Origin of the sequence: Paenilisteria portnoyi (genome assembly GCF_014322795.1) — a bacterium.
Taxonomy (GTDB): Bacteria; Bacillota; Bacilli; order Lactobacillales; family Listeriaceae; genus Listeria_A; species Listeria_A portnoyi.
Genome location: NZ_JAASTT010000016.1, coordinates 1 through 57,671, shown reverse-complemented (window position 1 = coordinate 57,671; position 57,671 = coordinate 1). Strand labels below are relative to the sequence as shown.

Sequence of the window (57,671 nt, the reverse complement as noted above, 5' to 3'; positions counted from 1 at the left end):
AGAAACGGACATCCCAATTATCGTACTCGTACATAAATTCTAGGTCTCTTTCGCCTATCACCGTGTCCATGCCACCGATGCCATTAATGTATTTCATGGTGTAGAAATAGTCTTTGTTCCCCCACTTGGCACCGTCGTAAGTCTTGTCAATCGGAAAGAATGTTGCAAATTCTCGCGGGGTCATCACACCAATGTGCGCCATTACTATCTGACATAATTCGAAAAGTGACTTTAGTTCTGATTCTGTTCTATTTTTAAGGCTCAATTTGCCAAGATATTTAATCGCATAGAACAAAAAATGATCCTTTAAATATTTTTTGCTGGCATCAGGGCCGTGTACTTTGCCTATTTCTAATGTACGATCACAAAAATTATAAAATGCTGCTTCGTATAGGTCTGGGCCATCTCTTCTAGTTTTCATCTAACCCCTCCAATGGACGCGTGACAACGGAATAAGTCATCGCGTTTAGTCCGTCTAGTTGAGCGTCAATATCTGCTAATAAGCGTTCTTTTTCAGTAAGTTGGCCAGAAAGAAAATCTTCCATCCCTACGCCAATTCCGCGCTCCGGCAACCCCTTTATATATTTGATGGATTGCTCTGTTTCTGCCTTCGCAATCCTTAGCACCTCGCCAAGTAATTCCAATGATATTTCTGCTTTCATAATAAAAAACCTCCCACATTTAACTTGCTATTTTGGAGGATATGACATACAATAAGCTTAATCGGTGGCTTATTGTATGCTACATCCCGAACCCCGCTTTGCCGAGCGTGGGTTTATTTTTGTGCCTTTAATCCTGAATGATAGCCAACTTTGAACATACCAAATGCGAACATAATCAGCACGCACCCTATTGTTAATATACTAGCCAATTTTAGCACCTCGCTTGTGATTGACTCCGAGTTCTGGAAAATACAGATCGATAAATTCCTCTATCTGCTTCGCCTTGAACATCCAGCCGCTACTTGTCGAAATAGCCAGTTGATGTTGAACAACATAAGGATGGTGGCAGATATGATCTACTACCCAGCGTTCGCTATACCCACCGCAAACTACCCGCATTCTGTCCATTCTCCAAATTAGCCCAACGACACCCATTTCCTCCAATACCTCTTGCGTTTTCTCCTTGATTAGCTGTTTTACTGTTTCCTCGTCAAATTTTATTAGTGACATGGAATCCACGCCCCTCCGCCGTTTTTTTAATTTTTTATTGCCGCTCAATATCCGATATTGTCCAGGTCCTCATTGTCCATTTGATTTATGAGTGTCATGGTCGCCGTTGATGGTTGCCAGTTCACAATAAAATCGATAACCATATCATAGTGGCGCATACGCAATTGGGAACGGTGCGGCACTTGCGCAATCTTCTTCACTTCTGAATTTAAATCTTTGTACAGTTGTGATTTTTGTTCCTGCGTTGGCTTTAAATGCCTTTCTTTAATCACGTTGCCGACACGTTGACTTACTAAGCGTGTGATATAGCCATAATCACTGGCAGTAAGTGGTTTGTTCACTTCTAATTCATTTACGCGCTTATCCAACTTAGATACTTCAACGTTTGTATTGTCGTTGGCATCAAAAACTAGTCTTAAAATCTCCATCGGATCAGTTGGCAGTTTCTTATTTATTTCTTCCCGCATCGCGAAATAGTCGTCTACCAATTGATCGTATATTTCCCAAGCAGTATCATCCTCTAAAATTTTGAGTAGTTTGGAATAGCCGCGTTCGGATAGAAGATAAATATTGTTGCTTCTGTTCCAAGCATTTTGCGTATAGCCAAACTTTTCGAGATCACTCTGTGTGATAACGGATTTTAAATCAAGAATATCTACATCACTTTTAAATCGTTCGATATTACGATTGATGGATTGATTAATCGTTCTAACATCTGTACTATGAATTTCTGCAATATCCTTCACCGTCATTGCTCGTTTGTCTTCTCCAAATCCACCCTCGATACCAGTAAATTCAAAATGGCCAACATGTTGCTTGCCGATTATTTTTAAATCTATCATTCTTTATCCCCCTAACACTTTCTATTACATCTACATTTTGGTACAATCACCCTGATTGGAGGTGCACTCACATGACTCAACATACAACTGGCGAAAAACCTGGTAAAGCTACCTACACATGTAATAGTTGTGGACAAAAAGTAGTATTAGATGATGCGACTGATACTTTGCTTCCTTGCCCACATTGTGATGCAACTACCTTTAACAAATAAGTGATTTGAAGTAGGCAATAGCCTGCTCTTTTTTATAGGGCTATGCGCTTACGGTTAAAACAAACACATTTCCCAAAAATATTTAGTTGCAACCATGACTCTGCAAAGCGATTGCCTTTTCCATCACGATATTTCGTAATGTAGTGATGCACGGATATCCACTCCTTTCTTTCAATGGTATTTTTTATGGTATAATCACCTTAGAAAGTGAGGTGATACATGATGAATTCTTGTAAGATTATCTTTTCAAATGGTGAAAGTCTGGTTGTACAGGATGGATCCAAGCTAATCGGTATACACTCTCGTGATAACCGGGCAGTAAACATTTCTGACAAAGAAAAATTCTACTATCCTAGAACAACTTCTACGTCAGAGCCATTAGAGCTTTGGCTACATGCTTCAGCGGGTATGATTCCATCCCTAACTGAATTTCTGTGTAATTTCGAGTATTTTTATCTACTCGACAAAGAGAATGAAGTATTTTCGTCAAACGCTATAGTAAAACTGGTATCTATCTAATTAGTTCGTTCGCTTGTCTTGCTTTACTTCTTCGAGATAATTCATAATGACAAGCGATATTATATTCCGCACCACGGAATACTGGACTATTAGCTCTAAGCGCATGGGAAAGCTCATTATATGTCTTTCCTATGCTTATTTTGATTAATCTATTGTCGCACTCACAGACTGCTTCTTCTATTTTCATTTGCATGATTTCTAAAAGCTCCTGAACCTCTTTTTCATAATTCGTCACCTAGATCACCTCCTATCTATACATATAGTAGCTACTTATTAACAAACCAAAAGTTATTCATGAAATAGCTTTATTATCGCCCGTATAACTTAAAGTTGACTTGCCAGCAAAAAAAATATTGTTAATGGGAATATCATATAAATCACAAAATGCCTCAGCAACTTTGACTGGTGTATTCTCTGGATGGTTCTCATAATACGAGACTTTCTGCCGAGTAACCTTCTCATTAAGGGATTCAGATAAGTTTTTAGCAACTTCTAATTGAGTCATTTTTTTATTCACTCTGGCAGCTTCTAGTGTGATAACTAACATTTCCCTCACCTCCATAACAACACTATAATATAACTTTCGGTTATTGTCAAACACTTTATATAACTTTTATATAACTTTATGTTGTATTGTATAACTTTATGTTGTATCATATAGGTAGAGAGGATGATTATGTTGAACAACAATCGAAATATTTCTCTCCCCGATCAAATTGCTTTATATAGGGGGAGACGCGGATTTACACAACAAGACCTTGCGGATAAGCTTTCTGTATCAAAGCAAACCATATCAAATTGGGAAACTGGATTAAAAAACCCTAGGATGGGTGCAATTCAAAAAATGGCCGAACTATTTGGCATTACCGTTAGTGAACTGATTGATGGAAGTGAGGAGCAAAAGTTTTCATTTGAAATGGTTAATATTCCATTGTACGGAACAATCTCAGCAGGTGTACTGTCAGAGGTTGAGGGCATAAATTCAGATAATGTAAAAATAATTTCATTGCCATTAGCTATGTTTAGCCGTCCTTACAATTCAAATAAACTATTCGCGATGAAGGTAAATGGTAGTTCCATGGATAAAGTAATTCAACACGATGAAGTCATAATTGCAAAACAGGTTGAATTTGAAAACTATAAAGATGGTGATATAGTTATCTTCTCGCATGACAACCAATATTCACTTAAGCGCTATCGTCCAAATGAAATAGAGGGAGCCATATTATTTAAAGCAGAGTCACACGATCCTGCATTTAAAGATATTGTTGTTATGTCTGACACTGATTATAATGTAAAGATACACGGAAAAGTCATTTACTACGGGACTACACTATAATGATATGCAGATATTTGCGCAAATGCGTTGATGTAAAAAACATTAAGGGAGCAGATGAAAATGGCAAATAAGAAAGCGAAAAAATCAATTTTTAAAAATTGGTGGTTTTGGTATTGTCTTATTGCTGCTATTTTAATAGTTGTAGCCGCAAATCTAAAGGCAACAAGAATAACAGAAATTATCGCGATTGCGATATCCGCTATAATGATAATTATATTCATAGTTTTTCTTATTATTGACCTTACACATAAATTCGCTTCAGAAAAGGAAGACTCAAATTTGGAATCTGAAGCAACATCAAAAACGAAATCACGATTATGGGTAATTGTGGTCGCCGTTTTTATCGTAATATTCGTAGCCATCTGTATTTTATTTGTACTTGTAAGATACTTAATGACAGTGCACATGCTAAATATTACTATAGTAGCGTCATTTATAGCGCTATATATTACAACTACTATCGGTCGTGGGGTTCTCAAAAAAAAAGGAGCGGAGGACTTTTTTGAAAACAATCTGCTCTGGGTGATAGTTGCTCACATAGTCCTCTGGTTGATTCTATCCTTTGCAGTTTTCTTACTTATTCAACTCGTCGCATGAAAACGGTTCTATAATAAATGTTGGGATAGCAGTTAATCTGCCTCAACATTTATTATAGAACCGATAAAAAAGAAACGTCGTCGGCTACAAGCGCGAAGCGCTGGAACAAAACGAAATTAGATCGCGCTTTAAACCAAATATGGGAGGATATTTTACGTAATATGTACGACCGAATTAAATCTAGTGTTAACAAGAAAACCTATAATCAAAAAGGCATGGTTATACTACATGAACACACATAACATCATAGAAGCTATGGACGATGGCTTACTAGAAATTGAATTCGAAGAAGATTAAAATAACCATCCACGCCCCTCCGCCGAGGAAAAGGATGATTATTATTATGGGATTTTCAGTAAAGTATAACGAAAAACGAAATAAATGGATCTGGCGCGCCCGTGTCACGATTAATAGCAAGCAATATGAGAAATCTGGTTCTGCAGATAAGCAGCAAGATGCCGAGTTAGAAGGTTCACAGGTATACGCTAAGCTGGTGAAAGAGAAAAGTTCAAACTTTGTCGAAATCGACCGCAATATTACGCTAGAGGAATTAATAAATGAGTGGTTTAAAACATACAAGGAAAACAAACTATCGTCAAACACGATTATTAGTTATAGGTGGGCTATGGAAAATTATATTATCCCTGTATTAGGGTTTATACAGGTGACGAAAATAAACAGATTGATGTATCAAAAGTTTATTAACTCCCTTATTAATAAAGAGTACGCGGTCAGTACTGTTAAGCTTATCCACTCCGTCGTGAATAACTGTCTATCTTTCGCGCTACATGATTTACGGCTCATTGATTACAATCCAACAGAAAAAATCGTTATTAAAGCAAATACTAAAAAAGAACTGGTTACAGAACATAAAATGTACTACTCGAACGAAGAGCTTACTAAGTTATACAAAACAGCCAAAGATACAGAAAAAGCTGTCATAGCTGATCTAATTCTTTTCCTGCCTAGAACTGGTCTAAGGATAGGCGAGGCGCTTGGACTTATGGTAGAGGATTACAACGAGGAAAATGGCACGCTAACGATAAATAAGCAGTTACTTAATAGAGCAACTCAAACTAACATTATATTCGCAAAAACAAAAACAGAGACTTCGAATAGAACGATTTATGTAGACACTGAAACAGAAAAAATTATCAAGCGCCGAATTTTAGACAATAAAAAAGCAAAATTAAGACATCCAGAAATAGAATGTCAATACAATTTTTTGTTCGCCTATCTGAATAAGCCGATAATGCATTCCCGTTTTAGATATGCCCTGACTCGCATATCATCGCGGGCAGGAGTTGAGAACTATCGGGGACGTTCCGCGCACGCCTTCAGACATACCCATGTAAAAAATTTAGTGGAAGCTGGTGTACCTGAGGTTACCATTCAGCAACGCATCGGACATTCTAAAGATTCCACTGTTACGAAACAGTACATGCATAGTGACGAAGGAATGAACAAACGTGCTGTTGAACAATATGAAGAATTTATGGCACAGTGGTAATTAGGGGCGCAATTAGGGGCAACCGGATAAATGTAGCTTTGAAACTAGTTACGCCAGCTTGTTTCAGCCTCCTATCGTTTTAAAGCTATCTTAAAGGGAAAAGTAATAGAAACAAGTTAGGGGTGAACGAAATTATGAATATTTTAATCGCGGGCGGGACTGGTTTTATTGGACAGCATCTCGTTCCTACTCTTTTGGATAAGGGGCATGTTGTTTATATTTTGACACGTCAGGATGGTAAAGTTAGCACCGATAATATCCATTATATAAAGTGGTTGGGCGGCTCTTTGCCTGATTTGGCTGGGTTGTCTATCGATATATGTATTAATCTTGCTGGCGCGGGTATTGCGGATAAGCGATGGACAGAGGATCGGAAGCAGTTGATTTTAGATAGTCGTGTGGATGCGACGACTGAGCTGGTGCGGATGATTCATACCTTGAAGCCGAAGCCCCGATTGTTGATTAATGCGAGCGCGATTGGCATTTACCCAACATCACAAACGACTTTTTTCTTAGATACGGAGGAGCATGTGGCGGCTGATAATTTTCTTGCGGAGACGGTTATTTCTTGGGAAAAAGCTGCGCGTGCTTCGGGAATTCGGACGGTCTTTACGCGATTTGGTTTGATTTTGGGTAAGGACGGCGGATCATTGCCACTACTCACAAAACAGTTTAGCTTCTTAGTTGGCGGGCCGCTCGGCGATGGAAATCAGTGGTATTCGTGGATTCACATTGATGATGTCGTTGGCGCGATTGTCTTTATCATGACGAATGAGCGGATCGACGGCGCGGTGAACGTGACAGCTCCACACCCAGTTCAACAGAAAAAATTCGCAAAGCTACTCGGTCAAGCGATGAATCGACCAGCAAAAGTTGCGACACCTGCTTCGATGATTCGTCTAGCGATGGGCGAACGAGCGATGCTTATTTTGAAAGGTCAGCGGGTATATCCGCAAAAACTTCTCAATCAAAATTTCACATTTAAATTCCCACAGATTGAGGCAGCATTGACCGATTTAGTAAAAGAATAGAAAAACAAGGCGCTTGTGAGATCCGATTGCGATCTTCCAGCGCCTTGTTTGTGTTATTATTTCGTTTCTTCTGTAGCCGCGACGGGTTCCATCTCGTCTACAATGTCTTCTGCGATTTGTGCTTTGGATAACGGCCGTTTCTTGCCTACTAGAACCATCAGTTGCAACATTGTAAAGGCAATCGAGCTTCGTTTTCGGAACGCAATGAATTTTTGAACCCAAGTGGTTACGTATTTTGATTTGTAGTTGCGTAAACCTTGGAAGCCGTAGAAACCTTGGCTATAGCGATAAACGAGACCCGCCAACCTTTCTCCTAAAAAGGCAAACTGTGAGGAACCGACATTGGAAAGTGGCGCCATCCCTGCATTGAAAATTTGGTAACCGTCTTCTTGCCCTTTTTGGAATAGGTTGATGAATAGGAAATCCATGATACCGCTTGGAGCATCTTGACCGTAGCGCATTAAATCGATGGATGTCATTTCGTCGTTGTAACATGGCATGATCGAGGCAAAGGCAATGATTTCACCTTCTGCGTCTCGAGCGATTGCGATTGGTGCTTGTTCTAAATAGTAAACATCGAAGTACCCAAGCGAGAATCCTTTTTCGGATCTATCGCCTAGCCAATCATCCGAAATTTCGCGGAGTCGTTGAATCGTTTTTTCATCGAAGCTTGGCTCAATAATTTCAAATGTATAACCTTCACGCTCGAATTTATTCATTAAGGCGCGTTCACCCTTACGTTTTTTACCAGTTAGCGTAAATTCGGGTAAGGATACGAAGCCTTCTTCACCAATTTTCATGAAATCAAAACCATGATCGTGGAGGAATGCCAGCATATCAACATCGACTTCATAGAAAACGGGTCGGTAACCAAAACGATCGGCATATGTCATCAGTTCTTCTAGCGCGTCCTCAAGGGAGTCACTATCCCCGACTGGTTCTCCCATGATAACCATTTTATCGGCTTTGAGCTGGAATGGAAACACAACTTTATCGTCTTTAGACCAGAAAAGTAGTTTGTCGCGCATGAACATTGTGTGGGTTACTTCATTTCCTTTGTATTTAGCTAAATGGGCTCGTAAACGCCTCGCATCAAATGGTTCCCCAATCGTAACACTCGTGGTTGAGAAGTAGTAGAAAATAATAATCAAACTAATAATCGCGATGGCGACACCGATGAATCCTGTAATCCAAACGTGTTCAGATGGAATCAACAGGTAATCGGGAATTTTGCGGTGATGTGGTACTTTTGGCGAGTTATAAATGCCGATGAGGACATAGCCGATTAAACAAACTAAAAATAGTAAGCTGTCAAAAATGATTTTACTCCATGTGTAGACGAGTTTTTCACGATAAAATTCATTGCGGGCTAGGTAAACGCAAATCAATACGATACCAAGAAAAATCGCTGCTTTGATGGAAAATCCTTGGGCAAGTGTATTGAAAATCGCGCAACCTAGCACAACAATAGTTGTTACATAAGCTTTTGTAATCTTACTTTCGATACCTCGAGCAAGTCCGAGTAACAAGAACCCGAACGCAATCATCGTGATTTGCGACACGAAAAATAGACTGAATGGCGCGAGTTTATAGAGTAGTGGTAAATGATAAATCGCATTTGGAATCGCTGCGGAGATAATCAGCATCAGCCCTGCAAAATACACGAACAAGACTAGAAATCTGTGCGCTAGTTTTTGTAGGAATAGGCGTGGTAACCCTTCTAAATAATCGTTGAATTTCTTTCCAGCTTTTTGGACGAAGAATAGAAGTCCAGCTGCGAACGGGATAATATAGTAGAAAATACGATAAAACAGCAACCAAGCGACACTGAGGTCCGTCGGTACGCCAAGTGCTTCAAGCCCGAGAATCATGACGACATCGAACGTTCCAACCCCGCCTGGTACCATCGATGCAATCCCGATAACAGATGCAATGACGAAAAGCGGGAACACTTTAGCAATATCGACTGGTTCGTTCATGAGTACGCCGATGATGATGAAGCAACCGAATGCAAACGCCCATTCTAATAGGGACGCTAATATAAGTAGTAATTCACGTTTTAGCGGTAAATCTTCAAATAGCGTTTTACTTTTCCATTTTGTAAAGAAAAATAGGATTGGGAAATATAAGCCACCGCCGACAAGCCAAGGCCAGTAACTGCGGAAATGATCGGCGAATCCTGGAATAAACAGCATCACTAGGCCGATAAGGCAATATAATGATAAACCTGATACGAGAAACAAGGCGATTTTTGAAATAGCTAGAAGGATTTGTTTATGGTCTGCATTCTTACCGTAGAAATTGGCGCGTAACGAGGCTCCTAATACGCCGCCAAATCCACCGATATTCGTAAACGTATTCGTAATCCAGCCAGACGCAATGATGTGACTCGTTGGAAACTTTCCTGGCAAGAGTTTCACGATGACAAAATCATAGATAAGCATTGGTGTCACAGCAATAAGTCCAACTACAACCATGATCAAGATATTTTCCGGGCTCTGCGATGTTAAGTTGTCTTTCAAGGCGCCAAAATCGGTTGTTGTTCCGATACTAATCACCTCATACACGACAAACGCGAGTACAAAGCCGATAAAAATAATTTTGGCCTTCAGACTATTCTCTTGAAACCATGCTATGAGTTTTGCAAATCTTTCCTTCATCATACCAATTCCCTTCACTTTTCCCATTTCAATACTATTTTTTGCGCTTTCTCACGCGTGGTATACACAGGGCTACAAGAATACCCAGCAAACCACTCAGCGTATTTAGAATAATGTCATCAATATCTGTCGAACGATTTTCTGGCAAAGTTATGCCGCTAAAACCTGTGATAACCGTCGTTTGTAGGAATTGAACAAGCTCGATTCCGGTAGAAACTAAAAGGGCAATCAAAAGCGTCGTTCCCATTCGTTTCGTAATTTGAAAATAGAGTAGGAAAAAGGTCAATGGTGCGAGTAACAGGACATTTCCAAGTAACTGAATGATGGTTGGCATTGTTGGCAACGTTTGGTGCACCGTATTTTCAATCGTCGTAAATGGCACAATATTTACCATTTCTTGCTGAATATGAAATCCTCCTGTGTACGTGCTTTTTAGGATATCTCCTGCTGAAATATATGTAACTAAATGATGCAAAATGAACAGATAGAGAATGAAAGTTGCGAGCCAAATCACATCTATTGAATTTCTTAATTTCGCCTTCCAAATGATGAAAATCGAGCACACGCCAAGGATTGTCCCGTTTAGAATGACATTGATCAACTCTGCTCTACTACCAAAATCGAGTGCTAAAAATATACCGTAAGCCATATATAAAATCGGAATCAGGAGAACAAGAAACCGAATTTTGTCATTTTTCATAGATCTGCCACGCTTTCTTATGGTCTAATTGTCTACCTTAGTTTAACAAATAACATTAGTAATGAAAAGCTTTGTCGCGACTTTTCATCCTTACATTATTGCAAGGTGATTTAAAAATGGAGAACGAGGATTGGTACATATCTCCCCGTTCTCTATTCTTGTTCCTCATATTCTCAGTTCGTAAACAAATTGCTCCCCGCGCGGACCTAGGACAACGCGTGGTGTTTCGACAAAACCGCTTTTTAAATATAATTTTTGTGCTGGAATATTTCGTTTGTTGACTGCTAAAACAACGCTAGCAATTCCTTTGAAATGAGCGTGCACATAGTCTTTTAACGCAGCTAAGGACTTTGTACCATATCCCTTTCCTTGCAAGCTGGAATCAATGGAATAGCCTCGAAGAAGTAGTGCATTGGGTTCTGTGGTGTATGTCGTTAGGTCATTGCCGCTATCCAGAACGAAGAAGCCCGCGATTATTCCGTTATCGGAAATCAGGACGCAGTGATAGCTACTTGTTTTTGTGGCTTGCTCTAAAATTTCCAATGGATGTGCGGAAAATTCATCGTTCGTGAGGATATAATTTGTGAGGGCTGCAATCTCCGCTGTTTCATTTTTGAACGGTTGTAGTTGAATTGTCAAAGGAAGCCCTCCTCGCTTAATTTTTTAAAGTTAAAACGGTGATACTTTCCACATGCGCCGTATGAGGGAACATGTCTAGTGGTTGGATATATTTCACGTTGTATTTTTTAGATAAAATCTGAATATCGCGTGCAAGTGTTGATGGATTACACGATACGTAGACAATTTGTTTCGCATTCGTACGCAGAATCGATTGAAGTAGCTGATCTTCACAGCCTACGCGTGGCGGATCGACAACAATGGCATCTGGTTTAAATCCAGCCTTGATCCATTTCGGGAATACTTCTTCGGCTTTCCCTGTTTCGAAGCTAACGTTTGTTATTCCAGCACGCGCGGCATTTGCTTTTGCGTCCTCGATGGATTCTACAATGGTATCCATGCCGCGGACTTCTGCTGCTCGTTTTGCCAAAGAAAGTCCGATTGTTCCAACACCACAATAGGCATCGACAATTTTTTCGTTACCAGTCAAGCGGATGGCACGTGCTACTTCGCGGTAAAGCTTCTCGGTTTGCGACGGGTTCAATTGAAAAAAGGCGCGGGCAGAAAGATCGAATTCAATTTCGCCTAACTTCTCAGTAATTTTTTCTTTCCCTGCCAGGAAGAGCGTTTCTTCACCGAAAATTAGGGATGTTTTAGCCTGATTGACGTTTTGCATAATCGAAACAACTTCTGGGATGGCGGCTTGGATGCGCTCAATTAACTCGCGTTTGCGTGGTAACTTCTTGCTGTTTGTGACAAGAACCAGTTGAATCTGGCCAGTTTTAATCCCCGTGCGAACAACGATTGTCCGAACAATGCCGCTATTTCGTTGTTCTTCATAGATTGGAATCTCAAGTTCTTCGAGTAAATCGCGTACAAAATTGGTTACTTTTACAGTGTCTGGATGTTGCACAATACAGTTTTCAATTGGAACTAGCTCGTGGCTTTCGGCGCCAAATAAGCCGGCTTCGACCACATCATCGATTTCCCGTACTTGAAATTGGCTTTTATTACGGTAACCCCATGGATTTCCCATACCGATTGTGTCGCGAATCTTAATTTGTTCTAAGTGGAAACGTGTATGTTTTTCGATGGATTGTACGATAAGATCTTTTTTCATTTGTAATTGTTCTGGGTACGCTAAATGTTGCAATTGACAACCGCCACATGCATCGTAGACTGGGCATGGTGGTGTCACGCGGTGTGGTGATTTTTTACGAATTTTGCGGATTTTTGCTTCTGTGTAGCGTGGATTGACTTTCGTAGCCTCGACCACGACTTCTTCTCCTGTTAGGGCGCCGGTTACAAAAACGACCGATCGTTTGAAATAGCCGATTCCTTCGCCGTTAATACCAATCCGTTTAATCGTTAGCGGGAATTGTTGACCTTCTGTTACTGGATTTTCGCTCAAAATAATTCTCTCCTTATGGTCAGTTTAATTAATCTCCCCGACCAGCTTTTTCTGCTTCACTATGCTAAGTGTGGCATTAATTTCGCCACCAATCATCAAAATCGTTCCTGTTAGATAAAACCATAACATCAAAATAATAATGACACCAATACTCCCGTAAGTCGCAGAGTAGTTGGCAAAATTGTTTACGTAATAGGCAAAACCAATCGAGGCGGCAGCCCAACCAACTGTGGAAAAAACCGCGCCTGGCAAAATACTAAATAGACTGCTTCTCCGGTTCGGTGCAATCCAAAAAATAAAGGAAAACACGATGAAAATAACGGCCATTGTCACGACCCAGCGGAAATTATTCCAAATATCGAGCGTATCTTGGGACACATTCAGATGATTAAAAATAAACAACCCAATTTGCTGGCCAAAAACGACGAGGAGTAAGGTTACAACAACAACCGCCAACATCCCCATTGTAAAAACCATCGACAACAGGCGTTTCACAAAATAATTGCGACGATCCTTCACACCATACGCTTTATTCAAGGCTTTTGTCGTTGCGTTCATGCCGTTAGAAGCCGACCACAATGTCCCGATAATCCCGATAGAAAGCGCACCGCCCGAATTGTTATTCAGAAGTTGATCCAGATTATTATTAATAAAATCATAAATTTCTTCTGGAACAAACTGCTTTATCGTTGTAAATAACTGGTCTTGGTCAATGTTGAAATACGGAAGTAACGAGGCCACAATTAGTAAAATCGGAAAAATGGAAAATAGCATATAATACGCTAATTGTGAGGCGCTTCCGGATACATCATTTTTAGTAAATCTAGCTCCAACGGCCATGCCAAAACGAACTAGGCGGATATTTTGTATTTTTTTTAACATCGCTATCCCCTTTCTTCTTAAAATAGACGCTAATTGTGGCGTCACTCCAAACTATATGCTACAATTTTTGAAAGTTGAAAAGGAGTGTCTCACATGAACTTAGAAAATCCCTCGCAAGAAAATGTTTCGTATATGTTAAATGAAATTACGGTAAAACTCAAAATGGTTAATGCTTCTGTCTTTGAAAACCTGACCTTAGAAGCCATCCATTATGATTCCTTACTTGATATTTATACGCTGATTCATCGCAAAAATAATATCAGTATGCGTGAAATGCAACTTTTTGCAGAGGAACTAAGCACTATTCGGAAATAATTTCGCTAACGTAGTCCACTAAGTCACGCATATCAAAGATTTTAGAAGGTGCACCAGCAATCGTCGTCGGCTGGTGTGCCTTTTTTTGTTCGTACTCTCGCCCAATTGCAATAAATTCCTCGCTATTAGACGTTATTTCGTCATAACTTTGCCAAATTTTCTTACCACCAACCATAATCGGTGACTTTTCTTGCTGAATTCGGAAGGCTTTGGCACGATGTTCCGCCAGGTGTAGCGACGTATTTTTATTGTGGTCGACGCCAAACAAGACAATTTTCGCGTGTAGCTCATAGAGGCGTGCTAGTGGTGATTGCTCGCCAAAGCCAAAGTTTAGCGCATGTTTCTCCGTAATAAAAGCCGAATCGCTTCCCCATGCACAAAAAGAATATTTCGGATGGGAACTTCGCTTCACGTCTGCCATTTTACGGAAGATTTCTGGAATCACACCCATGAAAAAAGTAGGCGTTTCATCAGGATTATAAGCAGGCATTTCCTCATAAATTGTCGGCAACCACTCTTTTGGCACCGCCGGATTCCGCCATTTAGCTGGGTCTGACACATTCGTACTTTGCGTTGCCATTACTAGATTCCCAGATTCTGTTACCGCCTGTTGAAAAGCTTTAATAATCGTAACCCCGCCTCCGCATACCCAGCCAGCTTGACCGAGTGCAGAGTGCAGAATCACCGTATCTCCTTTTGCAATACCCTGATTATGTAATTCCTTGCAAATCGATGTAACTGTATGTGGCGCCCTCGTTTTACGAATCGCTTTCTTCTCTCCCATACCCATTCTCCCTTTGCTATTGAAAAAATTTAGGTGTGTCGCGTTCTTGGCAACACACCTACGTATTATTTAGTCATTTTCACCTTGATATGTCAAAATTTCTGGACCATCTTTTGTAATAGCAATCGTATGTTCATATTGTGCAGAAAGTGAACCATCCGCCGTTCGCGCCGTCCACCCGTTGTCATCCATCTTCGCTTTCCAGCCACCCGTGTTAACCATTGGCTCAATCGTGATAACCATTCCTTCTTTCAAACGCGGACCTTTGCCTGCTGCGCCGAAATGTGGTACTTCTGGTTTTTCGTGTAATGTTGGACCAACCCCGTGACCAATAAATTCGCGAACAACCGCTAGTTTCTCGGCTTCTACGTAGGTTTGAATCGCATGCCCAATATCCCCAATGCGACTTCCTACTTGTGCTTGTTCGATACCAAGATACATCGATTTGCGAGTCACTTCCATCAAACGCTCGGCTTCTGGTGAGACTTTGCCAACGCCATATGTCCAAGCTGAATCAGCAAGCGCGCCATGGAAATTAACAACCATGTCCACTGTGATAATATCGCCTTCATTTAGAATTTTCTTACGAGGGAAACCGTGACAAATTTCGTCATTGATACTCGCACATGTTGCAAATTCATAACCTTCAAAGCCTTTTTGTTCTGGCGTTGCACCTTGTTTGCGCAAAAATTCCTCCGTAAAAACTTCGATATCCCAGCTCGTAATTCCCGGCTTGATTAATTTCTTGATCTCTTTATGTGTCGCAACAAGGATTTCCCCTGCATGTTTCATTTCGTCGATTTCGCGTCTTGATTTTAATGTAATCATTTTTTCCATCCCTTCTCTTTCCAGCTCTCGAATCCTTTGATTTTGTCCTAGCCAGAAATTCTCACTTCTACCATTATAGCTTTATTCGCCTCATTTTGAAAGTACGAATATGACGTTTTTGCTAAATTTAACGGAATTTCTTGCAGTTTTCCTGAAATTCTTTATAATGGAAGTATTAGTGATTGATGAAACAAGCATATTCCGCGTTCGCATGTGTGCTTTTTTTAGCGTATTAACTTAGAACTCATAGAAAGAAATGGTGATGTAAATAATGGCAAAAGTTATGATCGTATATGCCAGCATGACTGGTAATACAGAAGAAATTGCAGATATCCTTGGCGAAGAGTTAGAGAAATATGATATTGAGGTTGAGATTGAGGAATGTATCTCTGTCGAACCTGAGAAATTATTGGAATATGATGGCGCGCTCATCGGCGGTTACACATATGATGACGGCGAACTTCCAGACGAATTTGTAGATTTTTATGAAGATATGTCTGATGTAGACTTTTCTGGTAAAATCTGCGCTTCTTTTGGATCTGGCGACACATTCTACGACGAGTTCTGCTTAACAGTTGACCTTGTTGAGAAACGTTTGAAAGAACAAGGCGCGACAGTCCCTGTAGAAGGCTTAAAAGTGGATTTAGATCCCGATGAAGATGATGTAGTTCGTGCGGAAGCCTATGCGAAAACATTTGCGGATGCCCTACTTGGGAAGTAATTTCCGACATCGAATAAATGAAATCTCCCAAAATGTCTAGCTATCGCGTTGATAGTTAGGCATTTTTTTGATGGCTAAAATAATTTTAAAATCCGTTTTTTGATTCGCCTATATTAGACTGTATTCGATTCTCTAGCAAGCGTTACAAGCGTTTTTCAGCTCTTTTTAAAAACAGATTCCCGCCCGATTTCTACCTTTGAAAATACAGCAATGTGTCGCATAAACCTATTTCTCCCTATCTTCGTGGAGTAGACGCTCTGATAAGGATATGTTACTGTTAATTGACCTACAATTTTAAGGAGTGTTACGATGACTTTCAATGAATTTTCTGTATATATGTCCGAGAACTTAACGACCAAAGATAGCTTTTACCAAAAAGCACTCGAATTCCAAAACGAGAAAAATAAGAAACGTCCGCCTGCAAAGCGTTGGAAAGACACGAAACTAGATCGTGCAGTGAATGCAATGTGGCAAGATATTATGAAAACAATGTACGACAAAATCAAGCCGTCGATTAAACGCGATGCCCCTGATTTACACCAAGCTTGGCTAGACTATTTTGTGAAGTACAATATTTTAGAGTCGATGGATGAAGCCCTGTCAGAGATTGAATTTGATTAGCCTAAAGCCGCCTCTATGACTCCAAACCTCAGCGTGCCGACAAACGCTTAGTTTCTAGTCAAAAATGGTTTGGATAGTTGCTTTACGCGATTTTTTAAGATACAATGCTTTTATTGAATAGAAGAGGGGTGCTACATATGTCAACATTTAATGAGAAATTAGAAAAGTATGCAGAATTAATCGTCAAGGTTGGAGTGAACGTTCAACCTGATCAGAAAGTAGTCATTAACAGTTCCGTTGAGAGCGCACCGCTAAGCAGATTGATTACGAAAAAAGCCTTTGAAGTTGGGGCTAGCGACGTTATTATCAACTGGGTAGACGAAGAAATCACGTTACTTCGCTACCAAAATTCACCGATTGAGATTTTCGAGAAAGCTGCACTTCACCGAGCTGCTGAACGCATTGAATTGGCTCACGAAAATGCCGTTTTCATCTCAATTGTTTCGGAAAATCCGGATTTACTTAAAGGTGTGGACGGCAAAAAAATCGCAGCAAACCAAAAAGCAACAGGTCAAGCGCTTGAGGAATTCCGCCAAATGATTCAGTCTAACACGATAAGCTGGACGGTTGTCGGCGCGGCTTCTGAAGGCTGGGCAGCAAAAGTATTCTCTGATCTACCACAAGCGGAGCAAGTTCCTGCACTTTGGGAAACGATCTTTGAAACAACCCGTATTAACACGGCTGATCCAGTTCAAACGTGGAAAAATCACGATGAGACGCTGAACAATAAAGCGACTTATTTGAACGATCAACAATATACAGCACTTCACTACACCGCACCAGGAACGGATTTAACAATCGGGCTTCCTAAAAATCACGTGTGGGTTGGCGCTGGAAGCTATAATAAACAAGGCAAAGAATTCATGGCGAATATGCCTACGGAAGAAGTTTTCTCATGTGCTGAAAAAAATAGCGTGAATGGCTACGTATCTAGTACAAAACCGCTAAGCTATGCTGGTAACATCATTGATAAGTTCAAAATCACATTCAAAGATGGCCGCATTGTGGATGTTGTAGCGGAACAAGGAGAAGATATCCTGAAAGATTTAGTAGCAACGGATGAAGGATCACATTATCTTGGCGAAGTAGCCCTGGTTCCCGATCCATCCCCTATTTCTCAATCAGGAATCTTATTCTATAATACGTTATTTGACGAAAATGCATCGAATCACTTAGCGATAGGAAGCGCCTATGCTTTTAATATCAAAGGTGGCGAAGATATGAGCCGCGAAGAACTAGAAAAAGCTGGTGTTAACTCAAGTATGACACATGTGGATTTCATGATTGGTTCTGATAAAATGAACATCGATGGCATCACAGCGAGTGGCGAGAAGGTTCCGGTTTTCCGTAACGGTGACTGGGCATTTTAATAAGAAAATGATTATTTACTAATTAATAACGAAGCCCATGGAAGAACCGTTTCATGGGCTTTTTTTGTAAAGAAGGTGTTTTAGTTTTATGAAATTTAAGACTTGGGATATCAATCTCAAAGTGCGACTATTCGGGGAGGCTCTGCTCGATATCTCCTTTTGGGCTGTGTTTCCCTTTTTAACTATTTATTTCTCAGATTCGATTGGTAGGCAAACGACGAGTCTATTGCTTATTCTATCGCAAGCTTTATCTGTTATTACGGCCCTACTTGGCGGTTACTTCGCTGATACATATGGGCGTAAACGAATGATGAGTATTTCGGTTATCGGTGAGGGCGCTGGTTTCCTTATTTTTGCGATTGCCGCGACAACGATGTTCCATTCGCCATATATTGCGTTTTTTGGATTCATGGTTGCGAGTATTTTCATGTCATTTTATCAACCTGCCAGTCAGGCGATGATTGCCGATGTTGTCAAACCTGAGCATCGGAGCCATGTGTACTCCATTTTTTACATGATGATAAATATCGCAGTCGTGATTGGTCCGATTATTGGGGCGCTTGTGTTTAACAATTATACCTCGCAAACCTTGCTTGCAATCGTTCTCGCCGACTTGTTGCTCCTGATTTTACTGACAAAATTCGGACATGAGACGGCGCCAATGGCATTGGATAAGGAGTTGCGTAAAGCTCAACGCGAGAAAAAGATAGGTACTGTTTTGATGGAACAATTGCGAAATTACAAGCTTATTTTTAAGGATAAAGTCTTTTTCTTATACATCATTGCTGGCGTCATTATTTCGCAATCCTTTATGCAACTGGACTTGTTGTTCCCGCTTTACATCACAGAGGTCATCGGTGATTCATCGATATTCTCGATACAGCTTACCGGAGAACAATTATTTGGCTTCATTGTCTCCATCAACGGCTTTTGCGTCGCTTTATTGACCGTCTTCTTTACACGAATGATGAGCCGTTATCGTGAAAAGCTAGTTTTCATGAATTCGTCTTTCTTATACGGAATCGCTATTCTGCTTTTTGGAATCGCGACGGGTCCATGGGGCGCCGTCTTGGCCATTATTTTATTCAGTTTTGCAGAATTAATGACAGTCGGAATTCAACAAAATTTCGTTGCCAAAATTGCCCCTGATGATAAGCGAGCAATGTACTTCTCTGCGGCTGGACTCCGCTATACATTCGGAAAAGTAATAGCGCCACTCGCGATTACTCTATCAACCCTTGTTGGCTATTTCGCAACATTTGCAACGATTGCTGTACTCGCGGTTATAAGCGGATTTATATACTTCTACATGTATAGTTTATATGAAAAACAAGACCGTGCAAAATAGCGCTACACAAAAAAAGTTATGCTTAACACGCATAGCTTTTTTGTGCATTTAGGTTTACGTTCCCCGTTTTAAGGCAATTATGTCATTAAGAAGTCTAATCTGTTTTTTTAAATTCAAAGGAAAGTAAGGTGTGTGCTTATGTTTAGTCATTCTTCCATTGGGATTGATCTCGGAACAGCGAATATCGTTGTTTACAATGAACTGCGGGGAGTCATATTTCGTGAACCTGCTGTTGTCGTTTTAGATGTTGAGACGAAAGAAGTCTATGCAATCGGGAATTTAGCAAAACAAATGTACGGAAAAACGCCTACCACTTTAACTGCTATTAAACCATTAAAAGACGGTGTTATTGCAGATTTTGATAATACAGTAAAGTTATTGCACGCGGTTCTTGATCGTGTTGCTCGCATCGCTAATATCTCCATTCGTAAAACAGCGGCGAGTGTCAATGTCCCCGCTGGTGCAACGCTTGTCGAGCGAAATATTATTCGTGATGCTGTGCTTGCAACCGGAATCAAAGTAGTCACCATTGTCGAAGCTCCCGTTGCTGCCGCCATTGGTGCTGGACTTCCAATCAACAAACCTGTATCCAATATGATTGTCAATATTGGCGCTGGCACAACAGAAGTATCGATTGTATCCTACCGAGGCGTGCTCGCAAACATGTCCATCCGCTCGGCTGGAAACTCGCTAGATGCCGAAATCATTCAATATTTCCGTGAAGAACACCATCTACTCATTGGTGATTTGACCGCCGAAAAAATTAAAATGAAACTCGGTTACGCGCCAAGCCCCCATCTTCTAAAGTCAATGGATGTTCGCGGTCGCAGCTTGCTAACCGGCCTCCCAGCAACGACAAACATTTCCTCTACTGACATCCAACCATTAATTACAGAATTTTTAGCAAAAATTATCAAAATGATTCATGTGATGGTGGAGCAATCTCCAGCTGAACTGAGCGGTGATATTATGGATCAAGGTATTATTTTAACTGGTGGTGGTTCCTTGCTGAATGGCTTTAAAGAATGGCTAACAAATCAAGTCGATTTCCCAGTCATCCTCGATCCAAATCCACTGGAATCGATTGCTATTGGAACCGGACGGATTCATCTTTACAGTCAACGTACAGTTTCAGGTGATTTGGAACTAACAACACCACGACTTAATTTGCCATTTTTCTCTTAAGTTAAATACTGGATTTGTATTAAGTTTTTTACATGAGGTTTACGTTTTTCAAGTGAAAGCCTATTCCCGCGCGATTCCTATATTACCTTTTTATATCATTATCTTTATAAGCCCCATCAATGGCAAAACTGCTTTATACTAGAGACTATGCCGATAAAAGCATGAAAAAGGAAATATGGAGGGTAAAAAAATGTTTGGAAATACAACGATTGGTATCGACCTTGGTACCGCGAACATCTTAGTTTATAGTAAATCTAAAGGAATAATTTTGAATGAGCCTTCTGTAGTTGCCATGGATGTTGACACCAAGTCCGTGCTTGCCATTGGCCAAGAAGCAAAAGAAATGATTGGAAAAACGCCTACTAATATTATCGCCGTTCGTCCTCTAAAAGATGGCGTTATTGCGGATTACGATGTCACATCTGGTCTTTTACGTGAGATTATGCGTCGGGTCACAGGAGTTGTCGGAAATTCGGTGAAAAGACCAAACGTCGTTGTTTGTGCACCAACTGGAGCAACTTCTGTGGAACGTCGTGCGATTATTGATGCGGTGAAATCGATGGGAGCGAAAGAAGTGACGCTTATCGAAGAACCTGTCGCAGCAGCAATCGGAGCTGATTTACCAGTCGATGAACCTATCGCGAATGTCATTGTCGATATCGGCGGAGGCACGAGTGAAATTGCCATCATCTCTTACGGAGGCATCGTGACGAGCACGTCTGTTAGAACTGGCGGCGACCATATGGACGACGAGATTATCCAACATATCCGCAAAAATTACAACCTCCTAGTCGGGGAAGCTACAGCCGAACGAATCAAAATGGAGCTTGGCTATGCGCCGATTCCACATACTGAAATAACGATGGATGTACGTGGCCGCGATCTTTTAACTGGCTTGCCGCTGACTTTAACCATTACGTCTACTGAGATTCAAAAGGCATTGGAAGAAACGTTAGGTCGGATTCTCGAAGCGATTCGTGTGACGCTCGAACAATGTCCAGCTGAGTTAAGTGGTGATATTGTCGATCGTGGCATCGTTTTAACTGGTGGTGGTTCGCAATTACACGGCTTCCAAGAATGGCTTGTCAATCAAATCGATGTTCCTGTACATATGGCACCAAGTCCTTTAGAGTCCGTAGCTATTGGAACTGGTATGTCACTTGAGTACATTGATAAAGTATCTAAAAAAATTAATTAAACCTTGAGAAACCATAAAAAAGAAGCCAATTTCGACTCCTTTTTTATGGTTTTTTTGGCTATTTTAGCAATATCGGTAAGAATGTAATGACATCAAAAGCAATGTGGACAATCCATGTGACCCAGACAGAGTTGGATTTTTTGAATAAGTAATTTAAGACGAGTCTGCTCGGAATAATTGTGACTAAGCATTGCAGCGCGTTATAGTCATAAGCTGGTAAATGCCATAATGCGAATAAAATCGAGCATAGCATCGTCGCTTGCCAGAATTTCCAATTTAACTTTTTCCATGCAGCATAGAGAATTCCAATCGAAAGCAGCTCTTCGCCAAGTAACATGAATGGCACGTTTTTAATGACATATTCCCATGTCAGGATGCTATTTATATCATTGGATGTCATCCCGCCAGCAATTATTGACCAAAGACTTCCTGCTAACGTTCCTACGATAACCAAAAATGGGATTCCGATTAAGACCCATTTGATGCTGAAATGTTTGAACCAATCTAGAAACTCCTCTTTCAGGATGATGTATAGCAAGATAAACATGAGGGTTACATTGAAAAGTGCACCGATAACTTCTAAATATGGTGTGTTGGTGAATACATATGGTAGGAATTGATAGGCTATCCCCACCAATATCGCGCTAATTATTACTAAATACCCCTGTTTTTGGCCTTCCAATGAATGTTTCATCTACTTGCTCCTTTTCGTTAAATTAAGATGTCACAAACTCATAGATGCCATACGCACTTGCGAACTACTTCCTTTTTTATTACCCTCTTTTCATGACCCAAACCTGAACTGTATAAAATATTACGTTGTTAAGTATATATCATTGTTCGCTAATTCGCATGTTAGTTATATTACATTATCATACTCTAAACTTACATTTTTGTAGCTCAGCAAAATAAGAAAAGATTGGCGTGAGGTATCGTATAGCCTCACGCCAATCTTTTCGCTTAATTTAGTTCCATCGTATAAAGTTCTTTTCCATCATCGTCTTGGATGGACACAGAAGAAATCGTATCAATTGTCATTTCAGTTTTCTTTGTCAGTTGAATCAAGGCGTTTCTATCATTGTATCCCCTGTGGAGAGGCTGCTGATATTCTTTCCCGTCCGTTGATTTTAAAACAACCGTCGCGCCCTTTTTAACAATCGTTTCTAACTCAGCAACAACCCCGATGTACTGGTTTTTGTCACCTTGTAGTTGCAGTAACGACACATCATTATCTAGTTGCGGGTTATCATTTTTAGAGGTTTCCTTCACAGCCAGTTTATTATCTGGATAGGTGAATTCAGCTAAATGATAGACCCCTTCTTTATCGCGTAAAATCGCTGTGTAGATGTGTTTTTTCTGTGTGGCGCTACTTACCACTTTCCATTCTTTATCCGTGATGTATTTATTAACTGCTGGGAAAAAGGAGTTCTTCTTCGCGCGCTCTGATGGTGCCTGAGCTTTTATTTTACTTGGATTTAGGTCGTTTTGGTACAAGTTTTTATTGGCATCATTACGTAACTCGATGCGTTTTAGTCCACTCGCTGTCGTCGGATCGAGTGAGGGAATCGCGACGATTGCGACTGTTTTCCCGCCCTCTACCGTACTTTTGTTGGTCAGTGAAACACCAATTGCTTCGTCTACTTCTTTATTACTGTCGAGCAAAACGAGTTCGGTTGCTTCTTTCGCAAGGGTAGTATCTTTGATTTCAACCATCGCGATTAAGCCGTCCAAACCATTCATAAGGTTTATTTTTACTTTGGAATCTTTTATTTTAAGTGCGGAGTCCAGTTGTATATTCGAAATATCTTTTCCATTCGTATCTTTGTAGTACTCGAGCACACCTGTTGTATCATTGTCATCCTTCACATACGCTAGCTGATAGTCTTTTAAATCTGTTTTCACATTTTGTATCACGGTCAGTGAATTGTCGCTCAGAACCTTGTCTATGCCTTCTTTGCCACATGCTGCTAATCCGACTAGAATTATTACTCCTATAAATACTGGTATTAATTTCTTCAACCTGTCCCTTCCTCTCTTTTGATTTTTGCAAACAGATTGCTCCCCGCCTCTGTTTTATGTTAAAATGATAAGGTTGGCAAATTTCATCGTGTCCTGATAGCTCAGTAGGATAGAGCGACAGCCTCCTAAGCTGTAGGTCGTGGGTTCGATTCCCTCTCAGGACATTTTTAGTTGAAATACGAAACTATTCTCATTTCACATATACTAGATGTAAAATATTTTACCACAGAAACAGAAATGTAACTTTATTTCACCATTTCATTATAGCGTTTTTTATGTCATAAATAAAGCGTTAATCATCTTTTTTTACCGCAATGTTACAAAATAATTTCTTTCATGTTACTTCAAACGGTTTTTACGACGAAAAAGGATCTGGTTTTATTACCAGATCCTTTTCATATTTCCTTATTAGTGAATTAATTTACTTTTCTTAGCTTTCGCTGAGAGCCTAGGGATGATTTTGTCTAATGGTTTTTTCAGTAGAATTCCGAGTAAGAGGAATAGAACTCCAAATATCGAGAGCATCATGATATCGTGTGTTGCGTTTGGCCAATATATGCCACCCACGCTTTCTCGAATTAGCCCCACCGCGTAAGTGAATGGTAGGAATGGATAGATGGCTTGGAAAAATGGCGGCGACACTTGAATCGGGAAGTTCCCACCTGCTCCTGATATTTGTAAGACGAGTAGGATGATTGCGAGACCTTTTCCGACGTTGTTGAACAGCGAGACAAGTGTATAAACGATAATCATGAAAACAACACTGATAAACATGCTGAATAAGACGTGGTAGACTGGGCTTGCAACGGATACGCCAAGTAAGAAGATATTTCCTAGCGTGACAATTAGAGCTTGCGCGAGACCTATCGATAGGAATGTCAGCAATCTGCCAAAATAGACATGATGGTGATTGAAAATGCCTCGTGGTACTTCGACATCTACGCGTAATAATGAGATAAGAAGTAAGGCTCCAACCCACAAACACAGCGCTGTATAGAATGGAGAGCTGGCTGATCCGTAATTGGGAATTGGATAGTCTTTCGTCTCCTTTAGCTGGATTGGATGCGCGATAAAGCCACTGTCTTTTTTGACATCATTTCTGAGGAAGGCGATGATTTGCTGCATATCGTAATTTTGGTCGAATTCGTTGATACGTGACGCTGCTTTGTTGATAGCTTGCTCGAATTGTGGTAGCTCCGTTCTAGATAAATCGGCTGCAACTTTGACGGCTTTTTCAAATTCTGGGAACTTTTGCTCGATCAGTTTTGCCGCGTTATTTATTTCAGATTCTAGTGTCGGTAAATCGTTTCGAACGAAGTCGCCTGCCTTGTGGATTTTAGCTTTTACGTCTGGGTAGTCTGACTTATAAAAGGCCGCTGCTTTGTTGATACCGCTGATTACTGTGTCGAGTTTCGTATCGATGAATGCCGTTGCATCGCTTAAGGTTTGTTGCAATTCTGGCAATCGTTGTTGGAATTCTTTTAGGTATGTTTGGCTTGTTACAAGTGTTTGATTGGCGTTTTGGAGAATGGATGCAATGTCTGGTAACTTGGATTTAGCTCCATCGAGTAACGCGCTACTTTTTGCTAAGTCCGCACTGATTTCTTTTAGTGCAGCGTTGATGGTTGGCACAATCTTGGAATCGTATTCGCTGATAATCGTTGCTAAGTCATCGCTCACCTTCTTGGACTCGGCGTTTAGTTGGTCAAGTAAGGCTTGGCTGGGTTCTTCGCCTGATTCGATGATTTTTTCGATTTCTGCCAGTGTTTGTTGCTGCGTCACTAAGTCCTGTTGCATTGCTTTTAGGTCGCTGATAAAGCCTGTTAGCGGTTTGTTTGGCAATGTTTCGTTTAATGATGTCAACAGCTCGATTTGTTTCGTGAGCATCGCATTGGCGCTCGTTAGCTGAGTATCGATTTGATCGATGACTGTGATGACTTTGGCTGGGTCGATACTTCCATTTTTGAGTGCTTCCGTTAGTTCGTAGATGTTATTCGTGACTTGTTGTAACAAAATCAGGTTTTGTTTGATCGCTGGGGCCACTGTTTGAAAGGACTGATCGACTTGCTTTGTAAAATCGGTCACCTTATCCGCGTACTTTGAGCCATCATCAGCAATCTTTTTGACAGTTGGCAGGGCTTTTTCTGCCTCTGAAATGATGCCTAGCGCTTTCGTAGATTCAGATAGCGCATCATTGACCGTTTTTTGAATCGTTCCAAAATTAGCGTTGACCGCTTTTACGTCCGTCGCGATTTGCTTGATTTCTGGGATTTTCTGCTGCAATACGAGGATGTCTTTGCCCAGTTTGTCGAGCTGTGGTAACTGTGATTCGATGCGTAGCAAGTCTTGTGCTGCCGCGTCGATTTGTGGCATACTCTTATTTAGCTCGGTCACCTGGTTCGCTTTTGCCTTTAAATCTGGTAACTTTCCTTCTAAAATAACAGCCTGCTTGCCCATCTCGATAATCTGTGGCATACTCTGTTTCACTTGGAAAACTTTATCCTTGATATGGCGCAACGTTGGTAGTTCATTTTCCAGATCAATCCCAGCTTGGTTAAGCTCTGAGAGAACAGAACTGCTGACTTTATCGACGAATTCCGAGCTGATTTGGTCAACAATTGTCGACGCGCCTTTATCGGTTATTTTCGGGGCAATCGCGTTTATTTTCTCGTTCACCGTATAATTGATTGTTGGCTTCGTTGGATCCCCGCCCACCACCGAAACGATATCTTTCGAAAAATCGGCCGGAATGAAAATAGCTGCGTAGTAATCTCCTTTTTTCACACCTTCTTTAGCCTTATCTGCTGTTGTGAAAGTCCAGCCTAGCGAATCATTCTTCTCCAGTTGCTCTTTGAGTTGTGTGCCGACATTGATTTTTTGCGGGCTTTTTCCCGGTACGGTAATTTCTGCGCCCTCGTCCTCGATAACAACGGCGACTTTGATTCCTGATGTGTTGGAATATGGATCCCAAAGCGCTTCGATATTAAACCATGCGTACAGAGATGGCAAAATGACAAGCGCAAGTACAAGCATCAAAGCAATTGGAGCCTTAAAAAGTCGGCGCCAATCGAGTATAAAAATACCCCAGATTTTCTTCATTCTTCACACTCCTCATATATTTGCTCACGTCCGATTATACATGGGGAGTTTGAAGACTGCAATAAAAAATACAAGCCATAGCACTTTTTACGGTACTTGGCTTGTATTTTCTATCTTATTTATGTTCTTTTAAACGGAAATGTTGCCAAGATTGGATTGTTTTTAGCAAATAGCGTTCTTCTGGAATCACTCGACCGACGATATTCGTGTTGCCGGAGTTCTCCATTTCGCGAAGGGCCACTTGCATTTCGCCTTTATAGCGTTCATAGCCGTTGTTATCAATGGTTACGTCACCAAGTTCGATTGTATCCGTGTCGTGTGCTGGGAAATCGTGTTGTTTGAAGTTCACACGTGTCATCGTTGAACGCAATACATATTCGGAAGCATCGCCTCGGTTAAAATGTTTTTGCGTGGTCACGATTTCTTTTTCGACATCTGTTGCGCCGTCAAGGAATGTAACCGCAAGTTCTAGCTCGTTACGGTTTAATTCGCCGAGTGCTTTTAGTTCTTCTTCTGACGCGTACATGTTCCCAATAATCACATCATCGATCAAGCCTGTGTTCCATAGATCTTTCGCTTGAACCGTAATCGACATACCGCGGTGTTCCTCCAATGTTGGAAGTCCGCCATCTACAACAAACCATGGTCCAAATTTCCCTGCGTTGGAAGATACGAAAGCTGCTGTGCGCAAGTTATTTTTTTTGAATTGGGCGCTTGTGCGAAGGAAATGCTCGCGAGAAAGCGCTGTATAACGACGCGGATAGAAGTTATGACAGCCGATAATATTCGCCGTATTTGCTTGATAGGACAAGATATTATCCACATATTTCGTTCCATTAGAGATATTTAGTTCGATTTGCAAATCATTATCATCAAAAGACATCGCCGCTTCTTCCGCACCAGAAAAACCTAAATCTAAACGCAGACCGGATAATCCTAATTCTTTAAAACGTCCTAAGTCCTGATATGTCAGGTTTAGTGAGGCAAAAACACCAGGATCCACATCGGCAATAACTTCATAGCCTAGCTTATTCGCTGTTTGGCAAATCGTCTCTAATTTCGCAAACTCTTCTTCGTCATTCGCTGAAATTAAACATGTGAAAATACGGCTAAAACCATATTTTGCGGCAGTCTCGATGTAATTTAACGAGTCCTCTAATGGCGCATGTTGCGGGAATACTGAAATACCTAATTTTCTCATAATAAGTAAACTTCCTCTCTACATATATTTAAAATGGGGATGAGGAAAAATCCTCACCCCCATTTTTATAATTATTTAACGCGATATAATTCTACAATTTCGATTGCTAAATCTTTGAAAGTAATAGCGTTCATCAAGTGATCTTGCGCGTGAACTAGAAGTAAAGAGACCTCTGTTTTCTCGCCGCGAGCTTCACCTTGAATTAGTTTTGTTTGGGAATGATGTGCTTCAAGTAATGATTGTTCTGCTTTTTGGATTTGTTCATCCGCTAAAGCAAAGTCACCTTTTTTAGCTGCATCGATTGCTAGCATGGCATCGCTTTTTGCGTTACCACCAAACATGATTAGATTCATAATTGTCAATTCTAATTCTTCCATTAAGTTCCACATCCTTGCGTGTATTTGTTGAGTCTCTTAGTAAGCGCTCTTTGCTTGCTTAGAGACTCCATATGCATGTGAACAAAGTGAACATGTAATTCATCTTGTTCCATTTTTCAATCAGAAGTTATCTTTTGTTTCTTCGCCGGCTGCTGCTGCTTTTTCACGACGAATTTCTTGAATTTCTGCTACTTTAATGAACGGTGCGTAGATGACTACGGCGACAGCGATATTGACTGCAGCTAGAACTCCACCTGTCCAACTTTGTGTTGCGAGTACCCCACCAATGATTGGCGGTGTAGTCCAAGGTGTTACGATTGTTGCTGCTGGTACCAGTCCCCATGATGTCGCGAAGTAAGCGATTGTTACAAGCACTAGTGGAGCCAAGATGTAAGGTACGAATAGGATTGGATTTAACACAATCGGTAGACCAAACATTAATGGTTCGTTGATGTTGAATAGTCCAGGAGCTGAGGCCAGTCCTGATACAGTAACGTATTGCTTATTGCGACGACCAAATAGGAATACCGAAATAATGATTGCAATCGTTGCACCAGTACCACCTAAGTTGACGAAAGAGTCAAAGAAAGGTTTGTTAACGATGTAAGGAGCTTCTAAACCATGGTTGATTGCGATAACATTTTTAGCGATCGCATCCACGTTGATTGTTTGCATGAATGGCTCGATAATGTTCGCACCGTGAAGTCCGAAGAACCATAGGAATGAAGAAATAAATGCAAGTAATAGCGCTGCTGGCAATGTATTCGCAAGACCCATGAACGGTTCTTGGATTAGTTTGTAGAATTCACCAACAATGTCTTTTACACCCAGTCCAAAAAGGATCGTTGTAAACATTGCGAAAATACTTACTGTAATCATCGCTGGGAAAAGTGCTGCGAATGATCTAGATACCGCTGGTGGAACACCGTCTGGCATCTTGATAATAAGTTTTTGATTTCCACTTAAGCGTGTGAATAATTCTGTTGAAAGCAAAGCTACGATAAGAGCTAAAAATAGTCCTGATGAGCTAAGTCCAGTTAAACCACCAATGGCAAAGAAAGAAGAAACAGATACAACACCACTTGATAAAGCATCTTTATCATATGATTTCGCTAGGTTATAAGCTACAGTAAAAGCAGTTAAAAGTGCTAGAATCGCGAAAGTACCGTTCCAAATATTTCCCCCAAAAGATTTCCAAAGCGCTTCCCCAAATAAGTTATTCATGAAGTCTTGGTAAGCTTGGATTGGTAAGTTGTTGATTAATGTCCCTAATGACCCCAAGATCATTAATGGCATTGTTGAAATGAAACCATCACGGATAGCAACTAGATGACGCTGCCCACCGACTTTGGCTGCATAAGGAATAAAGTATTTTTCCATAAATGCGATAAAACCATTCATTTGTATTTCCCCCAATAATTTTATTTTTGGACGAGACGTTTGCCCCCTCCTATATTTAAGCAGTCACAATGTACCGCTTATTCCCCAAGTAAAGTTAGTGCTTGATCTAAAACTTTTTCACCGTTCATCATCCCGTAATCGATGCTGTTAATGACTGCAACGGGCTTTCCAAGTGGTTCTAGTTTTTTCTTAAATTTGCTTTCTAGGAATCTAACTTGTGGTCCTAATAACAAGACGTCGATTTTCTCAATATTATCTGGCGCCTCGGCTTCTGATACTGCAAAAATTTTGGCTTCGAGATTTTTGTCCTCTGCCGCCTTCTCCATCTTTGTGACTAGCAAACTGGTTGACATACCCGCGGAACAAACTAACATGATTGTTTTCACTTCGATTCATCCTCCCTAAAACGCTATTTCTTAACCCTCACTCTTATAAATGCAAGTTCCGTGCCAACTTTTAAAATTCGAGAAAAACGCTATAAAAAGCCGTTTTCGCGCTTACACATGAACAAAAAACAAGTGTGTAAATTATGTACACACTTGTCTCGTTGGGCTAATTTTCATTTATACTAATCTTGTTGGCCGTCATCATTTGGGTTAAATAAGCGATTTCTGACTGTGGCACAATGATGTTGTACTCCAAATTGACGTTTTCCATCATTTGTTGCGTGATTTGCATTTCAATCATATGCTGCTTCGTGAAATCATCAATATTCGGAAATTCGCGATCAATACCGCCGAGTTTCATTCGTTCAACAAGGAAGGCGAGATGCAAAATGATGCCGATGTCTACGCCTGGTTCCAACACTAGGTTCATCTGGACTTGTAATTCCGAAATGATTTTGCGCAGGAAGTAGACGAGTTGTTCTGGTGATTCGACTTCTTTCAAATTCCCTTCTAGTGAGGAAATCAGCTGATCATATGGTACTTCGTCGTTGATAATTCGCTTCACGATGTCCAGGCCACCTTCGGAAAACACCTCTAATGCGCTGAAAAACGGAATTTCGCGGTATTGGAATTCAACGGAACCCATGATTGCTAAAATATTGTATTCTTCCATTAACTGATCAATGCGTTCCCGGAATGCTTCTTTATGCAAAAATTGTAAGACAATGATTTCTACTTTTGATTCATCAATGACTGGAGCCACGCGAGATCGCAATTGTTCTGCAACGCCTTCTCCCGTGAAACAAGTGAAGATAACCGCGTTCTTCGTTGGCTTGGTTCGTAAAATTTGTGCCTTGTGTTTATTTTCAAAAAGTTGCTGACAGCTTTGATAGATATCTTCCAAACCGCGTCCCAGTGAGGCTTTACGGATAGCTTCTAGCACAACAGGCGTGCTTGCCATACTGACTGTTTTCGTGCGGATGCCAAGTTCTTCGGTCAACATATTACCAAACGACGTCAGTGAACCCATATCTGATAAAATAAGCACACCTTTTGTCGGATTTAGTTGCTGAACTTTGGCTTTGACTTTCTCATACATCGCTTTAACTTCGACCGATAGCGGCATGTCCATCGCTGTACCAGACTCAATATTGAGGAGTTCTTGAACCGTCTCTACCATACTTGTTGCAGTCGAGCGCCCGTGCATCATGACAATAACTTCGACAAGCGCCTCCTGTGTAAAAATCGATTCCACGACTTCCTCGGTTAAAAACATCGTCAAAAACCCGATTTCATCAAAAGGGATTTCGATGTTAAGCGATTGTTCCAATAACCCTGAAATATCAATCGCTGCTTGGAATTCTTTCGAGTATTTTTTGCGGACATTATTCAAATCTGGATGAACGATATGTTTTTGTTCACGAATCCGCTCGATGGTACTTTGCAAATGAAGCGCAAACGCAAAACGCATTTTCTCATTGTATTTACGTTCTAAGCGCTGTTCTGCTAAGGCGTAAACTTGATCAGTGAGTTGCCAGATTTCTGGGCTAATGATCTCCTTCGCCGATTGTTGCGTTGGAAGTTGCCCCATATATTCATGAAAATACTGGTCAACATCCATGTAGAGCGCTTCCTCAAGCTCCGACTGGTCCTTGCCTTCTTTCATTAACTGGTCGGCCTTCGTCTGAATCGCTTGGTACACGTCATCCACATCTTCAATCGCGATATCATTCGCTTCACTCGTATCATAAAATTTAAAAATCGTCTTGTTCACATCAATCAACCGGTTCATCTTCTCCGGCTCGTCTTTCAAATGAAGCAAACCTTTTTGGACATAAATCGGCAAATCGTCCTGCTCAATTAAAATATAGTTCGTTGCTTTTGTTTTATAATGTAAAAATGCCTTCGCACATGCCAGCTTCAAATCACGTTGCAGCTGTCCAACGTTGGCACTCGCGTGATAGAGCAAAAATGCCATCAAGGCTTGGCGGTGAACACGAATTGTCTGGTGTAAACGGGTTGCTTCTTGTGACAAGAAAAATTCAATTAGCTGATAGCGTTCTTCCAATTGCCGTTCTGCAAGTGGCGGTAACGTGATCGTCATCGGAATCCGTCTCGTGAACGTTTCTAATAAGAAATTATCCGGTGATTCCGTCGTCGCGCCGATAATCTGCACTTCCGCGGTGTGCACAGCTTGGCTTTCACCAAGTGGCCGATACTCGCCTTTATCGATGAACGTGAATAACATTTCCTGACCTTCTGGTGGCAACCGATGAATCTCATCTAAAAACAAAATACCGCCATCCGCTTTTGCAAGTAGGCCCTCGCGTGTCTGCTCCGCCCCAGTGTACGCCCCTTTAATCACACCAAAAATATGACCAAAAAGCAACTGCGGATTTTGCGCATAGTCCGCACAGTTGAACGAGACAAATGGCGCGTTTTTGCTAACCATCTCGGCCTCGCGAGCGAATTTGTACATGCACTCGGCAAATAAGGACTTCCCTGTACCTGTTTTCCCAAGAATTAATGTATGTAAACCATTCGGCGGATAAAGAATCGCCGCTTTCGCTTGTTGAATACTAACCTTCAAACTTTGCGAAGATCCAATCAGTCTGTCAAAAGCCGTCTGCGTACTGCCAATCCCTTGTTTCGCCTCCTCTTTTGTGAACGCTCGGTAAAGCACCGGCTTTCCAGGAAGTTTCTCGATTTGCTCGTCTTTAAACAGTTCGTTCAAGTAACGGCTTGCATTCGCGCGGTCCATTTGCAATTTCTCAGCAACATCATTCGCCGTCAATTTACCGTTTACACTATTCAGCAGCTTAAATACTTCGTCTCTTCTACTAAGCATGTCCCCGACTCCTTACTAAAAGCTCTATTCTTCTATTATACCATCTAGTTGCCTACGCGGTCACTATAAAAGGGCAATTGTTGGTACAGTAGCGTTTTAAGTCTTTTGTTATTTTTAACATAGGACTACATTAGAAAACTATTAGGGGCGGACTAGGGGCAAAGATGGATTATATATAAAAACACCGATCATATGCTGATTGGTGTTTTCTCTTAGTATTATCCCTGCTTACATAGGCTAAGGTCATATTTTTAATACGAACTTTTGCCCCATGGACCGCCAGACATTAGATATTTGTTTTTTATCGTATACTTACTAACTTTGAGATTCCCCTTGACTCCCCAAGCAGCTCCAAAAAGAGTAATAGTAACCCAATTTCCAGCTTTGACGCTTTTCGGTTTTGCAAACATAGCGTATCCGTGAGCGTTTGTTCCCCCGAAGCCCGCGCCTCGAACAGGTTTTGAATCTAACTTTTTACCACTCATATACAATGCTACTGTGCCGACAAAATCAAAAGCAACACTAGTCGTAATTTTGACCCACCATTCTCCGCCTGTTTTGCGCCATTCAAGCCTTGATGTTCCACCATTTCCTGTAGCCGTAGTTCTTAAAAGCGGATTCGTATTTTCTAATTGCATCACAGCCTCATCAATTTCCATAGCATCTATTTGCTCAGGATCGATAGCCCCATCCTCAATTAATTGATCGTAAAATTCCATTTCTTTTTGGGATTCTGCTAACGCTTTTTGGTAATCTTCATCAGACATAAGCTCGATACCAAGCTCCTCATATTCTTTCTGTTGCTCTGGTGTTAAGCCGTTTTCTTGTTGTTAGTCCTGTATCAACTCATTTTCATCCCTCCTATGTAGTAATATAATCGTAACACAAGCGTAATGTTTTTGTCTATATTTTCTTTGCAATTATCCTTATTAAGTCCTTATAGCTTAATTTACAACCTTTTGGGGCATCTGAAAACAACACATAGATAAACTTCTCTTTACATTCTAAAACAATCTCCTCATTTAGGCTACTCTCTACCTCATGTATCATGCCGTAATCTCCAGATTTCTCCCACCAACTGTCAAAGTCTCTAATTACTTCCGTTCTCTCCCTACCTAAAAGCCTCATTGCTATAGTTGTTAGATTCGCTCCTTGAATTGCTATGTATTGTTTAAAACCCGCATCAAAATGAAGTGAACTAGCCAAAATTTCATCCCATAAAGCAACAACATTCTCCTCAAATACCGCTCTATCTATTTCGCTCTTTGAATCCTTCAAAAGCTCATTTATATACACGATAAAATTTAATCCTGTATTAGCTACAACTAATGTTTTTTTCATATTTACCCCCACTACTATATAGTAAAAACTATTATACCAAAATTGTGCAAAATAAAAAAGCCCTCGAAATTAATCAAGAGCTTCAGAATTTATTATTTAACTCGGATTTTCTGCCCAGATACAATTTTATTGGCAAGCTTGAGGTTACTCCAAGCTTGCAACTGTGTAACGGTTGTTCCGTAACGCTTCGCAATCGTACTTAAATTATCCCTGGGGCCAATTGTATAATACTGTGCCACTGGGCCCGCCACGGCTTTATTTTTACTTAGATGCAACATAAACCTCTTTCGCACCTGATTTGAGCTTAGACCAGCCGTTTGCGCTAGAAATCACTTACACACGATTGTTCTTATTTATTATACCTGTAACAAAGGTGATTCGGCAAACTAAAAAAACACTAGCTTGTAAAATTTCTAACTTGGTATTACTATAGTTTACTAGTTTATCCAGGGATGGTATGATGATATTGTAAATGATTTACATAAAGGGAGTGAAAATACACCGATGAAAAAGATCAAATTTCTGATTCCAGTTATTCTTATCCTTGCGCTGGCTGTCATTTCAGTGGTATTTTGGGAGCCAAAAAACACGGAAACAACAGAAGCCAGTAAAATCAATATACCTACAATTGAAAACCCATTTTTCTTGAAAGGCAACGCTTATATTTCCCTACACAAAGGCGAGACTTTTTCGCTAAGTTTGCCATTTTTATTTGGCGATTCGAGTATTGGCGAAATCTCTACCGTCATTTTTGACGCAAGTGAAGTGGAAGTTGAGGTAGGCGAAGTGAACGAAACGCCGAACCAGTACGGTAAAGCTGGACTTGGTTATTTAAGTTTGGATATTTCAATAAATAAAGCTGGGATTTTCAACGCGCAGAAAATGACACTTATTTCAGGGGATTCATCCGTAACTGTTGATATCGGCAGGATAGTCTTCGATGTAAACAATGATGCACCTCCGACAAATCTCGAATTTACCGGCGCCGCGGTCCAGACGGCAATGAATGAATATACATTAGGTATTCAAAATAATGACAAATCAGAAGATGTTACCATAAAAAGCGTGACCGCAGAACTCGCAGCATTGCATCTTTATACACTTACTGCATCAGTTCCAGCAGGTAAATCCGTGTCTCATACCTTAGCATTGAGCGGTGATCCTGAGCGCTATGCTTGGTATGTTTTGAAGCCAAAAGTCGTTTATACCATCGCGGGTCATGAAAAAATCACTTCAGGTTATCCGACAATCCTTCAGCTAGGTGAGTGGTCTCAAGAAAATGTGGATAGTATATTTGGAAATAAGGCGGATTCAGAGTATAAATAAAACCTGTAGAATGGAGCATTTCACACGGATGTGCCTCATTCTACAGGTTTTTTTATTTACGTTTCGCTTTCGTTTCAAAATCATCCGTCAAGACGCCCTCGTAATAGCGAACTTTAATCGGATCTTTGTTTAATTCTTTCAGATATTGACGCAGCGTCCGGGCTTCGCGTTCATTCGCAAATGAGAGCACCGTACCTTCTTTGCCCATCCGCCCTGTGCGTCCAGAACGATGTGTGTATTGTTTCGCATCCATCGCCACGTCACAATGAATCACGAACGGTAAATCGGGAATGTCCAAACCACGCGCGGCAACATCGGTTACGACTAAATACGTCAATTCCGCTTTTTTGAAAGCCGCTAAGTATTTTTTACGCTTTTCTTTGTCGACTTCTCCGTGAATTCCAGCAGCGGCAACCCCGTCATACTGCAATTTCTCCAAAATAATGTCCATCCGAATTTTATCCTTCACAAAAACAAGCGCGTGCATACCTTCCACATTCGATATCCGACGCAGCAAAATCGCTTTATCACGCGGCTGCTCCACATCCATATACAGATGGTTCACGTTCGCGTTACTCTCCTCGGCCTTAGCCTCAATCATAACCGGTTCGATTTCACTGTTGCGATAAAACATCATCGGGTCCTCGAGTTTCGTCGCCGATGCCATCACCAATTGGCGGTCACGCATCGCGCTATTTACGATTTCAAGCACAGTTGGAACGTTTTCACGAATCAGCAATTGGTCACATTCGTCAAGCGTAATCATCTTCACTTCATGCATCTTAATTTTCTTCTGTTTAATCAGTTCCAAAACACGACCTGGCGAGCCGACGATGACTTGCGGCTTCTTTTTAAGGTTGTCGATTTGGCGCTTGATGTTGGCACTTCCGATGATGCCGATAACTTTCAGACCAGCCGGTAGCCACGAACGAACAACATCCGCGATTTGCATAACTAATTCATGAGACGGTGCCAAAATAAGCCATTGCGTATGCGGTTTGACTTCCAATTTCTCGATGGCAGGCAACGAATAAGCTACTGTTTTCCCTGTCCCTGTCGGCGAAACTGCGATAACATCTTGGCCCTCTTTGATTGGCGTGTATAAAAGCTGCTGAATTTCAGTCATTTCCTCATAATTGTGGGCTTTCCACTGCTCAGCCCAGATTTCAGGTACTTCTTTTGTCGTCATAATAAACTCCTTTTTCCCTCTAAATTCGATATCCCTATCATACCACGTTTTCAAGGAATCAACAAAACCAGATAATTCGCATCATCTGGCTTCAAAAAACTATTTCTCGACTTTATACCAAATACCATTTTGATGGCGCAGGTCGTTAGAGATTTGTAGGACCGCTTTGCTCAAGTCTTCGAGGTCTTCATACGCCAAAGTATCAGTCTCTTTGATGATTCTGGCAAACTCGGTCGCTTCGAATTCCATATCGTTTGGAATGGTGGACATCGCAAGTTCTTCAATGTCTTTCGTGTGGTTATCAGCATATTGGATGCTCTGAATGCCCGTCAACGGATCGATGACAAGCGTGCCTTTTTCACCGTATATTTCGCTTGGCATGAAGGATTGCGACATTTTAGCTTGCAAAATTGTCACCGTAAAGTCTGGATATTCAAAAATAACTGGACCGCCGCCGTCAACGCCTGTGCGTAGTTTCGTCGCAAAATAAGTCGCTTTTTCTGGAACACCGAACAGCGCAACCGCCGTGTACATCGGATAAACGCCCAAATCCACTAACGAACCACCGGAAAATTTAAGCGAGAAAATATTTGGTTCTTCGCCAGCAAGCACGTTGTCATAGCGCGAGGAATAGTTCATGTACGCCAATGTTGCACCGTGAAGCTTCCCTACTTTTTGAATGCTATCTTGCAATATTTTGAAGTTTGGTTCTTGGATATGACGCGCCGCTTCGAAAAGAAAGACGCCGTTTTCCTTCGCTACTTTATGCGCATCTTCTAATTCTGCGACCGTTGAAAAAATCGGTTTTTCGACGATGACGTGCTTTTTATTACGCAAAAAATGTAACGCGTGTTCATAATGCATCGCGTTTGGTGACGCAATGTAGACCGCATCAATCACGTCTGAACTCGCCATCATTTCGATATCGTCAAAATAGTTTTCCACTTTATATTTTTCACCAAAGGCATAGGCTTTATCCAAAGTACGTGAATAAACCGCGTTCATTTCCCATTCGCCAGAGTTAATCGCGCCTTCTACAAATGCATCTGTAATCCAATTCGTTCCCATAATACCAAGCTTCATAACAAAACTTCCCTTCTTCATGTGTTCTCCTCTTTAGTATAGCGGAAAATCGGAAAATTTGCGAAGAGATTGGCTAGGCATTTGCAAAATCGTGATTTCGAAAGTCAACAAGTGTAAATTCGCCATTTTCGTACTCAAATTTCAGTATACAGCAGTTTTTCAAACCTGTTATTTTTCCTATTTTGCTCGTCTTTTCCCAGTTTCGCGCAAATTGGGCACACGCGGCGCCGTGAGAAACCGCCAAAACGACGTCGTGATTTTCTTGACTCATCATCGCGTCCATCGTCTCCACAAGTCGTGCGCGAAAATCCATTTCACGTTCCCCGCCAAATCCTGCGAAAAAATCGCCGTACGGTAATGGTGGATTCAAATCCTCACTTTCACCCTCAAACGTGCCGAAGTTCCATTCTTTTAGTCCTTTGAGCCGTTTGTAATCCATGTCAGTAATCCATTCCAGCGTGTCGCAAGCTCGTTCGGATGTGGAGCTGTAAGCCGCCTTGAATGTGATGCCATTGTCCTTGAAATAGTCTCCTGCCACTTTTGCTTGGTATACGCCGAGTTCTGTTAAAGGCGCGTCACAAAAGCCTTGAATTTTTTTCCGTACGTTAAATAAAGTTTGTCCGTGACGCATTAAGTATAGTGTTTTTTTCATAATTCTCCTCCATCTGGTGCGCTTTTTTTCAACTAATTCCGTGTCCTAAAACATACTTCTTTCTAGCAAAATATCATTGGTTACTTGTGAAAAATCGAAAACTTTTCCGAGTCCTACATAAGGCACCGCTCGGTAGACGATTTCTTTCGCTTCAATCGGAGTCACCCCAATACTTAAAGCCGCATGTAGCATCATTTTATACTCGTTCACACATTCCATCGTGACCAGCGCCGCAAGCGTTACTTTCATACGCTGTTTTATCGTTAATTTAGTATATTGCAAAACTTCATCAAAAGCAAAATCATCGAAAAGCCCGATAAATTCGTGATTCGTGTCTTTCAGCAGTGATTTATGATTTGGAAATAATAGATTCTGATTTTTTTGTGCGGTTTTATTGACAGTCACTTGTCATTCCTCCCTTGTTTGTTTTCTATATGTAAAGTCTAAACCATGAAGTTCACTCCAAGTCAATGTTAAAGTATTTTTTGCATCTAATTATTAGCAGATTATTTTACTTTTTTCTGACAATACTTTATAATTAAAACATAAAGAGAATTTTATTAAAAGGAGAGATGATGACATGACATTAACTTTAGAAAGATTAAAAGCAATACCGGTTGAATTCCACACAAACTTTAATAATAGGGCTTTTGATAAACAAGCCGAGTTGGTCACCGAAGATATAGAATTTTTCCAAAATGGTGTTGCGGCAAAAGGGATAGAGGATTTTCTTACACAATTAGAAGGCCTGACCCATCTATTTAATGATGCTGTTTTTGAAGACGAAGAAGTTTATGCAGAGGGAAATATCGCCATTACTCGTTTTAGTTTAACCGGCTCATTAACGGGAGATATTACATTTCCAGATGGTACATTTGTAGCGGCAAATCATAAAGCGGTTCATTATGACTGTGTGGCTTTCTTTGAATGTAATGATGATGGAAAAGTAACGCAGATTCGCCAAATAAATGACTCTGGCATAACGCCTTACACTATAGAAGCGCAAGTGAAATAAGCGTGAAAAGAGGTTGAGACAATACTCAAGATAAAGCAAAAACGCCAGTCACAACATCCGACCATTGATCGCTTGCAAAATATTGCTGGGTGACTGCCTCAGGTATAAAGGATGGATGGAAATAAACTGGCACGTCTAGCTTTTCCGCCATTTCAAAGATAGGAAAAAAGAATGGATCGTCAAAATAGTTGTTGTCGTAGTTGCCTTTTAGAAGGACGCCTTTAAAGCCTAGCTTCTCAACTGCGCGTTTCAATTCCTGCGCCGCATCTTCGGGAGAACCTACTGGCAATACGGCAAAAGCGGAAAAACGGTCTGGATGTGAAGCCACGACTTTTGCGAGCTCATCATTCGCTTTTCGGGATAGTGGCACAGAAATGTCTGGTGGCAAATTTTGCGGGGACATATTTCCGGTGGACCTTCGCGTTCAGAAGACGCAAACTAAGTTGTACAGTGCTGTGGCAGCGCTTTTCTATCAAAATGGAACTTCCGATTCCATTACGGTGCAAGAGCTATGCACGCAAACAGGTGTATCTCGCGCAACGTTCTATCGCCACCATGAAAAAATGGTGCAAATCATTGAGCTGCAAGTTTTACGAAAAATGCAGGAGTTTTCTATTGCTTTTGATCAGACGAACTAGCTCAGCAATAATGTACTGCGTTTAATTATTGATACGGTTCAAAGGAATCGAGAGTTATTTCAGATTTTAGAATGGGGCTGGGCGGAAAATCGTTTTTTGGAGATTGTATCTGGAAAGATTTTGAGGATTGCGCATTTAAAGGGCGTTTCGTTTTCGGACCAGAAGTTTGTACCGAACTACTTGGCGCGGTTGATTTTGGGGCTGGGATTAGAACTGGGAGGTTCAGAGGAAACATACTCGAATGCTCGCGTGATGGCGTTGATTTTGGAAAGTATGCGTATTTTCACATAAAAAATATGCCGTCCGAAGAGAAGCATTAAGCTACTATGGATGGCATATTGGTGAAGTTTTAGTAAGTCAATCCTTCTTTTTCGCAAACACAAAAATGATGCACGAAATGATTGCTAGAAAGAATAGTACTACTTTATATACCATAATTGTAAACAGATCTGTTCATGCTGTTTTTTCTTTTCTCATATCGATCCCACCTTTATGCATGGTTGCATTTACTAAACACGCTCTGCTTCGTAGCTAATTGTTGAAGAACTTCTCTATTCAGATTACACAATACTAAGGTAAAACGCAACAAAAAAATTTTTAGGTATATGACAGCTTAAACGCTTAGTAAGTTGCTGCACTTGAAAAACTAATGCTTTTTTCATGATAGCATCCCAAATTAGTTCATATATGTCCTCAAAAGTAACTTGTTCTATTATATACATATCACTTTTAAGATATTCATGGATACCCCCGTCTTCATTTTTTCCTCACTATTTTGACCGACTAACTGCCATGGTGCCTTCTTCAATTCTCAGAAAAATTCACCCTCGGCGCGTAAATATTAGTTGACATAGAAATTTTTATTAGCACTAGAGCAAGCAGTTCTAACTAGTTATTTTAAACCGTTTTTGATTTATAGAATCGGTTCAATTGGGTTAAGGTTTGAAAGTTTGATACAAGGGAACATAAATAGAAACTTCTAAATAGGGGGGAAATTAATTTGTTGAAAAAAATATTTTGGCTTAGCTTCGGTTTTGCTTTAGCTCTGTTTATCTTCCCAAATGTTAGCTCTGCGGCAACTTTCGGTGATTTCGAGTATACTGTCGACGGAAATGAAGCAACTATCACAGACTATACAGGATCAGCATCAAATGTAACTATTCCTACCACAGTTGGTGATAATAATGAGTATAGTGTGACAACTATTGGTAATAGTGCTTTTTCTTCTAAGGGCTTAACAGGCGTTACAATTCCTAATTCCGTCACAACGATTGGTGATGGTGCTTTTACAATTAATTCATTACAAGAACTCGTGCTACCTAACTCTGTACAAACAATCGGTAAAAACTCATTTAGTGTAAACCAAATAGACAGTCTTACTTTGTCTACATCACTTCAAAACATTCCTAACTTTGCTTTTTTGTCTAACAAGTTAAAAACTGTTGACATCCCTGTAAATATTGAAAGCATTGATGCATCGAGTTTTGAAAACAACTTTATTACCGACATAACTATCCGAAATCCTAATGTCCAACTCGAATATGAAGCTTTCGCTGCTCAGACAATTTTAAGTAGACTCATTGTTCCGAGTGATAGTGTTTTACCGCTAACTGATTACATTCACTTTCAAGATGCATCGTCTCAATTAACAATGGATAATTTGACAGTAACCGACTTATCGGACGGCGTTACGTATGACCAAGCGAAAAACGCATTAGTCTTTTCTGCAGAACCAGTAGAGTCTACTTTTTCCCTTTACACCGGAACTAATCGTTTTGATTCTTATTATGATATTTCTGAATATGGTCCTTCCGGAATACCTATCATCCTATTTGAATATACCAAACCAATAATAATTACTTACAAAGATGCGTCTGGCACAGAACTAGCTAGCTCCACTAGATTAGATGGTCGCATTGGGGAAGCTTACACATCTAGCCCTCAAGCAATAAGTGGTTATACTTTAAAAGAGACTCCTGAAAACGCGACTGGACAATTTACTAAAACCACTCAAAATGTAACATATATATATGAAAAAAATGTCGTTCAAAATGGAACAGTAACAGTGAAATATCAAGATGAAGCTGGTACATCGCTCGCAAATGATACAACTTTGACTGGTGAAGTAGGCACTGCTTATCAAACCAACAGCAAAAACATCAGTGGCTATAAACTAAAAGAAGTAGATGGAAGCGAATCTGGTATGTTTGGCACAGATCCAACAGCCGTTACTTACATCTATGAAAAAATAGCTACAACTGATGATAGTACGAATGGCGAGACGGCTGACAATAATACAAATGGTGAGTCAACTGACAATAACACAACAAATACAAACAGCACCACACCTACTTCTGAAATAACACAACCAAGCAGTAGCAACACCTCTAATATACTTCCAGCTACTGGTGATACAAACAACACTTTACCTTTGGCGATAGGAAGTATTTTGACCTTATTATCTACTAGCATTCTTTTCTTTAAGCGTGACTAACTAACTTGCTTTCATTTTAAAAAGTGCTACAAGGCCTGCATTGATTTTACACTGACATGAAAAAGTAAGCATTGAATAGAATTAGGCTACTTGTTTCCTAAAATTAATTGGAGACTAGCAGCCTAATTTTTTTGGAATTCATTTTTCATTACTTGAATAAAACTCTAATACTTGATGCAAACGGCAAATACAAATCGATATTTACATTTCACATTACTTAAATAAACCCCGTACTATTTTCAGCCCTACTGCCATAACACCTCACGAGCCTATTTCTGTCGATTGATAGCAAAATTGGCTTTTCTATCTACCTACCCTTACATTCAGTTTTTTTAAATACCACCTAAACCTTGTCATACAAGTCTATAAAGAAAATCTGTCGATGCCCCGTAGTTTTTACGCTACTGGTGGTCGACAGATTTTTGAGCCTTCTTTGTTTATTATGGTAAAAATGTTTCGCCCATGAGGTAGAAATCGACTTCTCGTGCGGCTTCGCGTCCTTCATTAATCGCAGTCACGACTAAGCTTTGGCCGTATCTTGCGTCGCCACATGCGAAGATTCCTTCTACATCGGTACGGTAAAAGCCTTTTGCTGCTTCAATCGTGTGGCGTTTTGTTTTGCCTACTTTGAAATCTTCAAAAACAGATGGGGTCGCACCGGCGAATCCGATGGCGATTAGCACGATGTCGGCGTCCCATATTTTCTCGGAACCCGGAACTTCATGGAGGTTGCGATTGGCGTCAACGTGATCGACGTCAATCGTGCGCAATCCTGTCAGTTCTCCTCGTTCGTTTTTAATGAATTCGGTCGAGTTGACTAAGTATTCGCGTGGGTCATCACCATAGACCGCTTGTGCCTCGCTGTGTGCGTAGTCCATTTGGAACACTTTTGGAAATTGTGGCCATGGGTTTTGGATGGCACGCAGGTCTGGGAGTTTGTCGCGTAAGCCGAATTGGTAGATGCTTTTCGCGCCTTGTCTTAGAGCTGTCGCAACGCAATCCGCGCCTGTGTCCCCGCCACCGATGACGATGACGTTTTTGCCTTCTGCGGACATGGTTTGAACGCCTTTGTTGTCGAGATTGTCCTTGATGCTTTGTGTGAGGTAGTCGACGGCGAAATGGATGCCTTTTGCGTCGCGGCCTGGAAGTTTGACGTCGCGGGCATTTCCAGCGCCGGTTGCTAGCACGACGGAATCGTATTCTTCTTTTAGTTGCGCCATCGTGATATCTTTTCCAGCTTCGACATTGGTCACGAACTCGACGCCTTCTTCGGCCATCAGGTTGACGCGACGGTTAATCGAGTCTTTTTCAAGTTTCATTGTTGGAATGCCGTACATAAGTAGGCCGCCGATTCGGTCGCTTTTTTCAAAAACAGTGACGTTGTGACCGGCTTTGTTTAGTTGGTCGGCGCACGCGAGTCCTGCTGGGCCGGAGCCGATGATCGCGATGCGTTTTCCAGTTCGTTTTTGCGGTGCTTGGGCTTTGATCCAGCCTTCTTCAAAACCGCGGTCAATAATCGCTTTTTCGATGGATTTAATGCCGACTGCTGGTTCGGAGATGGCGACTGTACAAGAACCTTCGCATGGTGCTGGGCAAACGCGGCCGGTGAACTCTGGAAAGTTATTGGTTTTTAAAAGGAGATCTAAGGCTTCGCGCCATTCTCCGCGGTACACGGCGTCGTTCCACTCGGGAATTAAGTTGTGTAGCGGGCAGCCAGATACGCCGTTTTTGATTTCTTCGCCAGTGTGGCAAAATGGTACGCCGCAATCCATGCAACGCGCGGCTTGGATTTGTAAATCGACAACTGGCATTGGCAAACTATATTCGTTCCAGTCGCGCGTTCTTGTTAGTGGATCGCGGACTGAGCTTGGAATTCGGTCATATTCGATAAATCCTGTCGGTTTTCCCATTGTTTTTCATCTCCTTTTTTTTTGAAATTTTTCTGAGCTCTGCGCCTCTTTCAAGTGTTCGCAGTCTAGCTTCATCCGCTAGCTCTTCGAAAACTTGTTGAGGTTCTTAGAAAAAGCATTTTCTTAGAACCTCAATATGAGTGCGACCGAAAGGAGTATTCGTTCATCTCGGCCGCTCCAGTTTTTTTCAGAGCTGAACGAGCGGATTCAGCTTCCTATTTTTATGCTCATAAAATGCCTGCAACTCCGCGGAATCGTGGGTTTGGCCTTCGCCTTCTAGTTTTTCGATGCGGGTTAGCATGATTTCAAATTCGTTCGGGATGACGTAGACGAAATTGGTGATTTCGCGTTCCCAGTTTGCAAGTAGTTTGCGGGCAAATTCGCTATCGGTATAACGCACGTGATTTTCTACCAGTTCGCGTAGTTTCCGTTCTTCGCGCGGTGTCGTAATCCCTCGACACGTCACGAGTTCTGGATTCACTTTTGCGTTGAAATGGGCTTGGTCTGGGGCGTAAACGTAAGCCACACCGCCGGACATCCCTGCTGCAAAATTCTCGCCGGTTTCGCCGAGGACAACCACGGTTCCGCCAGTCATATACTCGCAGCCGTTATCGCCAATTCCTTCGACAACCACGTCTGCGCCACTGTTACGAACGGCAAAACGTGCGCCGGCTTTTCCGTGAATGTAAGCTTCGCCGTCTGTTGCACCGTAAAGCGTTACGTTTCCGACAATCGCTGAGTTATGCGCGACGATCGGTGTTTTTGCGTTTGGTGATACGATGAGTTTCGCGCCGGATAGGCCTTTTCCGAAGTAATCGTTCGCGTCGCCTTCAATGCGCAGCGTCATGCCTTTTGGAGCGAAGGCACCGAAGCTTTGACCCGCCGCGCCCGTGAAGGTTAGGTCGATCGTGTCTTCTGGGAGGCCAGCCGCGCCGTATTTCTTGCTGATATAAGAACCAGTAATCGTGCCCACCGCCCGGTCGATGTTGCGAATTGGGAAGCGTCCCGTGACTTTCTCCCCGCGTTCAATCGCAGGCTCCACAATGGCTTTCAGTTCGCGCATATCGAGCGTTTGGTCGATTTTATGGTCTTGTTCTTTTGTACAGAATTGGACTTGATTTTGGTAAAATTTGTCCGTATATAGCATATTGGAAAAGTCGAGATGTTTCGCTTTCCAATGCGATTCCTTGCGTTCATGGGTTTCCAAATATTCTTTGTGCCCGATAATTTCTTCGAGGCTATGGAAACCAAGTTCGGCCATCGTTTCGCGCATTTCAGCAACGATAAAGTTGAAAAAATTCACGACGTAATCTGCGGAACCTCCGAATTTTTTACGAAGTTCTGGGTTCTGCGTCGCCACTCCGACGGGGCACGTATCCATATGACACACGCGCATCATCACGCAACCTAGTGTCACAAGCGGTGCCGTCGCAAAACCGTATTCTTCCGCGCCGAGCATTGCCGCAACGAGCACGTCTTTTCCTGTCATCAGTTTGCCGTCCGTTTCCACCACGACTTGATTTCGCAAACCGTTCAGCAGCAGCGTTTGGTGCGTCTCTGCCAAGCCGATTTCCCACGGAACACCCGTATGGCGAATACTACTCCGCGCCGCCGCACCTGTTCCGCCTTCATAACCGCTGACCAAGATCACGTCGGCAAATCCTTTCGCAACACCCGCTGCGATCGTCCCGATTCCCGTTTTCGATACGAGTTTCACGTTGATCCGCGCGTCTTTATTGGCATTTTTCAAGTCGAAAATCAGTTGGGATAAATCCTCGATGGAATAGATATCGTGATGTGGTGGTGGTGAGATGAGTCCTACACCCGTCGTTGATCCGCGGGTTTTCGAAATCCATGGATACACTTTCTCGCCTGGCAAATGACCGCCCTCACCTGGTTTTGCGCCTTGCGCCATCTTGATTTGCAGCTCGTCCGCGTTCACTAAATAGTGACTCGTTACGCCGAATCGTCCAGATGCGACTTGCTTGATCGCACTCCGACGCCAATCGCCGTTTGCATCACGCTCGAACCGATCTGGATTTTCGCCGCCTTCCCCGCTGTTGCTTTTCCCGCCAATTCGGTTCATCGCAATCGCCAACGACTCGTGCGCCTCTTGACTGATCGAACCGTAAGACATCGCGCCTGATTTGAAACGTTTGAAAATCGCTTCGGCAGGCTCGACTTCCTCAATTGGAATCGGCTTGCGTCCATGCGAATTAAATGTCAGCAAACCACGAAGGAAAGCGTTATTTTGATTCTGCATTAAATCCGAGTATAGATCATACGTTTCGCGGTTATTTTCACGCGTCGCCTGTTGCAACGAATGGATTGCGAGCGGGTTGAAAACGTGATATTCGCCATTCGAGCGCCATTGATACTCGCCACCCGTGTTCAGCGTGAACTCTTGGAAACCGATATCATGAAACGCCTCGCGATGACGCAACCATGACTCCTGCGCAATGACTTCCAGTGGAATCCCGCCGAGTTGCGACGCCGTTCCTGGAAAATAATCCGCAATCACATCGTTGCCAATGCCAATCGCTTCAAAAATCTGCGCGCCCCGATAACTTTGCACGGTAGAAATTCCAATTTTAGACATCACCTTCAAAATCCCGTCCGTAATCGCCTGAATATAACGCGACTCCGCTTCATCGACCGTAAAGCCTTTGATACGGCCATCTTTGATCAAATTCGTAAACACATCGATCACCAAGTATGGGAAAATCGCATCCGCACCGTAACCAACCAACATCGCACAATGATGCACGTCGCGAGCCTCCGCCGTTTTCACGATCAAGCTCACTTTCATCCGCGTGCCCTGTTTCACCAAATGATGATGCAGGCCACTCGTGATGAGCAGCGCCGGAATCCCGATAAATTCATCGTTCGTGCCGTCATCCGTAATCACAAGCAACTCCGCGCCAGCCTCAATTTTCGCATCCGCTTCCGCAAAAAGTCGATCCAGCCTTTCCGCCAAATTCTCCTTTTCCTCCGCCTTAAACAACGCGTTAATGAAAGCAGTCGGTTTCGCAAATTTCTTCTGTAACGCAATCGAAGCGTACTGTTTCCGAGACAAAATCGGCGTCTCCAAACGGATTCGGTTTGCATTTTCAGCCGTCGGGTTTAAAATATTGCCCTCATTCCCAAGTAGCGTCATCGTCGAAATAACCGACTCCTCACGCAACCCATCAATCGGAGGATTCGTTACCTGCGCAAACAACTGTTTAAAATAGTTAAACAACAACTGCGGTCGGAAAGAAAGCACGGCAAGCGGCGCATCGTAACCCATCGCCCCCATCGGATCCTTTTTCTCCGTTACCATCGGAATCAAGATTTTGCTCAGTTCGTCCTGCGTATAGCCAAACGCCCGCTGCAACTTGAAGCAATCCTTCTTATTCAATGAAATATATTCCAAGCGATCCTTATCCGTCAGCGTCCCAATCTCTGTCAACTCCGCATCCAGCCATTCACGATACGGCTTTTCCGTCGTCAACTCCGATTTAATCACATCATCCGAAATAATCTCGCCTTTTTCCAAATCGATCAACAACATCGTACCCGCGCCAACCGTTACTTTGCGAATCACTTCCTCCGGCTCTACAGGCACAACGCCCGTCTCCGAAGAATAAATAATCGTGTGATCTTTCGTCTCATAATAACGCGCAGGACGCAAACCATTCCGGTCCAAAATTGTCCCAATCACACGCCCGTTCGTAAACGAGATCGATGTCGGCCCATCCCAAGGCTCCATCAGCGTGCTGTGATACTCATAAAACGCCCGTTTCGGATCCGTCATCGCCTTATTCTTATCCCAAGGTTCCGGAATCAACATCATCGCCGCGTGAGGCAGTGTCCGCCCCGTTTGCACCAAGAATTCCAGCGCATTATCAAGCGTCGCCGAGTCACTTCCATCCTCATCAATCACCGGCAAAAGTTTCGCCAAATCCGCGCCAAACAAATCCGATTCCGCGCGTTTTTCACGAGCCTTCATCCAATTCAAATTCCCACGCTGCGTATTAATTTCGCCGTTATGAATCAAATAGCGATACGGATGCGCCCGTTCCCAACTAGGAAACGTATTCGTACTAAAACGCGAATGCACCAACGCGTAAGCTGACGTATAAGTAGGATCCGCCAAGTCCAAATAATACTGATTAATCTGCTCCGGCGTCAACATCCCTTTAAAAATAACCGTCCGTGTCGACAAACTAGGCACATAAAACGTTTCCGTAATCCGCGCGTCGCCCATCGCAAAATTCTCGACCTGTTTCCGAATTAAGTATAATTTCCGCTCAAAAGCTTCCTCATCAAGCGTCTCATCTTTCGCGATAAAAAGTTGATACACAGCCGGTTCCGTTTTTTGTGCACCCAGTCCAACCTTCGTCACATCCGTTGGCAACTTGCGCCAGCCCAAGAACTGCTGCCCTTCCTGTTCGATATAACACTCCGTTGCCGCCTGCAAAATTTCACGTTGCGCGGTGTTTTGTGGGAAATTAAACATCCCGACCGCATAATGATATTTTTCAGGTAATACAATATCTATTTTCGCACAAGCATCGCGGAAGAAGTCATCCGAAATTTCCAGAAGAATACCCGCACCATCGCCCGTATCGCCGCCAACTTCGCCGCCACGATGTTTCAGCTGACAAAGCATGTGAATTCCCTGCTCGACAATTTTATGCGAAGAACGCCCTTTAATATTCGCCACAAAACCAATACCACAAGCGTCATGTTCATTTTTCGGATCGTACAAGCCATGTTTTTCAGGCATATTCGTCTGTTTCATCCTAATTCCTCCTTAGTCGCAACACAATTTTTCAAGAGTTCAGATAATTCGATCCCCAACTAACTGACCGTAATTATGTATTTCCATCCCGTTCTATTATTCTACCCATTAATTTCTAGTTTGTAACGTTTTGGTGTAATGTCTATTTTAATCCTTTTCATTTATCGAAACAATATATATAATAGAATAAAACAATCTCATTTCGAGATAGATCGGAGACAAGCAATGGAATTACGACAATTAAAGTACTTTATTGAAGTCGCGCGCGTCGAACATATGACCCAAGCATCGGAAAATTTACACGTCGCCCAATCTGCCGTCAGTAGACAGATAACAAAACTCGAGGAAGAGCTCGGAATCAAGCTGTTCGACCGGATTGGCCGCAATATGCAACTGACAGCGGTAGGTCAGGATTTCTTGCGCCAAGCCAAAATCGGTTTACAGGAATTGCAAAAAGCCCAAGCGATTGTGGAAGAATACACCGATCCAACAGTTGGCGAAATTCGCGTTGGACTGCCAAACTCGATTGCTACAAAAGTTCTACCTGCTGTTATTTCCGCGTTTCGGGAGAAGTATCCGCGGATTACGTATCGTTTTATGGAAGGCTCGAATCGCGATTTGAAGCAGATGTTGGTGACTGGCGCGCTGGATGTCACGTTTTTATCACCGGTTCCAGAAGAAGATGACGAGATTATGCCGCATCGCTTTTTTGATGAGAAGTTGAAGTTGATTGTGCCGAGTGGGCATCGGTTGGCTGGGAAGCACTCCGTTTCGCTTGCAGATTTGGCGGACGAGAAGTTTATTTTGTACCCGCAGGATTTCGATTTGTTTCATTTAGTGGAAGATACGGCGCGAATGAAAGGTATTGAACTCGAGACGATTTTTCAAAGCCGTGATTTCCACACGATTCAGGGATTGGTTGGCGCGGGGCTTGGCATCAGCATTTTGCCAGAGATGATATTGGATGGGGCGATTTTTAAAGAGACGCGTAGCATTGCGTTGATGGACCAGGAGTTGAGGCGGTCCGTTGGGATTATCACGACAAAAAGACGGAACATGTCGCCGTCCGAGACACTGTTCCGTGATTTTTTGTTGGGGTATTTTGATAGCAATAAATCAATCTAGCTTCAGCCTGCTTCCACCTAAAATCATGACCGCCACAATGATGCCAGCAAGGAGAGTAAACAGCGTCATGAAGGTGACTTCCATATGAAAATTAGCGGTTGATGCCACGATAATGGACAGTCCGATTGGCCCACCGATTTGATGCATCGTATTTGTTAATCCACTAGCAGCACCAGCCAGTTCCTTAGGCGCATCGTGAACCCCCGCTGATGTGACTGGCGCTAAAATCAAGCCTTGACCGATACCAATAACAGACATCGGCAGGGCAATTGCGATCCAATAACCATTACTCAAATCCGATAAAGCCGTCCACAATAAGCCGATAAATAGGATGACCTCGCCCACCATTAACATACGATTATTGCCAAATTTAGCGACCAACTTCGGTAACTGCATCGCTACGATAAAATTCAAAACGGTCAGCGGAAAAAATCCTAGCCCCGCTTGTAACGCTGAAAAATGAAATTCACTCTGCATCACTTGCGGTACAAAAAACCAATACGGCAACATCGCCATCATAAATAATAAACGCGCAATGTAAGCACCAGAACGAATTCGATTTTTGAAAAGCATCAATGGCAAAATAGGAAATTTAATGGCACGTTCCCGCAGAACAAAAGCAACTAAAACAAGAACACTAATGCCAATTAAGACAGCGCTCCTTTCCGTCAAGCCAAAAATAAAACCTCCTAATCCCAGTATCGATAATAAACTTCCCAAATAGTCGATTTTTGATTTACTCATTGGAGAACTTTTAACACATTTCAAAGTAAGGAAAATCAGCGCTATCGTGAAAGGAACATTAATTAAAAACCCCGCTCGCCATGAAATCCAACTGGTCAGAGCTCCTCCGATTAGTAAGCCCACACTCGCCCCAATGCCTGCCATCGCGCCATAATAAGAAATCGCTTTTTGCCGCATGTTTCCCGTATACGCGTCCATCATTAAAGCTAATGTCGTAGGCGCAATAATCGAGCTACCCACGCCTTGTAAAGCTCGCATCACAATCATCATCGTAGCATTTTGAGATACTCCGATGAGCAGCGAACTAACACCAAATATGATTAAGCCAATGAAAAAGATTCGTTTGCGTCCCAGTAAATCTGACAATCGACCACTCAATAATAAAAACCCACCAAAAGTTAATGTATAGGCATTGGACACCCACGATAAATTAGTCGCGGACATCTCCAAGCTTTGCCCAATTTGCGTAGAACTCGTAAAAATAATCGAATTATCCATCAAAATTAAAAAATATGCTAATAATGTAATTGGCAAAACCATGCCGAATTTTTCTTGTTTCACTTTGTATCATTCACTCCAATTTTTCATATTGCCTTACTAGGTCATCTCTTGATACCAAGTAGGTTTGTTATTTGATTACTCCTTTATATTCCATACTAAACCGCTCCGTCCAATGCTCTAACACATGCGAAATGGCTGCGATTTCCCCTTCCGTGGGGCCAGAACCTTGCACAATAATCTTCACATTTTTTCCATCATATCTTGTATCCACCGTCTCGTGTCGATCAATAAACGTTTTCAATAGCCCCGTTATATCGGACCAGTAAACAGGCGTACCAATCACACTATTTTTAGCCGATTCAATCTCAGAACGAACCTTTTCAAAATCATCTGACTCGCTATTTTGCCCGAGTTGCTTGATGTAATAATCTACTAAATTTACTTGCTTATAAGGTTGCCCGTCAAAATAGTCCTTGGCTAACCTTGCCGTATTCCCGTCCCGATTCTTACTTGCATTGATAAATAAATTGGCATGACTCATTTGTTTGTCCTCTCCTTTAGCATCTATAGCTACGACAACGCATACAGCTAGCACAACTACATCCATAGCTGAAAAAGCGATTATTTTCTTCATATTTTACAATCTCCCCACTCAGCAGCTTCTTTTAGTTGGAGCAGTTTTGTAGATAATTTTGCGTTCATTCTGTAACTCGCCTCCAACCTTCTACCTGTAAATTAAAACACATGGAGTGCACTCCAAGGCAAGCGTGAATAATTCTAATTCGTGATATGCGATAGTCAAGCCTTCGTTAAAACCACGAAAAAAGGCGCTCCATCAGGAAAACGCCTTACGAAAAAATCCTATATTTACGCCTGAATTTATGTTTCCCAATGGTACACTTTTCCTGATGATTCCGTGATGAAAGGCATTGAGCTCGAGACGATTTTTCAAAGTCGTGATTTTCATACGATTCAGGGGTTAGTTGGCGCGGGACTCGGAATTAGCATTTTGCCAGAGATGATTTTGGATGGGGCGATATTTAAAGAGACGCGAAGCATTGCCTTGATGGACAAGGAATTGCGGCGGTCAGTTGGGATCATCACGACAAAAAAACGGAACATGTCGCCGTCCGAGACACTGTTCCGTGATTTTTTGTTAGCCTATTTTGAAGAAAATAACCAGTTTTAGCGAGTCAAAACAACGTGATAATGCGCTGGATATTTTCTTGAAAAGCCTGTTTGGAATCCGCTGGCTGTAAACCGGTGCTGGCCAGCGTGATATACCCAATAACAACATTCAGAAAAAGCAACTCGTTCAAATGAGCAGAAGCAGGGTCTTTCGTTAGTTCCCTCACTGGTTTAAGCGCAAGTTCTCGCAAGTTCAATAACACCTCGTTCACCGTTTCTATGTGCCCGTATTCCGTCAAACCGCTTAATATATCCAGCACATTGAACCGATCGATCGAATCCGCCTCCACAAATTCAGAAAAGCGCTTCGCAAAAATTTCTAACACTTCTTTCCCAGAATAATTCTCTAATTCTGCTTGTAGCGCATCCACTAAACTACCTAAATATGTAGCCAAAACACTACTTTTAACATCTGCAATATTACTAACCCAGCGATAAAGTGATTGTGGTTGTACAGAAAGTTCACGCGCTAGTCCATTATAGGTAAGATCGCGAAACCCCTTTTGATACGTAATTTCTAGCGCCTTTTCTAAAACGATTTCACGCGTCAATCCTCGACGTTTCATCCTATTTCCTGCCTCCTTAAAATACAATATGTTGACTAACTCATACCATGAGTGTATACTACGTTTATAAATCATTCAACTCATGGCATGAGTTTTTGATATTGATTTACACAAAAAAGCTTAGAGGAGCGATAGATGATGGCAATTTTAACACGTGATGGAGCAAATTTATTTTATGAAACAACTGGGCAAGGACCTACTTTAATTCTAATTCCTGGCGCTAATGGAACTGGTGATATTTTCAAACCAGCTAGCATGTTTTTGAAGGAGCATTTTAATGTCGTTACTTACGATCGCCGCGGTTTTGGTCAAAGTAAATTGACGGGAGATATGCCGCAAGAGGTAGCTGATATCAACAGTACATACCGCTTGAAGACAGACGCCGCCGATGTTGCAGCATTAGCACAAGCTGTAAGTGGGGACGAAAAAGTATTCATTATGGGATCGTCCTCAGGATCTATTGTAGCCATGGAAACATTGCAAGATTTTCCGGAGATTGTGGAGCAAATAGCCTTCCATGAATCGCCTATCAACACTATTTTACCGGACGCAAAGAAATGGCAAGATGCTAATAATGAAATTGTGACGATTGCTTTGACGGAAAACTTTGCACTTGGTATGGAAAAATTCGCCGAAGCTATGCGTACGGTTGAATTGGATCAAAGAATGATGTCCCGACCTGGTGTTGATTTGAACGATATGAGCAATCCAGAAGTACAAGGCATGAATTATTGGTTTAATTATGAAATTCGCCAATATACGAGCCGTGACATTGATTTTAATGCTTTTAAACAACACCGCGACAAAATTCGTTTATTGAATGGTACCGACTCAAAAGGCTCGTTCCCTCAAGACGTTATGCACGTTCTTGGCGATTATTTAGATTTACCGATTTATGATATCCCAGGTGCACACTTGGGCTACGTTCAAAAACCAGAAGGCTTTACAACAACACTAATGGCGCTTTTTCGTTAAAAGGAGATGGACACGGTGACTTATAAAAAAATAGATTTACACGCGCATTACCTTTCCCCAGGCTACAAACAATTTTTGCATGATTATTTTGATGACATGGGGGACGGTGTGAAAACGCCAGCATATGAAATTGAAACAGCGCTTGGTATTATGGCGCAGACTGATATAGACTATTCTGTTATTTCGATTTCTTCTCCCCATCCCAATACTGGTGAAGAAGACAGCACAATTGCCTTGATTCATGAAGTGAACAGCTACGGCGCCCTTCAACAAGCGACCTATCCAGACAAAATCGGCTTTTTTGCATCGTTGCCTATTCCATACGTTCAAGCAAGCATAGAAACCATTGATACGGCGCTAGATGAACAACATGCTAACGGTTTTACACTTCCGACAAACTCGCATGGCGTCTATCTTGGTGACACTAGATTGGATCCGATTATGGCTCGATTGAATGAGCGGGCGGCCATCGTTGCCATTCACCCTAACGAACCCGCGACGCATGACAAAAATGTTGCTGGGGATATTCCCGCACCGATTATGGAGTTCTTCTTTGATACAACACGCACAGTGATGAATATGCTTCAAAATGGCGTTTTCACGCGGTATCCAAATATTCGATTCATTATTCCGCATGGTGGAGCTGTTCTCTCGCTGATTGTGGAACGCGTTGGCTTAGCACAAGCGCTGAACCCTGCATTGACAGACGCGCAAGTGAATCTTAAAGGCACTATGAAAAATCTATATTTTGATGTGGCGGGCTTTGTATTACCGCAGCAATTGCCAGCATTGACGGATTTTATAGATCCTGAAAAACTTGTGTATGCATCTGATACGCCTTACACGCCAACGCCTGCGGTATTGCACTTGGCTAGCGTGTTGGAGGAAAGTGATTTGTATTCTGTGGAGTTTAAGCAGAAATTGTTTTTTGAGAATGCGCAAGAGCTTTTAGGACGTTGATTGACTTTTTTAATAACCTTCTCGAAAAGTTAGTACACTCGACCGATATTATAAACTCCTCTTCTCCCCTTTTGTACACATATGTGTTACAATATTCATAAGATGAAGAAGGTACGCATATTAAGAGGAGTGTTAACCAATGACAACTATCACATTTCGCGTTTCTGATGAAGAAAAAGAATTTATCCAAAGAATGGCCGAGTTTAATGGAATTTCTATATCTGAACTCAGTCGAAATCAAATTCTAGAAAGCTTAGAAAATCAAATCGACTTAGACCTATACAAAAGCGCACTGCAAGCCCATCATGCGAAAGATGAAAGCCTCTCTCTTCAAGAGATGAAAAAGGCACTTGATTTATGAGTGATGGCTATCATGTACGCTTCGAGAAAGAAGCACAGGAAGCATTAAAAAAAATGGACCGTTTTCAGGCAAAGCTCCTTGTTTCATGGATCGAAAAACATTTAGAGGGAACAACAAATCCACGTGTGCACGGAAAAAGCCTTGTTGGAAATCGCGTTGGACAATGGCGGTATCGAGTTGGTGATTATCGATTAATCGCGGAAATTAAAGATGATGAAATCGTTATTTTGATTCTAAATATCGGGTATCGTCGCATGGTCTATGACAAATAGTGGATTCCGTGTTAATAACAGATACCATTCTATCTTTAATATTCATCGGTCTAGTCACAGGTTAATTACTGGCTAAAAAATCTATACCAGAAAAAGTAACCAATAAGTAAAGCCCCTATCGCATACTAGTGATAAGGGCTTTACTTTGACCAAACGCAGCACTCTCCTTATTTGCGTTTTAATTGCAAATAGGCCTCCATATAGATATTTGCATAATCCAGATCATATGGAGCATCCCAACTTGGGTCTAACCAACTTTTCATGTCCTTGTATTCCGGATGATTGGGATTTGACATGACATGATGGATTTCTTCATAACCAGGTGGTCCCCCACAATCCTCGATAGGATAACCACCCTCAAAGGATAAGACTTCTGGATAATTAGCTTCATAATTGTCTTCTATTTCTACTACATTGATGTCATGAATCCAATCATCACCAAAATCATAGATATACTGAAAAATCATTCCCTTTTCCAAATACTGGTCTATCTTCGCCCTAGGTTTACGAATCTTTAATTTCGCTAAGAAAGGATTCGGCATTTTCGCCAGATCTTTCACAGATAATGATTGGTAATATTTTTGTTGCGCCTTCATATCATCATAAACCATATCATCTAAAATTTGTGTTTGCGCCTCATCTAAAATAAATTCATAAAGATGAGAATCCTCCCATCCCATTGTTGCCTGAATCACACGATGTAATTGTTCAAAAGTAATTTCTGCTGGCAAAATAACGCGCCGGCTTATTCTCGGCTCGCAATATCGTAATGTAATATCTAATAAGTACGCCTTCATCTCGCACCTCTTTCTAAATAATATGTATTAGATGCAGTATATCATAGATACATTGCTTCCATCCATTCACAAATTAAAACACGCTTCGATATCACAATGTGACTATTAGCGTACAATAAATCACGCCCAGCATTGCAACCACTGACCAGTCATTCTTTATTCGTATATTCGTCGAATTCATTCGAAAAACTTCCATTCCAAATCTCAATAATAGATATAAAAATAATCCCGCACTATCTCATCTACCTCCTCACATAGCACCGCATTCTCATAAAAGTACGCTAAAAAGAAATGATACACATCGACGTCAAACGTCTTATTCCCACGCACATCCGTCTCGCTAGCGACATTCCCGAACGCATCATAGTCAATACGTCTCGCTCCGGCCTTTACGATCCGCCACGCGCGTCACATCGCCAATTTTATTGTGCGCACCTTATTTCTTCTGTCCAGTCTAGTATAACCTATCCAGTTACCTAATTGAACCAATTTCATAAGTCGCTTTTTATTCGAAATTAGACGAATCCAATTTTATGATTTTTCATTTTTAAACG

56 protein-coding genes, 1 tRNA gene and 2 pseudogenes (1 of these 59 running past the window's edge) are annotated in these 57,671 nt (G+C 41.6%); 24 read left to right on the top strand and 35 right to left on the bottom strand.

Annotated features, from left to right (window positions below; translation table 11 throughout):
• The 4 genes from HCJ66_RS11325 to HCJ66_RS11310 all read right to left on the bottom strand — a co-directional run.
• On the bottom strand, positions 1 to 421 hold the 5' portion of the coding sequence (locus HCJ66_RS11325) for a hypothetical protein (RefSeq protein ID WP_187133220.1). 221 nt of this gene lie to the left of the window's left edge; 421 of the gene's 642 nt are visible here — the first part of the coding sequence; its start codon is at positions 419 to 421; its stop codon lies beyond the left edge, outside the window.
• Positions 411 to 662: a hypothetical protein gene (locus HCJ66_RS11320; protein WP_187133219.1), complete on the bottom strand. Its 252-nt coding sequence runs from the start codon at positions 660 to 662 to the stop codon at positions 411 to 413. The genes HCJ66_RS11325 and HCJ66_RS11320 overlap by 11 nt, the downstream gene beginning before the upstream one ends.
• Before the next feature lie 201 nt (positions 663 to 863).
• Positions 864 to 1,172 (bottom strand): DUF771 domain-containing protein, encoded by a 309-nt coding sequence (locus HCJ66_RS11315; protein WP_187133218.1) that lies wholly within the window; start codon positions 1,170 to 1,172, stop codon positions 864 to 866.
• A gap of 44 nt (positions 1,173 to 1,216) precedes the next feature.
• Entirely contained in the window at positions 1,217 to 2,014 is a 798-nt protein-coding gene (locus HCJ66_RS11310; protein ID WP_187133217.1) for an ORF6N domain-containing protein, read from the bottom strand.
• Positions 2,015 to 2,085: 71 nt separating this feature from the next.
• Here HCJ66_RS11310 and HCJ66_RS11305 point away from each other — a divergent pair, with 71 nt between their 5' ends.
• Positions 2,086 to 2,226: a zinc ribbon-containing protein gene (locus HCJ66_RS11305; protein WP_187133216.1), complete on the top strand. Its 141-nt coding sequence runs from the start codon at positions 2,086 to 2,088 to the stop codon at positions 2,224 to 2,226.
• Positions 2,227 to 2,737: 511 nt separating this feature from the next.
• On the opposite strand, the gene HCJ66_RS11300 is transcribed toward HCJ66_RS11305, so the two are convergent.
• Positions 2,738 to 2,980 (bottom strand): hypothetical protein, encoded by a 243-nt coding sequence (locus HCJ66_RS11300; protein WP_187133215.1) that lies wholly within the window; start codon positions 2,978 to 2,980, stop codon positions 2,738 to 2,740.
• 57 nt (positions 2,981 to 3,037) lie between these two features.
• Positions 3,038 to 3,292: a helix-turn-helix transcriptional regulator gene (locus tag HCJ66_RS11295; RefSeq protein WP_187133214.1), complete on the bottom strand. Its 255-nt coding sequence runs from the start codon at positions 3,290 to 3,292 to the stop codon at positions 3,038 to 3,040.
• 129 nt (positions 3,293 to 3,421) lie between these two features.
• Between HCJ66_RS11295 and HCJ66_RS11290 the strand changes: the two genes are divergently transcribed.
• From HCJ66_RS11290 to HCJ66_RS11275, 4 genes are all read left to right on the top strand, one after another.
• Positions 3,422 to 4,084, top strand: coding sequence for a LexA family protein (locus HCJ66_RS11290; RefSeq protein WP_187133213.1), 663 nt, complete (start codon positions 3,422 to 3,424; stop codon positions 4,082 to 4,084).
• Between the two features lie 60 nt (positions 4,085 to 4,144).
• Entirely contained in the window at positions 4,145 to 4,681 is a 537-nt protein-coding gene (locus HCJ66_RS11285; protein ID WP_187133212.1) for a hypothetical protein, read from the top strand.
• A gap of 343 nt (positions 4,682 to 5,024) precedes the next feature.
• Positions 5,025 to 6,191: a tyrosine-type recombinase/integrase gene (locus HCJ66_RS11280; protein ID WP_187133211.1), complete on the top strand. Its 1,167-nt coding sequence runs from the start codon at positions 5,025 to 5,027 to the stop codon at positions 6,189 to 6,191.
• A 134-nt stretch (positions 6,192 to 6,325) separates the two neighbouring features.
• Complete coding sequence (locus tag HCJ66_RS11275) at positions 6,326 to 7,222, top strand: TIGR01777 family oxidoreductase (RefSeq protein ID WP_187133210.1); 897 nt, start codon at positions 6,326 to 6,328, stop codon at positions 7,220 to 7,222.
• Between the two features lie 56 nt (positions 7,223 to 7,278).
• On the opposite strand, the gene mprF is transcribed toward HCJ66_RS11275, so the two are convergent.
• The 5 genes from mprF to HCJ66_RS11250 all read right to left on the bottom strand — a co-directional run bounded on the left by mprF (position 7,279) and on the right by HCJ66_RS11250 (position 13,493).
• Complete coding sequence (mprF, locus tag HCJ66_RS11270; RefSeq protein WP_187133251.1) at positions 7,279 to 9,882, bottom strand: bifunctional lysylphosphatidylglycerol flippase/synthetase MprF; 2,604 nt, start codon at positions 9,880 to 9,882, stop codon at positions 7,279 to 7,281.
• 34 nt (positions 9,883 to 9,916) lie between these two features.
• On the bottom strand, positions 9,917 to 10,582 hold the full coding sequence (locus HCJ66_RS11265) for a VanZ family protein (protein WP_187133209.1): 666 nt from the start codon (positions 10,580 to 10,582) through the stop codon (positions 9,917 to 9,919).
• Between the two features lie 165 nt (positions 10,583 to 10,747).
• A complete protein-coding gene (locus HCJ66_RS11260) occupies positions 10,748 to 11,221 on the bottom strand; it encodes a GNAT family N-acetyltransferase (RefSeq protein ID WP_187133208.1) in 474 nt (157 codons plus the stop codon).
• A 16-nt stretch (positions 11,222 to 11,237) separates the two neighbouring features.
• A complete protein-coding gene (gene rlmD / locus HCJ66_RS11255) occupies positions 11,238 to 12,611 on the bottom strand; it encodes a 23S rRNA (uracil(1939)-C(5))-methyltransferase RlmD (RefSeq protein WP_187133207.1) in 1,374 nt (457 codons plus the stop codon).
• A gap of 24 nt (positions 12,612 to 12,635) precedes the next feature.
• The gene (locus tag HCJ66_RS11250; RefSeq protein WP_187133206.1) at positions 12,636 to 13,493 is read right to left on the bottom strand and encodes a YihY/virulence factor BrkB family protein; all 858 of its coding nucleotides are present in this window, start codon (positions 13,491 to 13,493) and stop codon (positions 12,636 to 12,638) included.
• Positions 13,494 to 13,586: 93 nt separating this feature from the next.
• Here HCJ66_RS11250 and HCJ66_RS11245 point away from each other — a divergent pair, with 93 nt between their 5' ends.
• On the top strand, positions 13,587 to 13,808 hold the full coding sequence (locus HCJ66_RS11245; protein ID WP_187133205.1) for a DUF1128 domain-containing protein: 222 nt from the start codon (positions 13,587 to 13,589) through the stop codon (positions 13,806 to 13,808).
• Here HCJ66_RS11245 and HCJ66_RS11240 read toward each other — a convergent pair.
• On the bottom strand, positions 13,795 to 14,592 hold the full coding sequence (locus HCJ66_RS11240) for an AAC(3) family N-acetyltransferase (RefSeq protein ID WP_187133204.1): 798 nt from the start codon (positions 14,590 to 14,592) through the stop codon (positions 13,795 to 13,797). The genes HCJ66_RS11245 and HCJ66_RS11240 overlap by 14 nt on opposite strands.
• Before the next feature lie 69 nt (positions 14,593 to 14,661).
• Positions 14,662 to 15,420, bottom strand: coding sequence for a type I methionyl aminopeptidase (gene map / locus HCJ66_RS11235; protein ID WP_187133203.1), 759 nt, complete (start codon positions 15,418 to 15,420; stop codon positions 14,662 to 14,664).
• Between the two features lie 271 nt (positions 15,421 to 15,691).
• Here map and HCJ66_RS11230 point away from each other — a divergent pair, with 271 nt between their 5' ends.
• From HCJ66_RS11230 to mreBH, 6 genes are all read left to right on the top strand, one after another.
• Positions 15,692 to 16,141 (top strand): flavodoxin, encoded by a 450-nt coding sequence (locus HCJ66_RS11230; RefSeq protein WP_187133202.1) that lies wholly within the window; start codon positions 15,692 to 15,694, stop codon positions 16,139 to 16,141.
• Positions 16,142 to 16,450: 309 nt separating this feature from the next.
• A complete protein-coding gene (locus tag HCJ66_RS11225) occupies positions 16,451 to 16,762 on the top strand; it encodes a hypothetical protein (RefSeq protein ID WP_187133201.1) in 312 nt (103 codons plus the stop codon).
• A 137-nt stretch (positions 16,763 to 16,899) separates the two neighbouring features.
• A complete protein-coding gene (locus HCJ66_RS11220; protein ID WP_187133200.1) occupies positions 16,900 to 18,132 on the top strand; it encodes an aminopeptidase in 1,233 nt (410 codons plus the stop codon).
• Positions 18,133 to 18,220: 88 nt separating this feature from the next.
• Complete coding sequence (locus HCJ66_RS11215) at positions 18,221 to 19,480, top strand: MDR family MFS transporter (protein WP_187133199.1); 1,260 nt, start codon at positions 18,221 to 18,223, stop codon at positions 19,478 to 19,480.
• 138 nt (positions 19,481 to 19,618) lie between these two features.
• On the top strand, positions 19,619 to 20,665 hold the full coding sequence (gene mreB / locus HCJ66_RS11210; protein ID WP_187133198.1) for a rod shape-determining protein: 1,047 nt from the start codon (positions 19,619 to 19,621) through the stop codon (positions 20,663 to 20,665).
• A 190-nt stretch (positions 20,666 to 20,855) separates the two neighbouring features.
• Positions 20,856 to 21,863, top strand: a complete 1,008-nt coding sequence (mreBH, locus tag HCJ66_RS11205) for a rod-share determining protein MreBH (protein WP_187133197.1) — start codon at positions 20,856 to 20,858, stop codon at positions 21,861 to 21,863.
• Positions 21,864 to 21,921: 58 nt separating this feature from the next.
• Here the strand turns inward: mreBH and HCJ66_RS11200 are convergent, their stop codons facing one another.
• Positions 21,922 to 22,557: a CPBP family intramembrane glutamic endopeptidase gene (locus HCJ66_RS11200; protein WP_187133196.1), complete on the bottom strand. Its 636-nt coding sequence runs from the start codon at positions 22,555 to 22,557 to the stop codon at positions 21,922 to 21,924.
• 266 nt (positions 22,558 to 22,823) lie between these two features.
• Positions 22,824 to 23,882, bottom strand: a complete 1,059-nt coding sequence (locus HCJ66_RS11195) for a hypothetical protein (RefSeq protein ID WP_187133195.1) — start codon at positions 23,880 to 23,882, stop codon at positions 22,824 to 22,826.
• A 90-nt stretch (positions 23,883 to 23,972) separates the two neighbouring features.
• On the opposite strand from HCJ66_RS11195, the gene HCJ66_RS11190 reads away from it, so the two are divergent.
• Positions 23,973 to 24,046, top strand: a tRNA-Arg gene (locus HCJ66_RS11190).
• Positions 24,047 to 24,290: 244 nt separating this feature from the next.
• Here the strand turns inward: HCJ66_RS11190 and HCJ66_RS11185 are convergent.
• The 9 genes from HCJ66_RS11185 to HCJ66_RS11145 form a co-directional block, all read right to left on the bottom strand.
• Positions 24,291 to 26,981, bottom strand: a complete 2,691-nt coding sequence (locus HCJ66_RS11185) for a YhgE/Pip domain-containing protein (protein ID WP_187133194.1) — start codon at positions 26,979 to 26,981, stop codon at positions 24,291 to 24,293.
• Positions 26,982 to 27,096: 115 nt separating this feature from the next.
• Positions 27,097 to 28,182 (bottom strand): DUF871 domain-containing protein, encoded by a 1,086-nt coding sequence (locus HCJ66_RS11180; protein WP_187133193.1) that lies wholly within the window; start codon positions 28,180 to 28,182, stop codon positions 27,097 to 27,099.
• A 71-nt stretch (positions 28,183 to 28,253) separates the two neighbouring features.
• Entirely contained in the window at positions 28,254 to 28,559 is a 306-nt protein-coding gene (locus HCJ66_RS11175) for a PTS sugar transporter subunit IIA (RefSeq protein WP_036067278.1), read from the bottom strand.
• 120 nt (positions 28,560 to 28,679) lie between these two features.
• On the bottom strand, positions 28,680 to 29,960 hold the full coding sequence (locus HCJ66_RS11170) for a PTS sugar transporter subunit IIC (RefSeq protein WP_187133192.1): 1,281 nt from the start codon (positions 29,958 to 29,960) through the stop codon (positions 28,680 to 28,682).
• A gap of 77 nt (positions 29,961 to 30,037) precedes the next feature.
• The gene (locus HCJ66_RS11165) at positions 30,038 to 30,346 is read right to left on the bottom strand and encodes a PTS sugar transporter subunit IIB (protein WP_181677039.1); all 309 of its coding nucleotides are present in this window, start codon (positions 30,344 to 30,346) and stop codon (positions 30,038 to 30,040) included.
• Between the two features lie 166 nt (positions 30,347 to 30,512).
• Complete coding sequence (locus tag HCJ66_RS11160) at positions 30,513 to 33,194, bottom strand: sigma-54-dependent transcriptional regulator (protein WP_187133191.1); 2,682 nt, start codon at positions 33,192 to 33,194, stop codon at positions 30,513 to 30,515.
• A gap of 251 nt (positions 33,195 to 33,445) precedes the next feature.
• Entirely contained in the window at positions 33,446 to 33,961 is a 516-nt protein-coding gene (locus HCJ66_RS11155) for a hypothetical protein (protein WP_187133190.1), read from the bottom strand.
• 136 nt (positions 33,962 to 34,097) lie between these two features.
• On the bottom strand, positions 34,098 to 34,535 hold the full coding sequence (locus HCJ66_RS11150; protein ID WP_187133189.1) for a hypothetical protein: 438 nt from the start codon (positions 34,533 to 34,535) through the stop codon (positions 34,098 to 34,100).
• Between the two features lie 92 nt (positions 34,536 to 34,627).
• Positions 34,628 to 34,813: a LysM peptidoglycan-binding domain-containing protein gene (locus HCJ66_RS11145; protein WP_187133188.1), complete on the bottom strand. Its 186-nt coding sequence runs from the start codon at positions 34,811 to 34,813 to the stop codon at positions 34,628 to 34,630.
• A gap of 226 nt (positions 34,814 to 35,039) precedes the next feature.
• On the opposite strand from HCJ66_RS11145, the gene HCJ66_RS11140 reads away from it, so the two are divergent.
• Positions 35,040 to 35,861, top strand: a complete 822-nt coding sequence (locus tag HCJ66_RS11140; protein WP_187133187.1) for a hypothetical protein — start codon at positions 35,040 to 35,042, stop codon at positions 35,859 to 35,861.
• A 52-nt stretch (positions 35,862 to 35,913) separates the two neighbouring features.
• Here HCJ66_RS11140 and HCJ66_RS11135 read toward each other — a convergent pair whose 3' ends face one another.
• The 4 genes from HCJ66_RS11135 to HCJ66_RS16190 all read right to left on the bottom strand — a co-directional run bounded on the left by HCJ66_RS11135 (position 35,914) and on the right by HCJ66_RS16190 (position 39,190).
• The gene (locus HCJ66_RS11135) at positions 35,914 to 37,050 is read right to left on the bottom strand and encodes a DEAD/DEAH box helicase (RefSeq protein WP_187133186.1); all 1,137 of its coding nucleotides are present in this window, start codon (positions 37,048 to 37,050) and stop codon (positions 35,914 to 35,916) included.
• 99 nt (positions 37,051 to 37,149) lie between these two features.
• Positions 37,150 to 38,133 carry a Gfo/Idh/MocA family protein gene (locus tag HCJ66_RS11130; RefSeq protein ID WP_187133250.1) on the bottom strand — a complete coding sequence of 328 codons (984 nt, stop codon included), beginning with the start codon at positions 38,131 to 38,133 and terminating at the stop codon, positions 37,150 to 37,152.
• A 73-nt stretch (positions 38,134 to 38,206) separates the two neighbouring features.
• Complete coding sequence (locus HCJ66_RS11125) at positions 38,207 to 38,785, bottom strand: histidine phosphatase family protein (RefSeq protein ID WP_187133185.1); 579 nt, start codon at positions 38,783 to 38,785, stop codon at positions 38,207 to 38,209.
• A gap of 45 nt (positions 38,786 to 38,830) precedes the next feature.
• On the bottom strand, positions 38,831 to 39,190 hold the full coding sequence (locus tag HCJ66_RS16190) for a carboxymuconolactone decarboxylase family protein (RefSeq protein WP_187133184.1): 360 nt from the start codon (positions 39,188 to 39,190) through the stop codon (positions 38,831 to 38,833).
• A gap of 175 nt (positions 39,191 to 39,365) precedes the next feature.
• On the opposite strand from HCJ66_RS16190, the gene HCJ66_RS11115 reads away from it, so the two are divergent.
• On the top strand, positions 39,366 to 39,800 hold the full coding sequence (locus HCJ66_RS11115) for a nuclear transport factor 2 family protein (RefSeq protein WP_187133183.1): 435 nt from the start codon (positions 39,366 to 39,368) through the stop codon (positions 39,798 to 39,800).
• A 34-nt stretch (positions 39,801 to 39,834) separates the two neighbouring features.
• On the opposite strand, the pseudogene HCJ66_RS11110 reads toward HCJ66_RS11115, so the two are convergent.
• Positions 39,835 to 40,215: pseudogene (locus HCJ66_RS11110) on the bottom strand (amidohydrolase family protein); the annotation flags it as partial.
• Between HCJ66_RS11110 and HCJ66_RS16185 the strand changes: the two are divergent.
• From HCJ66_RS16185 to HCJ66_RS11100, 3 genes are all read left to right on the top strand, one after another.
• Positions 40,211 to 40,438 (top strand): TetR/AcrR family transcriptional regulator, encoded by a 228-nt coding sequence (locus HCJ66_RS16185; protein ID WP_246438655.1) that lies wholly within the window; start codon positions 40,211 to 40,213, stop codon positions 40,436 to 40,438. The pseudogene HCJ66_RS11110 and the gene HCJ66_RS16185 overlap by 5 nt on opposite strands.
• Positions 40,439 to 40,534: 96 nt before the next feature.
• A complete protein-coding gene (locus tag HCJ66_RS16180; RefSeq protein ID WP_246438654.1) occupies positions 40,535 to 40,729 on the top strand; it encodes a hypothetical protein in 195 nt (64 codons plus the stop codon).
• A gap of 709 nt (positions 40,730 to 41,438) precedes the next feature.
• A complete protein-coding gene (locus HCJ66_RS11100) occupies positions 41,439 to 42,932 on the top strand; it encodes a MucBP domain-containing protein (RefSeq protein WP_187133181.1) in 1,494 nt (497 codons plus the stop codon).
• Between the two features lie 440 nt (positions 42,933 to 43,372).
• Here HCJ66_RS11100 and HCJ66_RS11095 read toward each other — a convergent pair whose 3' ends face one another.
• Entirely contained in the window at positions 43,373 to 44,842 is a 1,470-nt protein-coding gene (locus HCJ66_RS11095) for a glutamate synthase subunit beta (RefSeq protein ID WP_187133180.1), read from the bottom strand.
• 187 nt (positions 44,843 to 45,029) lie between these two features.
• Positions 45,030 to 49,628, bottom strand: a complete 4,599-nt coding sequence (gene gltB / locus HCJ66_RS11090) for a glutamate synthase large subunit (RefSeq protein ID WP_187133179.1) — start codon at positions 49,626 to 49,628, stop codon at positions 45,030 to 45,032.
• Between the two features lie 225 nt (positions 49,629 to 49,853).
• Between gltB and HCJ66_RS11085 the strand changes: the two genes are divergently transcribed.
• Entirely contained in the window at positions 49,854 to 50,753 is a 900-nt protein-coding gene (locus HCJ66_RS11085) for a LysR family transcriptional regulator (protein ID WP_187133178.1), read from the top strand.
• Here the strand turns inward: HCJ66_RS11085 and HCJ66_RS11080 are convergent.
• Both HCJ66_RS11080 and HCJ66_RS11075 read right to left on the bottom strand, forming a co-directional pair.
• Positions 50,745 to 52,058: an MFS transporter gene (locus HCJ66_RS11080; protein ID WP_187133177.1), complete on the bottom strand. Its 1,314-nt coding sequence runs from the start codon at positions 52,056 to 52,058 to the stop codon at positions 50,745 to 50,747. The two genes, HCJ66_RS11085 and HCJ66_RS11080, sit on opposite strands and share 9 nt — an antisense overlap.
• A gap of 67 nt (positions 52,059 to 52,125) precedes the next feature.
• Positions 52,126 to 52,632, bottom strand: a complete 507-nt coding sequence (locus HCJ66_RS11075) for a flavodoxin family protein (RefSeq protein WP_187133176.1) — start codon at positions 52,630 to 52,632, stop codon at positions 52,126 to 52,128.
• A 288-nt stretch (positions 52,633 to 52,920) separates the two neighbouring features.
• Between HCJ66_RS11075 and HCJ66_RS11070 the strand changes: the two are divergent.
• Positions 52,921 to 53,187 (top strand): annotated as a pseudogene (locus HCJ66_RS11070) (LysR substrate-binding domain-containing protein); the annotation flags it as partial.
• Positions 53,188 to 53,191: 4 nt separating this feature from the next.
• On the opposite strand, the gene HCJ66_RS11065 reads toward HCJ66_RS11070, so the two are convergent.
• Positions 53,192 to 53,752: a TetR/AcrR family transcriptional regulator gene (locus HCJ66_RS11065; RefSeq protein WP_187133253.1), complete on the bottom strand. Its 561-nt coding sequence runs from the start codon at positions 53,750 to 53,752 to the stop codon at positions 53,192 to 53,194.
• A gap of 138 nt (positions 53,753 to 53,890) precedes the next feature.
• On the opposite strand from HCJ66_RS11065, the gene HCJ66_RS11060 reads away from it, so the two are divergent.
• From HCJ66_RS11060 to HCJ66_RS11045, 4 genes are all read left to right on the top strand, one after another.
• Positions 53,891 to 54,727 (top strand): alpha/beta hydrolase, encoded by an 837-nt coding sequence (locus HCJ66_RS11060; protein WP_187133249.1) that lies wholly within the window; start codon positions 53,891 to 53,893, stop codon positions 54,725 to 54,727.
• A 15-nt stretch (positions 54,728 to 54,742) separates the two neighbouring features.
• A complete protein-coding gene (locus HCJ66_RS11055) occupies positions 54,743 to 55,687 on the top strand; it encodes an amidohydrolase family protein (RefSeq protein ID WP_343068997.1) in 945 nt (314 codons plus the stop codon).
• 139 nt (positions 55,688 to 55,826) lie between these two features.
• Entirely contained in the window at positions 55,827 to 56,048 is a 222-nt protein-coding gene (relB, locus tag HCJ66_RS11050; RefSeq protein WP_187133174.1) for a type II toxin-antitoxin system RelB family antitoxin, read from the top strand.
• Complete coding sequence (locus tag HCJ66_RS11045; protein ID WP_187133173.1) at positions 56,045 to 56,320, top strand: type II toxin-antitoxin system RelE family toxin; 276 nt, start codon at positions 56,045 to 56,047, stop codon at positions 56,318 to 56,320. Before relB ends, HCJ66_RS11045 begins: the two co-directional genes overlap by 4 nt.
• A 167-nt stretch (positions 56,321 to 56,487) precedes the next feature.
• On the opposite strand, the gene HCJ66_RS11040 is transcribed toward HCJ66_RS11045, so the two are convergent.
• Entirely contained in the window at positions 56,488 to 57,117 is a 630-nt protein-coding gene (locus HCJ66_RS11040; protein WP_187133172.1) for a plasmid pRiA4b ORF-3 family protein, read from the bottom strand.
• Between the last annotated feature and the right edge of the window lie 554 nt (positions 57,118 to 57,671).

Coding starts and splice junctions, on each gene's coding strand:
- HCJ66_RS11320 (WP_187133219.1), bottom strand. CDS start 662: ATGAAAGCAGAAATATCATTGGAATTACTTGGCGAGGTGCTAAGGATT.
- HCJ66_RS11315 (WP_187133218.1), bottom strand. CDS start 1,172: ATGTCACTAATAAAATTTGACGAGGAAACAGTAAAACAGCTAATCAAG.
- HCJ66_RS11310 (WP_187133217.1), bottom strand. CDS start 2,014: ATGATAGATTTAAAAATAATCGGCAAGCAACATGTTGGCCATTTTGAA.
- HCJ66_RS11305 (WP_187133216.1), top strand. CDS start 2,086: ATGACTCAACATACAACTGGCGAAAAACCTGGTAAAGCTACCTACACA.
- HCJ66_RS11295 (WP_187133214.1), bottom strand. CDS start 3,292: ATGTTAGTTATCACACTAGAAGCTGCCAGAGTGAATAAAAAAATGACT.
- HCJ66_RS11290 (WP_187133213.1), top strand. CDS start 3,422: ATGTTGAACAACAATCGAAATATTTCTCTCCCCGATCAAATTGCTTTA.
- HCJ66_RS11285 (WP_187133212.1), top strand. CDS start 4,145: ATGGCAAATAAGAAAGCGAAAAAATCAATTTTTAAAAATTGGTGGTTT.
- HCJ66_RS11280 (WP_187133211.1), top strand. CDS start 5,025: ATGGGATTTTCAGTAAAGTATAACGAAAAACGAAATAAATGGATCTGG.
- HCJ66_RS11275 (WP_187133210.1), top strand. CDS start 6,326: ATGAATATTTTAATCGCGGGCGGGACTGGTTTTATTGGACAGCATCTC.
- mprF (WP_187133251.1), bottom strand. CDS start 9,882: ATGAAGGAAAGATTTGCAAAACTCATAGCATGGTTTCAAGAGAATAGT.
- HCJ66_RS11265 (WP_187133209.1), bottom strand. CDS start 10,582: ATGAAAAATGACAAAATTCGGTTTCTTGTTCTCCTGATTCCGATTTTA.
- HCJ66_RS11250 (WP_187133206.1), bottom strand. CDS start 13,493: ATGTTAAAAAAAATACAAAATATCCGCCTAGTTCGTTTTGGCATGGCC.
- HCJ66_RS11245 (WP_187133205.1), top strand. CDS start 13,587: ATGAACTTAGAAAATCCCTCGCAAGAAAATGTTTCGTATATGTTAAAT.
- HCJ66_RS11240 (WP_187133204.1), bottom strand. CDS start 14,592: ATGGGAGAGAAGAAAGCGATTCGTAAAACGAGGGCGCCACATACAGTT.
- map (WP_187133203.1), bottom strand. CDS start 15,420: ATGATTACATTAAAATCAAGACGCGAAATCGACGAAATGAAACATGCA.
- HCJ66_RS11230 (WP_187133202.1), top strand. CDS start 15,692: ATGGCAAAAGTTATGATCGTATATGCCAGCATGACTGGTAATACAGAA.
- HCJ66_RS11225 (WP_187133201.1), top strand. CDS start 16,451: ATGACTTTCAATGAATTTTCTGTATATATGTCCGAGAACTTAACGACC.
- HCJ66_RS11220 (WP_187133200.1), top strand. CDS start 16,900: ATGTCAACATTTAATGAGAAATTAGAAAAGTATGCAGAATTAATCGTC.
- HCJ66_RS11215 (WP_187133199.1), top strand. CDS start 18,221: ATGAAATTTAAGACTTGGGATATCAATCTCAAAGTGCGACTATTCGGG.
- mreB (WP_187133198.1), top strand. CDS start 19,619: ATGTTTAGTCATTCTTCCATTGGGATTGATCTCGGAACAGCGAATATC.
- mreBH (WP_187133197.1), top strand. CDS start 20,856: ATGTTTGGAAATACAACGATTGGTATCGACCTTGGTACCGCGAACATC.
- HCJ66_RS11200 (WP_187133196.1), bottom strand. CDS start 22,557: ATGAAACATTCATTGGAAGGCCAAAAACAGGGGTATTTAGTAATAATT.
- HCJ66_RS11185 (WP_187133194.1), bottom strand. CDS start 26,981: ATGAAGAAAATCTGGGGTATTTTTATACTCGATTGGCGCCGACTTTTT.
- HCJ66_RS11180 (WP_187133193.1), bottom strand. CDS start 28,182: ATGAGAAAATTAGGTATTTCAGTATTCCCGCAACATGCGCCATTAGAG.
- HCJ66_RS11175 (WP_036067278.1), bottom strand. CDS start 28,559: ATGGAAGAATTAGAATTGACAATTATGAATCTAATCATGTTTGGTGGT.
- HCJ66_RS11170 (WP_187133192.1), bottom strand. CDS start 29,960: ATGAATGGTTTTATCGCATTTATGGAAAAATACTTTATTCCTTATGCA.
- HCJ66_RS11160 (WP_187133191.1), bottom strand. CDS start 33,194: ATGCTTAGTAGAAGAGACGAAGTATTTAAGCTGCTGAATAGTGTAAAC.
- HCJ66_RS11155 (WP_187133190.1), bottom strand. CDS start 33,961: ATGTCTGATGAAGATTACCAAAAAGCGTTAGCAGAATCCCAAAAAGAA.
- HCJ66_RS11150 (WP_187133189.1), bottom strand. CDS start 34,535: ATGAAAAAAACATTAGTTGTAGCTAATACAGGATTAAATTTTATCGTG.
- HCJ66_RS11145 (WP_187133188.1), bottom strand. CDS start 34,813: ATGTTGCATCTAAGTAAAAATAAAGCCGTGGCGGGCCCAGTGGCACAG.
- HCJ66_RS11140 (WP_187133187.1), top strand. CDS start 35,040: ATGAAAAAGATCAAATTTCTGATTCCAGTTATTCTTATCCTTGCGCTG.
- HCJ66_RS11135 (WP_187133186.1), bottom strand. CDS start 37,050: ATGACGACAAAAGAAGTACCTGAAATCTGGGCTGAGCAGTGGAAAGCC.
- HCJ66_RS11130 (WP_187133250.1), bottom strand. CDS start 38,133: ATGAAGCTTGGTATTATGGGAACGAATTGGATTACAGATGCATTTGTA.
- HCJ66_RS11125 (WP_187133185.1), bottom strand. CDS start 38,785: ATGAAAAAAACACTATACTTAATGCGTCACGGACAAACTTTATTTAAC.
- HCJ66_RS11115 (WP_187133183.1), top strand. CDS start 39,366: ATGACATTAACTTTAGAAAGATTAAAAGCAATACCGGTTGAATTCCAC.
- HCJ66_RS11095 (WP_187133180.1), bottom strand. CDS start 44,842: ATGGGAAAACCGACAGGATTTATCGAATATGACCGAATTCCAAGCTCA.
- gltB (WP_187133179.1), bottom strand. CDS start 49,628: ATGAAACAGACGAATATGCCTGAAAAACATGGCTTGTACGATCCGAAA.
- HCJ66_RS11085 (WP_187133178.1), top strand. CDS start 49,854: ATGGAATTACGACAATTAAAGTACTTTATTGAAGTCGCGCGCGTCGAA.
- HCJ66_RS11075 (WP_187133176.1), bottom strand. CDS start 52,632: ATGAAGAAAATAATCGCTTTTTCAGCTATGGATGTAGTTGTGCTAGCT.
- HCJ66_RS11065 (WP_187133253.1), bottom strand. CDS start 53,752: ATGAAACGTCGAGGATTGACGCGTGAAATCGTTTTAGAAAAGGCGCTA.
- HCJ66_RS11060 (WP_187133249.1), top strand. CDS start 53,891: ATGGCAATTTTAACACGTGATGGAGCAAATTTATTTTATGAAACAACT.
- relB (WP_187133174.1), top strand. CDS start 55,827: ATGACAACTATCACATTTCGCGTTTCTGATGAAGAAAAAGAATTTATC.
- HCJ66_RS11045 (WP_187133173.1), top strand. CDS start 56,045: ATGAGTGATGGCTATCATGTACGCTTCGAGAAAGAAGCACAGGAAGCA.
- HCJ66_RS11040 (WP_187133172.1), bottom strand. CDS start 57,117: ATGAAGGCGTACTTATTAGATATTACATTACGATATTGCGAGCCGAGA.